Source organism: Flavivirga aquatica, from assembly GCF_001747085.1.
GTDB lineage: Bacteria > Bacteroidota > Bacteroidia > Flavobacteriales > Flavobacteriaceae > Algibacter_C > Algibacter_C aquatica.
Window position 1 is genome coordinate 1 of sequence record NZ_MDJD01000044.1, and the last position, 45,628, is coordinate 45,628.

A 45,628-nucleotide genomic window follows, 5' to 3' on the forward strand; every position below is an offset into this window, starting at 1 on the left:
ATCTAATAAGGTTCCTAATTCCTTGCAGTAAGTTAGTTCTTTTTCTAAATCATTGCCCTGATTCTTGACCGGCATCTTACAGGTCCAATCTTCTTGGTAAGCATAAACTGATTTGCGAAGTTGTTTTGAACGTTCCCGTAAAACGTCTATAGCTAAAATGGGGTTCGATTTTGATAAACTATGGGTAGCATCTACAATAATTGATTTTGATGTAATAATACCTTTTTCAATAGCAATACTTACCGTTTTGTTGATAAGCATATCTAATAAATTAGTATCCTTCAAACGTTGTCTGCGACAATTTTGTTAAGGTACTTGAATCAATAACATCTTCTTCGGGTAACATTTCTAGAAAATATTTAAAGGACATGTCATAGCGTGAACGCTCCACTACATCTACATCTGAAATGGTATAAATTACTTTTAGCAGAAGATATTTGAATAGTCTTATGGGACTTTCTGTTTTTCTGCCTAGAGTTTGAGAATATTTTGATTGAAGTTCTTCATAGATGAAATTAAAATCTATTAAATCATTGATACGCCTTAACAAATTAGTGTTAGGAACAATTAAATCATATAAAGAACTGTACTCGCTTAACCGAAGAGATTCCTGTTGAACTATCATGAATACAAAATACAAAAAACGGCAAGTATCTAAAATACTTACCGCTTTTATTTAAGTTCGTGACTTTTTCAGTAGCCTCGTAATTTTACTGAGGTATTTTTTATGCTTAACTAATTCCTTTCCAAAGAAAGCTTCTATTTATTCATGTTATGCTTTGGGGTGTTTTAAGTGGTATATCTATTTAAGAAAGAATCTAGTATGTTTAGTGGTTTATAGCTTGAAATAATCAATTCTTAAGCTTTTATGTAAGAACTATAATATGATTAACAGATACTATGACATTAAACTGTATAATTGAAAGTTAGTTTACTTAGTTTGAAATCAGGTTATTAGGTTAATGACGTTTAAATGCATTAGTAGATGAGTCTTATCTTATAGAAAGTAAAAGAGGTCGTCTAAAAAGAAAATTAACTTTTTAGAGACCTCTTAAGGGAATTAGTCACTAGTATGTTTTAAAAAAAACTTCTTTAGAATTTAAAATTAAGATTGGCATAGTAATAAGAACCACTAAAGCCCATTTGAACAGCATCCCAATAACCTCCAGAGTCTGAATCTGGTCCTTGTTGATCTGGATATACATTAAGTAAATTGTTTCCACCTACATTTAGTTTTAAGTTTTCAGATAATTCAAAACCTAAATTAAGATCTGTTACTATTTTTGCTTCGTAATAATCAATAGCCCCACCGTAATCCACTAATTCAATGTCACTAAATCTAGTAATAGATACGCCTGTATCGAACCATTTTTTGTTGTAATTAAGGTTTAAACTTAATTTGTTATCAGGTGCAGATGCTAATAAAAAAGCTCTGTCACGTGGGCCAAAAAAGGTAGCTTCATCTAAAGATTTATTATTAATGCTTTCAATTTTCATGTCATTAATATTGGCTAAAAATGTAGCTCCAATAGAGCTATCGTTGTCTAAATTGTTTTTCCATGATAAAATAATATCAAGACCTGTAGTTTTAGTATCTACACCATTAACGAAAAATTGAGCAGTTTCTACATTGTCTATTTGTGGGGCAGGAAAGTTTCCAGTTAGTACAATTCTATCTTCTATATTAATATAATACCCGTCTACTGTAGCCGTGAAATCACCAAATTTGGCAGTAAAACCTAATGAGGCATTAAGCGCTTTTTCTTCATTAAGTTGTTCTATACCAAATGAAGCAGTTATTGGACTATTATTAGGAGATAATAAGGATTCTGATGCTGTGCCACCAGAAAAGTTAGTAAAACGTAAATTATAGTAAATTTGAGCTAAAGAGGGCGCTCTAAAACCAGAACTTAAAGATCCTCTTATGTTAATATTATTTGTAGCTTTTAAACGAGCAGCTAATTTCCCGTTAAAAGCACTACCAAAGTCACTGTAGTTTTCAAAACGTGCAGCCGTACTTAGTAAAAAGGACTCAGATAAGTCAAATTCTGCATCGGCGTATAATGATAAGTTGCTTCTACTTCTGTTTATTTCGTTATCTGGACTATAGCCAGGAAAACCTTGAGAGCCTCCAGGTCTAGGTTGTCCCGTTACAGGATCTATTGATTGTGTTTGATTTTCAGAATCTACAATTAATAATCCATTAGTATCGTAAGTTCCCCAAGAATTTTCTTCACCAGCAAAAATGATAAAGTTTTCTGTTCTGTATTCAGTTCCAAACGCTAAACTCATTCCGCTTAAAACGTTATCATAGTATTTCGAAAAATCTAAGTTTATAGTATTTTGGCTTAAGCTATGTCCACCAGCATCAAAATCGGTAGGAGATGCATCTCCTAAAGAAGCATTTAAAGTACCTTTTATAAAATAATGAAAGTTATTTTTACCATAAGTATTACTAATGTCTACTTTCCAGCCACTATCGGTTGTTGTTCTTATTCCTGCAGAAATAGAATTATCTAGAATTATAGATGTAATTCTAGGAGTAAAACCATTAGGGTAAATACTTTGTACAATTCTTTCTGTAGGATTGTTACGAGTGAAAGCATAAGCATCGGTATCTCTAAAATTACGACCACCAAAGGCATAGAATTCGGTGTTTTCGGCTAAAGGAATAGCTAAATTTCCAAAGAAATTAAAACCATCTATAGCAGCCTCTCCAAAACCTTTTCTAAAATCATAACCAGGACGTAATGTTTTATTTTTAGTTAGGTATTCTGTGGTAAAGTTAGCATAACCTTCGTCGGCAATTTTAAAGCCGTAATTAGCTGTAACTTTTACAGAAGCTCCATCAAAATCTTTATCTTCACCTAAAACATTACCATCTTTATCGGTGTCTAACCTAAAGCCATCTGTATTAGGGGTGCCAGTTGGGAAATCTCCATCTGGATTATTGAGAAAAGTACCATAGCTTACGGTTCCTGTTAATTCATCAACTTTGTCTTTTAAAACAATGTTTATTACCCCTGCTATAGCATCAGATCCATATTGTGCAGAAGCTCCATCTCTAAGAATTTCTATCCTTTTAATAGCAGAGGTAGGAATAGCATTAAGGTCTGTACCTGTATTTCCTTTTCCTCTAGTTCCAAAAATGTTAATTAAGGAAGATTGGTGTCTTCTCTTTCCATTAATTAAAACCAATGTTTGGTCTGGACCTAAACCACGTAAAGAAGCAGGATCTATATGGTCGGCACCATCAGAGCCGGATTGTTTATTGGCATTAAATGAAGGCGCTGCATATTGTAGCATTTGGTTTAACTCTACCTTACCAATTTGGGTAGATACTTCAGCAATATCTATAACATCTATAGCTACAGCGGTATCTACAGCAGTACGTTTTGGGCTACGAGAACCTACAAGAACAACAGCATCTAGTGCTTCTCCGTCAGACATTGTTATATCTATAATAGCTCTCCCGTTAACAAGAGTTTCTTCGGTAGCATAACCAACATAACTAAAAATTAAGGCTGCATTTTGGTTAATTGAAATTGAATATTTTCCGTCAAAATTGGATGTTACTCCATTGGATGTTCCTTTTTCTAAAATGTTAACTCCAGGGATTGGGATTCCACTAGAATCTGTAATAGTACCAGAGACATTTTGTTGAGCAAATGCCATTCCAGCTGTTAAGAAATAAAAAAAAAATAATAGTTTTTTCATGTAATCGTTTTTAATAGGTTAAATTAATAAATGAGGTTTTTGAATTAAAAAGCGTACAATTTATGTAAAATTTACTTCAAAATATGTAGACTTTAATAATAAAATAACGAATTTTAAGATATTGAATGTTGATTATGCTGATATTTAACAAGTTTCGTTAAATATTTTTTAACAAGTTAATCGAGAGGTTTTATGTGCTTTAACGACAAAGCAAGTCATGGCTATTAATGGCCTAAAATAAATTTACAATGAAAAGATGTTTTAAAGTATTGTTGTGTAGTGTTTTATGCTTGTTTTTTATAAAGTAAATAGAAATTATTGTTTAATAATTAGCTGATTTGTAGAATCTAATAAAAATTTTAAAATAGTATATATTATAGTATATATTTGCATTTCTAAAATGAATCTTTAAAAACCATTATTAGTGGTATAAGGAGGTTAAAAGAATATATTTTAAATAAAAAGTTAAACCACTCTTTATTAAATAAAGAGCCAAGGAAAGGAATATGAAAGCAGGTATTGTAGGATTACCAAACGTAGGAAAGTCAACCTTATTCAATTGTTTATCAAATGCAAAAGCGCAAAGTGCAAACTTTCCATTTTGTACAATAGAACCAAATATAGGTGTAGTAAATGTGCCAGATCCACGTTTAGAAAAACTAGAAGAATTGGTGAATCCAGAACGTGTATTACCAGCAACCGTAGAGATTGTTGATATTGCAGGTTTGGTAAAAGGAGCAAGTAAGGGAGAAGGTTTAGGAAATCAGTTTTTAGCAAACATAAGAGAAACAGATGCTATTTTACATGTTTTAAGATGTTTTAATAATGATAATATTGTACATGTAGATGGTAGTGTAGATCCTATTAGAGATAAGGAAACTATCGATATGGAATTACAACTTAAAGATTTAGAAACGGTTGATAAAAAACTAGATAAAGTAAAACGTGCTGCAAAAACGGGTAATAAAGAGGCGCAAAAAGAAGAGGCTATTTTATTAAAAATAAAAGAAGGCTTAGAAGCTGGTGTTTCTGTTAGAGCATTAGATTTTAGTGAGGAAGATTATGTAGATTTTGTTGTGCCATCGCAGTTTATTACAGATAAACCAGTTATGTATGTATGTAATGTAGATGAAGGTGCTGCTGTTTCTGGTAATGATTATGTAGAGCAAGTAAAAGAAGCTGTTAAAGATGAAAATGCTGAGGTTTTAGTATTAGCAGTAGGTACTGAAGCAGATATTAATGAGTTAGAAGATTATGAAGAACGTCAAATGTTTCTTCAAGATATAGGATTAGAGGAAGCAGGCGCATCTAAATTAATTCGTTCGGCGTATAAGTTGTTAAATCAACAAACCTACTTTACGGCTGGAGTTAAGGAAGTACGTGCATGGACTATCGATGTAGGAGCCTCAGCACCACAAGCAGCAGGTGTTATTCATACTGATTTTGAAAAAGGGTTCATTAGAGCTGAAGTTATTGGATATAACGATTATGTAGCTTATGGTAGTGAATCAAAAGTTAAAGAAGCAGGTAAAATGCGTGTTGAAGGAAAAAATTATGTGGTTAATGATGGAGATGTGATGCATTTCTTGTTTAATGTGTAATTAGTTTTTATAGTACCTATTATTCATATTTTTGAATATTTCGTTTTTAATTTTTTTGAAAGTATACTTGGTGCCCCAAAGTGTAAAATAAATTTTTAAAAGCTATAAAAGTTAGAGAGGTAAATTCCTATTTAAGAGTTTTATTACTAGCTTTTTAACCTTATTAAAGACCTTTGGATTAATAATCATTTTTTGATTTACAAAAAATGAAAGTTATAATTATAAACACATGGCACTAATTAAAATCAAAACTGAAATTAAAGCAGACATCAAAACATGCTTTGATTTGGCTAGAAATATTGATGTACACCAAGAGTCAATGCAGCATTCTGGTGAGATAGCAATATCTGGTAAAACTTCTGGGTTGATTGAATTAAGAGAAACGGTTACCTGGGAAGCTAAGCATTTTGGATTTGTACAACATCTAACATCAAAAATTACAGAATTAGAAGCGCCATATTATTTTGTAGATGAAATGATTTTTGGAGCTTTTAAATCATTCCGTCATGAACATCGTTTTCAAGAAAAAGATGGATTAACTATAATGATAGATGAATTCCATTTTGAATCTCCTTTTTATATTTTAGGAAAGTTTGCTAATTGGTTGTTTTTAAAAAGGTATATGACTAATCTTTTAGAAATAAGAAATAGTATTTTAAAAGAAAAAGCAGAGTCTTTAGTTCGTGTCTAAACTTTTGTGATTCTAAGAAGTAACTTGTTTGTAATAAGTAGATTACTTTTGTTTTCTTTTTTTACTGTTTTAAAGACGTACGTTTTGAACATCGTAATTATATAGTTACTCAAAATAGTTGATTCTAAAGGTAGTATTATTTTTGATGCATGCAAGCAACAAGAAATTTTTGGTATGGTATAGGTATTGGGGTTTTAGGAGTAGTTCTTTTTTCTTCTAAAGCAGTTATGGTTAAGTTAGCTTATAAGTATGAGGTAGACGTTATTAGTATACTATTATTAAGAATGTTGTTTTCTTTTCCTTTTTATGTATTTATAGCCTATATATACCGTAATAAAAATAAAGATGTTTTACTAAATAAAAAAGATTATACTTGGGTTATTTTCTTTGGCTTAGTTGGTTATTATTTGGCAAGTTATTTTGATTTTGTTGGTCTTACATATATAAAGGCAAGTTTAGAACGCATCATTTTATTCCTATATCCAACTATAGTTATTTTATTAAATAAATTATTTTTAAAACGAGTTATTACAAAAATTCAATCGGGAGCTATAGCTTTAACCTATTTAGGGATTGTTATTGCATTTTGGGATGAGGTTGCTATATCTGGAAGTGATACTTATTTAGGAGGCGTATTTATATTATTAAGTGCGATAACGTATGCTTCTTATTTAGTAGGTAGTGATTGGTTGATTCCTAAATTTGGTGTGATGAAATTTACTGCCTATGCTATGATTGTTTCTTGTGTTTGTGTATTTATTCATTATAATATTATAAGTGAGATTAATTTATTTAGTTTTACATGGGAAGTTTATGTGTTAGGGTTTCTAATAGCTGTTTTTGCAACAGTGATACCATCGTTTTTAGTGTCGACTTCTATAAAAATGATAAATTCCTCAAATTTTGCTATTGTAGCAGGAGTAGGACCAGTATCTACTATTGCTTTAGCCGCTATATTTTTAAATGAAAGACTAACCTTATTACAGTTATTTGGAGCTTTAGTAGTTATACTAGGTATTGTATTAGTGTCTCTAAAAAAAGGAAAATAGAAGTAGTTTAATATCTGTTTTCTTTTCTTTTTTGTAATCAAGAAATGGAGAAAAAATTAAGATGTATTACTGTGGTACTTTCGTATGATAAATAGGGTAGTTATGTGTTCTCAGTAATTTTGATTTTTTATTGTTAATTACTTTGTATGCTTCCTGTTTTTATTTTTTGTTTTGTTATGCTATATTAGCATTCTATCTTAGAAATAACATCAACTTTAATGGCAGAACAATCTAATTATACCGAAGATAATATACGTTCACTAGACTGGAAAGAACATATCCGTATGCGTCCTGGGATGTATATAGGAAAACTTGGTGATGGATCTTCACCAGATGATGGTATATATATATTGTTAAAAGAAGTACTAGATAACTCTATTGACGAATTTGTTATGGGGGCTGGTAAAAATATTGAGATTTCCATTCAAGGAACAAAAGTTATTGTGCGCGATTATGGTCGAGGTATTCCTTTAGGAAAAGTTGTTGATGTCGTTTCTAAAATGAATACAGGAGGAAAGTACGATTCTAAGGCCTTTAAAAAGTCTGTAGGGTTAAATGGAGTTGGTACAAAGGCAGTTAATGCCTTGTCTTCGTTTTTTAGAGTAGAATCTACGCGTGATAGTAAAAGCGCTTCCGCAGAATTTGAGCAAGGAAATTTAATAAATCAAGAATTTTTAGAAGAAACATCACGCCGAAAGGGAACTAAGGTATCTTTTATTCCAGATGATTTAATTTTTAAAAATTATAAGTATAGAAACGAGTATATCGTTAAAATGCTTAAAAATTATGTGTACCTTAATCCAGGGTTAACCATAGTTTTTAATGGTGAAAAGTTTTTTAGTGAGAATGGATTAAAAGATTTATTAAGTGAAAAAATTAATGAATCTGATTTGTTATATCCAATCATTCATTTACGGGGAGATGATATAGAAGTCGCTTTAACACATAGTAAAACACAGTATAGCGAAGAATACAATAGTTTTGTAAATGGACAAAATACGACGCAAGGAGGAACGCATTTAAATGCCTTTAGAGAAGCTTTAGTAAGAACATTACGTGAGTTTTATGGTAAAAATTATGATGCATCAGATATTAGAAAATCAGTTGTAAGTGCTATAGCTATTAAAGTTATGGAGCCAGTTTTTGAGAGTCAGACTAAAACTAAATTAGGGTCTACCGATATGGGAGGAGATTTACCAACGGTTAGAACTTATATAAGTGATTTTCTTAAAAAGTATCTAGATAACTATTTGCATAAAAACCCAGATACAGCCGAAAGTATTCAACGTAAAATTTTACAAGCAGAACGCGAACGAAAAGAACTTTCAGGAATAAGAAAATTAGCAAAAGACAGAGCAAAAAAAGCAAGTCTACACAATAAAAAACTTCGAGATTGTCGAGTACACTTTGGAGATGCTAAAAATCAAAGAAATTTAGAAAGTACTTTGTTTATTACTGAGGGAGATTCAGCATCGGGAAGTATCACAAAATCACGAGATGTAAATACACAAGCTGTATTTAGTTTAAAAGGAAAGCCTTTAAACTGTTATGGTTTAACTAAAAAAATTGTATACGAAAACGAAGAGTTTAATCTCCTGCAAGCTGCTTTAAATATAGAAGAATCCCTAGAAGATTTGCGTTATAATAATGTGGTTATAGCTACAGATGCCGATGTCGATGGGATGCACATTCGTTTATTATTAATAACTTTCTTTCTTCAGTTTTTTCCTGAAGTGATAAAAGAAGGCCATTTATATATATTACAAACACCTTTATTTCGTGTAAGAAATAAAAAAGAAACCATCTATTGTTATTCTGAAGAAGAACGTGTTAATGCTATAGAGAAATTAAAACCAAAACCTGAGATAACTCGATTTAAAGGTTTAGGTGAAATTTCGCCAGACGAGTTTAAGCATTTTATAGGAGACGATATTCGTTTAGACCCAATTATGTTAGATGATAATATGTCCATAGAAGAATTGTTATCATTTTACATGGGTAAAAATACGCCAACACGACAAGAATTTATTATTGAGAATTTAAAGGTGGAGATGGATTTAATTGAGGACTAACGTGATACTGCTAAAGCAGGTGGTATTTTGGAGTAAATAAAAAGTTTATAAACAATGAACCTATATACATATTGTAAATCTTGTAAAAGTAATATAAATATTAAATCTAGCGCATCAACCAGACCAGATTTGCAAATGGAAAAGGGTGAAGAGTTTAATGTTAATTGTCAAAATTGTGGACATGTTGAAAAAAAGTATGTTAACGATATAAAGGCTGAGTCAAGTAAAATTGTTATGTTTATAGGTTTGGTAATAGCAATTTTAGCTACAATTATATTGTGGATTTCTTTTAGAGGAATAGCTTTGGCTGTTTTAGTAATCCCAATTCTTTTTTGGCAACAACAAATGAGTGCCACGAAATCTTTTAATTCATATATGATTAGAAGAAAATAGATTTAGAAATTAAATTAATAAGATTCTTGTCTGCGCAGGAATTCACTAAATTTAGAATTGTATGTTATATAATAAGAAAAAAACAGGTTTAAAAAAAAGATTCCGTTCAACTGTATTACCTAATACGATAGGAGATGCAGTAAAGAGACGAAGAAAACAAGCAAAGAAACTGCTTAATGGCAAACCCAAAAAATAACAGCTATTAATGATAGAAGAAGAAAACGATGATTTAACTAATGAACAAGGCGAGCCTCAAGAAACTATTACCCGAGTCACGGGTATGTATAAAGACTGGTTCTTAGATTATGCTTCTTATGTTATTTTAGAACGTGCAGTACCCGCTATAGAAGACGGTTTTAAACCAGTGCAACGTCGTATCATGCATTCTATGAAAGATTTAGATGACGGACGTTATAATAAAGTAGCGAATATAGTAGGGCATACCATGCAATATCACCCACATGGAGATGCAAGTATTGCTGATGCTATGGTACAAATTGGACAGAAAGATTTGTTAATTGATACTCAAGGAAACTGGGGTAATATTTTAACAGGAGATCGAGCTGCAGCATCTCGTTATATTGAAGCTCGTATTTCTAAATTTGGATTAGATGTCGTTTTTAATCCTAAAATTACCAAATGGCAAGCCAGTTATGATGGTCGAAGAAAAGAGCCTGTAAATTTACCTGTTATGTTTCCTTTATTGTTAGCGCAAGGTGGAGAAGGTATTGCAGTAGGTTTATCGACTAAAATACTGCCGCATAACTTTATTGAGCTTATAGATGCTTCCATTAAGCATTTACAAGGAAAACGTTTTACTTTGGTTCCTGATTTTCCAACCGCAGGAATTGCCGATTTTTCTAATTATAATGATGGATTACGAGGAGGGAAAGTACGTGTGCGTGCAAAAATTTCGCAATTAGATAAAAATACCTTAGTTATAACGGAGTTGCCTTTTAGCACAACAACAACGTCATTAATAGACTCTATATTAAAGGCTAATGATAAAGGGAAAATTAAAGTTAAAAAAATAGAAGACAATACAGCCGCAGAAGTTGAAATCTTAGTACACTTACCGTCTGGATTATCACCAGATAAAACGATTGACGCTTTATATGCTTTTACAAGTTGTGAAAGTTCTATATCTCCTTTAGGTTGTGTTATCGAAGATAATAAACCCTTATTTGTTGGAGTATCAGAAATGTTGCGCCGTTCAACAGATAACACTGTTCAGCTTTTAAAACAAGAACTAGAAATAAAGTTGGGAGAGTTTGAAGAGCAATGGCACTTTGCATCTTTAGAACGTATTTTTATTGAAAATAGAATCTATCGAGATATTGAAGAAGAAGAAACTTGGGAAGGAGTTATAAAAGCAATAGATAAAGGATTACAACCACATATAAAACATTTAAAACGGGCTGTAACCGAAGAAGATATTGTTCGATTAACAGAAATCCGAATCAAACGTATTTCTAAATTTGATATAGATAAAGCACAACAAAAAATTGATGCTTTAGAAGAACAAATAGCTGAGGTTAAGCATCATTTAGCTAATCTTATTGATTATGCTATTGCTTATTTTATGAGGCTTAAAAAGGAATATGGAGAAGGTAGAGAACGTAAAACAGAAATAAGAGCTTTTAATGATGTTGATGCAACGAAGGTTGTTATAAGAAATACTAAGCTCTTTGTAAACAGAGCAGAAGGTTTTATAGGTACCTCATTACGTCGCGATGAATATGTTGGAGATTGTAGTGATATTGATGATATTATTGTATTTACAAAAGAAGGTAAAATGATGATTACCAAAGTAGATACTAAAACTTTTATAGGTAAAGATATTATTCATATTGCGGTCTTCAAGAAGAAAGATAAGCGTACTATTTACAATATGATTTATCGTGATGGTAAAAATGGATCATCGTATATTAAGCGCTTTGCCGTTACTGGAGTTACCCGTGATAAAGAATATGATTTAACAAATGGTAATAAAGGATCAGTTTGCTTGTATTTTTCGGCAAATCCAAATGGTGAAGCTGAAGTTATTACAGTTTTACTAAAACAAGCGGGAAGTGTTAAGAAATTAAAATGGGATATTGATTTTGCCGATATCCTTATAAAAGGCCGTGTTTCAAAAGGAAATGTGGTAACAAAATATCCTGTAAAGCGTGTAGAGTTAAAAGAGAAAGGTGTTTCTACTTTAAAACCGAGAAAAATTTGGTTTGATGATACCGTTCAGCGTTTAAATGTTGATGGAAGAGGAGAATTAATAGGTGAATTTAGAGGTGAAGATAAATTACTTATCATCACACAATCTGGGGTAATTAAAACAGTTACTCCAGAAGTGACCATGCATTTTGATAATACTATGATTATTATGGAAAAATGGTTACCTAAAAAGCCAATATCAGCGATCTATTATAATGGCGAAAAAGAAATGTATTATGTAAAACGTTTTTTAATAGAGCAGGAAGGAAGAGAAGAATCGTTTATTTCAGATCACCCAAACTCGCAATTAGAAATTGTTTCTACAGACTGGAAGCCTATGGCCGAGGTTGTTTTTGTTAAGGAACGAGGAAAAGATAGAAAAGATAATTTAGAAGTTAACCTTGAGGAGTTTATTTCTATTAAAGGAATAAACGCACTAGGTAATCAACTGACAAGAGAGAAAGTTAATCAAGTAAATTTATTAGATCCATTACCATATGAAGCTCCAGAAGAAGTACATGCAGACGACTTAGAGGTTGTAGATGAAGTAGAAGTTCAAGTCAAAGAAGGAGAAACGATAACTAATTCATCTTCAACAGATGCTGGAGATGTAAATGGCAAGAGTGAATCTAATCCTACAGAAGATGACAATGAAGATCAAACAGCATTATTTTAACTGTGAAAGCATAAATAGAAGAATGAATTCATATAATATACGACCATCCAATAATTTAACCTAAATTATTGGATGGTCGTCCCACACGAGTAGTAACTATTCATGTTTAAACAAATTGTGAATAATTTGAAATTATGGACATAAGTATTATTGCAATTTATGGCTTATTATTATGTGGTGTTTTTTCTTTAGGAACAAAATTCAAACTACTAAAAAGAATACCTCTATGGCTGTTTTTTTTAACGATTTCATTCATTTTAGCTATAGTTAACGAAAAAGCTTCGTTTTTTTCATTAGTTTATACTATAGTTTTAGGCTTTTCTGTCTATTACTATTATCAAAAAAAATATATACTACTATTCTTTTTAATATTAGCTTTATCTATCCCTTTAGCTTTTCATTTCTCAATTCTTGACTTTAATAATTATAGGTATTTACGCAATATTATTTTAACAGGTAGCTCTAGTCCTTATAGTTTGTATTTCAATTTAGATAAAACTATAGTAGGGATGTTTATAATTGGCTTTTGCTTGGAGTATAAAAAAGTAGAATTTCTACTAATTTTAAAATTAGTAGTTATAAACCTTTTATTAATGGGGCTTATTTTCTTTGTTTTGGCAACTGTATTAGGTTATAGTAAATTTGAGCCAAAGCTACCTTATTTTACTCCCGTCTGGGTTCTTGTCAACTTATTTTTTACATGTATGGCTGAAGAAGCTATATTTAGAAAACTGATTCAACAAAGAATACACGATTCATTATCAGGGAAATATGCTTTAGTTTTAAGCGTATTAATAGCTTCTTTAGCATTTGGATTAGCACATTTTAGTGGAGGTATAGCTTATATCGTTTTGGCTTCGTTGGCAGGAATGTTTTATGGCTATGTTTATTATAAATCAAAAAGAATTGAAAGCTCTATACTTTTACATTTTGGATTTAATTTACTTCACCTTTTACTATTTTCTTATCCTGCTCTTAAATAATAATAAATACTTTATTTATGCCTTTTTTAATTGCTTACGTATTTTTGCAATAGCAGATTCAATAGATTTTTCAGGTTCAATAATATTATATTCACCCCAAAACTTAGGGTCTGAAAAACCGGAAGCACGTTGCATTAATATCGTTGTAGGGTATAGCATTTTGTTTTTGACTTTAACAATTTTTGAGTTTTTAATTTCCCAATCTGTTATAGCCATTTCACTATTTAATGTGTAAACACTATTAAATAATTTGTCTTCCCAGTTTATTTTAAAAGTTAATTGGATATTACTGTAGGCATAATGCCATTTACCATTTTGAATTCTGTAGTTAACCCTATAAGCTGCCTTTGTTGGGTATACATTTGCCTTTTTTGGTTTTTTGCGCACAAATAGATCCCTAGAAAGCGCCTTGTTTTTAACATTTAAACTATAAACTGCATTTATAAGTGCAAACGTTTCAGCATCAATATAAAGTTTCCCATAGTACATTGGAGCTTTTATAGTTTTATATTGTTTGAAATTTACAACATAAACAAGCTTACCATTAATATTAGTAGATTTATCAAATTTAAAGTCATAATAATTTACACTTTCTTCGGTAAAAATAAATTCAGGATATTTTATAATATCTGTATATAAATTACTAAAAGGGCCGCCTTGAAGTTTTAGCACTAAAGTATCTAGTCTTGTATAATCTGTTTTTTTTCTAGCTTTAATTAATTCAATTTTATCCTTTCTTAAGTTGTAGTAGGGTTGCTTGTGTATTTTTACAACAGCCTCAGATAACGATGCATTTCTTCTCCTTTTTTTTATAGTTTCTCTATAAAAGGCAGTCATTAACGTATTGTTATTATTATAAATAGAACTTTTCTTTTTTAATGTTTCTAACACCAGAGATTTAGGGTTTGATGGTTTTGCCATTATATTAACAGTATTTAGCTCTGTAATAGCAGGAACTAAAGTTATTCGTGTTTTGTTTTCTAGAGAAGAAATGTTTATTTCTTTTTTTTCATAACCTAAATGAGAAATAATTAAAACGCCATCTATATAGTTTTTGGGTATTTTTAAAAGAAACTCACCATCATTATTTGTAATCATGCTAATATTAGAACCATCTATAATTAAATTACAAAAAACTAAAGGCGCTTTAGTTTTTTGATCAACTACAATACCTTTAATTTCTTTAATAGATGCTGTGTTTTGAGCATTTAGATATATCGTATTTGAAATAAAAAGTATGAATACTATTTTTAGTATTATTAGGATATTATTTTTCATGACGAGGGTAGTTTGAATAGCTTCCTTTAAAATACAAAAAATAATGTTAAGTTGTTGTAATTTAGGTGTATTTTATGAGGTTTAACTTGGTGTTTTAACATTTTTATTTAAAAGACCATAAATTTCTAATCATACTTTGTGTTAATTACTAACTGGATGTAGTTCTATAAAACTTTAAACGATAACTATTAATAGTTATCGTTTAAAGTTTTCATAAAGGCTATTATAGCTTTTATTTCATCGTCAGATAAATTTAAATTATCAAAAGGTAAAGTTTGTAATGGTAAGTTAAAACCTAAACCAGCTCCACCTCCTTTGTCGTAAAAGTCTAAGACTTCTTCTAAAGAATTGTAAGCACCATTATGCATATAAGGGGCTGTTTTTTCTATATTTCGAATAGTTGGTGTTTTAAATGCTCCTTTTCTTTCTGTAGTATTAAAAATATGTTGCCTACCTAAATCATGAGATAACTCTTTGTTAGAGTTAGTTTTTGGGATGCCAATGATTTCTAATTCGGTATCTGTAAAATTTGGCGGCACAGTGCCATTAAATGTTGGAGGAAAGTGGCAAGTAGCACATGCAGCTTTACCCATAAATAAGTTGAATCCTCTTTTTTCTTGGGCTGTTAAAGTAGCTTCTTTATTATTAATATTGTTGTCAAACTTAGAGTTAAAAGGGTTTAAGGTTCTAACATAAGATGAAATAGCATGTCTAATATTAAAATTGTCTCTTCCATTGTTGTATAAAGAATCTAGCATGTGCTTATATTCTTTATTCTTTTTTACTCTAAAAATAATAGAATCCATAGACATGTTAAATTCATCATGATTATTAACAACACCAATTATTTGTCCTTCTAAACTTCCGGCACGAGCATCCATAAAGTATAGTTGTTGGTATGTAGCATAAGTTAGGGTAGGGGTATTTCTTGTTTGCTTATTATTAAAGGTAACTCTACCATCTGTAAAACCTTTTTCTTTTATATGGCAAGTAGCGCAAGCCATATTGTTCGATTTAGAAAGGTTTTTATCTTTAAATAATTTTTTTCCTAAGTCTATTTTTTGTTTTAGGTTGGTTGTATCAGATTTGTAATCTGAGAAGAAATTGCTATTCAGCGTTTTTTCGGAAAATAGAGAGGTCAACTCGTTCGATAAAGCTAATTCAAAAGGAAATTTAACATTCCAGTCCTTTTGGGTATTGACAAGAAGTTCTAGTTGTAGGTGAATATGATTTTTAATAAAAGAAAATCTATCAAAACTATCAAAATCATTATTTAGGGCTTGTCTTGCTTTAGAAATTGAGTTTAAAAAATCGCTGTATAATGCTTTCGACTTAAATTTAGTTTCAGTTAATTTTATTATTTCCTCCAATGTTTGATAGGTATAATTACTTTCTAATAAGGATTGACCTAGAACAGGAGAATCGAAGCCAGTGATACCTGTAGTTGCGATACGAACAATTTGATGTCTTAGTAACCAAATAATATGATAATCTCTTAAATTGATTCGAGTGTTCTTTCTTACCAATTTCAATCTACTACTTGTAATTGTAATAATTTCTTTAAGCTTTAAAGAATCTATAGTAGGCTCATGTAGCAATTCTTCGATTACCTGAAAACCAAAAGGTTTTTTTATTTTAATGTCTGTTGGATCATCTTCAGAAACCTGTAAAATGTTAGGAGCATTTAAAGATTTATAATTATTTTGATCCACATAAGATAGAATGGGCTCAGCAAGTTTGAAATGCATTCTTGCTTTCTTGTAAAGGTCTATTTCTTTTTTTATGTTTTTAGAATTTGTTATTGAGTCTAAAGTATTAATGCAAATACTTAATTCCGAATTAAATATCTTTTCTATTTCACCACTTAAAGAAATAGGTTCTATATATGTTTGCTCTTTTTTACAAGCAATTCCTGTTAAAAGCAAAAGACATATACATGTTGTATATGCCTTTACTCTTATAATAAATAAGTTTTTATTCATAGAGAATTTATTATCTTTCTAATCCTGTAATTACGTGTAAAACAGAACCTTCTTTTCTTGATCCCTCTATAACAGAGTTTGCTTTAGGATCTGTAAAAGCAGAGCCATCTGCAGGTTCCCAACCATGGTTTTGTGTAATTAATAAGAATGTGTTTTCTCCGTTATTAACAGTTTCGGTAACATCAATCATACCTGTTATTTCCCACATTTTAGAAGTATTACCATAGCTTTGCTTAGCAGCTTCTTCTTGATCACATTCTAAAACAGTTTTTAAGTTTTCTGTAGTTAAGTTATATTGGTATAACTTAGCGTAACCTGTAATGTTTGGATTTAAAGAAGCGTATCCATTAGGGTCTTCTTGGATATAAACATAATTTTCTGTTGCTAAAATATTATCTGGAGAGTGGAAACCATCTGCTTTACCACCAACTTTATCGCCATCTAACACACAAGTTATTTTAGCTTTTAAATATCTGTTATGAGGCACATTTTTGTCATCTACAGTTAACATATTTCTGTCTAAAACAACTTTATATACACGTCCTAGTCGACTTCCTTTGCCAATTAAGTCTGATTTGTCACGACCAGTTACAGCAAAATAAATTTCTCTTTCGTTAGAAGGGGAACCTTTTCTCCAATCAATATCTTCTAATCTAGAGAAACCCATAACACCTTTACTTTTAGCTTCTGCATCTAATAAATCAAGTTGAGTTTCATTTAATTCTACAAACTCAGCTTGATATTCGGTGCCTTCAATCATATCGATTTCAAAGTTTACACCAGCAGTAGTTACTTTTAAGCCGTATAATTTACCGTTGCTTAAATCACCTCTATTACCTACATACATTCCTAATTGACCAGAAGGGACTGAGTTGTCTGCGTGATCATCACCTATAAAAGCAACTGTTTTTCCTGCAAAAGCATTTTTTCCAATTACAACAGCATTTTCGGTAGACCATTGACCTAGTTTAGGTAGCATTACCGCTACATCTGCATTGTCTGCAGATTTATATGGATTAGTTGCAAAAACACCTTTTGAAGAGCCTCCCCATTCTCCACCAGATAAATACATTGGACCAAACCCATGCTCTTCTGGTGTAACTAAAGAACCAGAACATTGTGCTGTAAATGCCGTTGCAAAAGCATTTAAAATATATTCACCATGCATAGGTTTTAAATCACTATTTAATTTAATTCTAGCTATAGAATAATCTGCTTCTATATTATTAATTAAAGTAAAAGTACCATCAGCTTCAGCTAATAAACCAGCTCCATCTGCCATAGAACCGTAAACGAATTCAGGTGTGCTTTCTAATACATCTTCAGAAGATAAAATTGGAGTTACATTAATAGAAGAAGAAAAAGTAGCATCTATTTTTAAAAAGTTTGGAGTTTTTGAAGCTTGTAAGGCAATTAACTCATCTGGAGTAGGCGTGAAATCTTCTCCATTTTCACCGTCTTTTCCGTCTATTCCATCAAGACCATTTTTGCCATCTTCTACGTCACAGCTCGTTAATATTGTGCTAGTGGAGGTTATTACCAGTGATAGTAAAAAAAGTTGTAGTAATTTTTTCATAATTTGATAAGGATATTTTTGTGGTTATTATTTCCTTACAAAATTATCATTAACGATTCCAATGTTTGTTAAGTTACTAATGTGGTTTTATTAATTTAGGGTTATAGTAATGTTAATAAGGTTACATAACTATTAATAATTATAATAGATTTGTTGAAGTATATTATGAGTGTATTAATCTTTAAAAGAAATCTAAGTATATACTAACTATATATTTAGTTAAAAATATGTTAGGATTTGGTTAGAGAGCCTACTAAGAATTACATTTGTTAAAACTATTTTTTGTGACAAACACTTATAATATCCCTTTTTATAGAACAGGTTACTTTTCATCATTAATATGTGATTACCTAGATGAAAAATCAGAATTAAGTCAGTTTTATAGCTGTTTTCCAAACCTTGATAATTTTAAAATTCAAATAGAAGAAAAGCGAAAGTCATTTCAAACTCAATCTAGGGAAACTTTAGTTTCAGTTTTAAAAGAACAGTATCAGAATATAGAAGCCTCTGAGTTAACACTTCAAAATATTAATAATTTAAAGTTTAGTAATACATTTACAATAACTACAGGACATCAATTAAATTTATTTACAGGACCTCTTTATTTTTTATATAAAATAGTTTCTGCTATTAACTTATCAAAAGAATTAAAAGAAACTTATCCAGAAGATAATTTTGTGCCTGTATATTGGATGGCTACTGAAGATCATGATTTTGAGGAAATTAATTATTTTAATTTTAAAGGAAAAAAAGTACACTGGAATAGAGATGCTAAAGGAGCTGTTGGAGAATTATCTACAGAAGGCTTAAAACAAATTTTTGAGTTGTTAGCAAAAGAATTTGGAAATACAAAAAATGCAAATTATTTAAAAATGCTTTTTGAAGAAGCATATATTAAGCATCATAACCTGGCAGATGCTACACGTTTTTTAGCGAATGAATTATTTAAAGATTATGGATTAGTAGTTATTGATGCGAATGAAGCTGAATTAAAAAAGCAGTTTGTTCCTTATATTGAAGATGAATTGTTAAATCAAACATCATATAAAGCAGTTTTAGAAACCAATAAAAAAATTAGTGTATTATCTGAAGCATATAAAATACAAGTAAACCCTCGAGAAATAAATTTATTTTACTTAAAGGAAAATTTAAGAGAGCGTATTGTTTTTGAAGATGATATCTATAAGGTCGTTAATACCAATATATCTTGGAGTAAGAGTGAAATACTGAAAGAAGTCTCAGACTTTCCAGAACGATTTTCGCCTAATGTAATTATGCGCCCACTATATCAAGAAGTTATTTTGCCAAATCTGTGCTATATAGGTGGAGGGGGAGAATTAGCTTATTGGTTTGAGTTAAAATATTTTTTTGAGGAGGTTAAGGTACCTTTTCCTATATTATTATTAAGAAATTCAGTATTAATTCAAACTGAAAACCAATATAAGAAACTTCAAAAGTTAAATATTTCGGAAGAGGATCTCTTTTTAAAACGAGATACATTTATTAATAAAAAAGTAAGAGAAATATCAAATATTAGTATTGATTTTTCATTACAAATAAAGCATTTAAAACAGCAGTTTGAAGATTTGTATAAAACAGCTGAACAGACAGATAAATCATTTTTAGGAGCTGTCAAAGCTCAAGAAATAAAACAATTAAAAGGATTAGCTAATCTTGAGAAACGTTTGTTAAAAGCACAAAAAAAGAAATTATCCGATCAAGTTTTTAGGATGACCGAGCTTCAAAATGAATTATTTCCAGGTCAAAGCTTACAAGAACGTAATACTAATTTCTCTGAGTTTTATTTAGAGCATGGTAAAGCATTGTTACCTACGCTTATTAAACATTTAAAGCCTTTACGCGGAGAGTTTTTAATTTTAAACATGTAATGTAATCTTTAAGTATGCATAAAATAGATATGGAGTTGGTGGAGATGACTTTAGATGTCATGAAATATGCCATTGATAGAATATCATCTACAAAACTAAAAATAGGAAAGCCAAAAAAAGCAGAAGAATTAAAAGCTTTGGTTGGAGATACAATTACAGATAAAGGTGTTGGAGGAGAATATGCTTTTAGTTTATGGAAAAAATACTTAATGAAAGCCAATGTGCCAATAGACCATCCAAGACATTTAGCATTTGTGCCAGCTTCACCAACTAGAGCGGCTATTATGTTCGATTTAGTGACATCGGCATCCAGTATTCATGGAGCATATTGGATGGAAGGAGCTGGAGGTATTTTTTGTGAAAATGAAGCTATGAAATGGATTGTTTCATTAACTGGCTTACCAGATGGCGCTTTTGGTGTATTTACAAGTGGAGGAACAGCAGCAAATCTTTCAGCAATTGTTACAGCTAGGGAGTACTGGAGGCAAAATGATGCTTTCAAAAGAGAGAAAGGTTTAATAATAACATCAAATGGTGCGCACTCATCTATAAAAGCCATGGCAAAAGTAGCCGATGTAGATATTATTTTGGTTAATTCAGAAGAACGTTTAACAGGAGAAGACTTAGAGGAAACAATTGCTAGTTTAACCGAAGAACAACGAAAACGTTTATTTGCAATTGTTGCTACTGGAGGCACTACAAATGCTGGTATTATTGATGATTTAGAAGGAGTGGGTAAGGTTTGTGAAACAGAAAAATTATGGTTTCATGTAGATGCAGCTTATGGAGGCGGAGCATTAGCAGCAGATTCGGTAAGGCATTTATTTAATGGTATAGAAAAAGCAGATAGCATAACTATAGATCCTCATAAATGGATGTTTTCTCCTTACGATTGTGGTGCAGTAATTTATAAAGAACCCGAATTGGCAAAACAAGCCCATTCACAAGAAGGGTCTTATTTAGATATTTTTAAAGATGAAGGAGCACACGGTTTTAATCCTACAGACTATCAAATACAGTTAACACGTCGGGTTAGAGGATTGCCTTTGTGGTTTTCGTTAGCAACACATGGAACAGATAGATATAAAGAGGCTGTTGAAAGGGGTATTGAATTAGCATTAATAGCAGGTAAGATGATAACAAAAAGTCCACATGTAGAACTGGTAAGAGACCCAAGTTTGTCTTGCGTTTTATATAGAAGGATAGGCTGGAAACCAGAAGATTATACGCATTGGACGTATGAAAATCATAAAAAAGGTTTTGCATTAATAACTCCTACAAAATGGAAAAACGGAGATAATTATGAAACTGTATCTCGTTTTTGTTTCATTAATCCAGATACTACAGAAAAGGATATTGAAGATATTTTGGATTCTATGGTATAAAAAAAATAAAAAAAGGTTAATCCTAATTCGCCATTATAAAATCAATTCCTATTTTTGCGCATGCAACATGATAAGGTATTAATTTTAGACTTCGGATCGCAATATACTCAACTTATTGCCCGTAGAGTTAGGGAACTCAACATTTACTCCGAAATACATCCATTTAATAAAATTCCAACAAGCTTAGAAGAATACAGGGCTGTAATTCTTTCTGGTAGTCCAAACTCTGTAAGAGGAGAGGATGTTTTACATCCAGATTTATCAAAAATACGAGGAATAAAACCTATACTAGCTGTTTGTTATGGCGCTCAGTATTTAGCACATTTTTCCGGAGGAGAAGTAGCACCATCAAATACTAGAGAATATGGACGTGCTAATCTGTCATTTATTAAAAATGATGAGGCTTTTTTCAATAATATAAATGAAGGAAGTCAAGTATGGATGAGTCATAGTGATACTATAAAAAGCTTACCAACAAAAGGCGTTTTATTAGCAAGTACGAATGATGTTAAAAATGCGGCCTATAAAATTGAAGGAGAGACAACGTTTGCAATTCAATTTCATCCAGAGGTGTATCACTCAACAGATGGAAAACAACTTTTAGAAAACTTTTTAGTTAACATAGCTGGACTTAATCAAGATTGGACACCAGATTCTTTTGTTGAAGAAACTGTTGCAGCTATTCAAGAAAAAGTAGGAAGTGATAAAGTGGTTTTAGGACTTTCTGGAGGTGTAGATTCTACAGTAGCAGCGGTTTTATTAAATAAAGCTATAGGTAAGAACCTATATTGCATTTTTGTTAATAATGGGTTACTTAGAAAAAACGAATTTGAGAGTGTTCTTAATCAATACGAAGGTATGGGACTTAACGTCAAAGGCGTTGATGCTTCCAAACGTTTTTTAGATGCTTTAATAGGAATTAAAGACCCAGAGAAAAAACGTAAAGCTATAGGTAATGCATTTATTGAGGTTTTTGATGATGAAGCACATAAGTTGGAAGATGTAAAATGGTTAGCACAAGGAACTATTTACCCTGATGTTATAGAGAGTGTATCTGCTACAGGAGGACCTTCTGCAACAATTAAGAGTCACCATAATGTAGGTGGGTTACCAGATTTTATGAAACTTAAAATCGTGGAACCACTAAGAGCTATTTTTAAAGATGAGGTAAGACGTGTTGGAGCTACTTTAGGTATTGATCCAGAACTTTTAGGTCGTCACCCTTTCCCTGGTCCAGGTTTAGGTATTCGTATTTTAGGCGATATTACAGCTGAAAAAGTACGTATCTTACAAGATGTAGATGCTATTTTTATAAATGGATTAAAAGAATGGGGCTTATACGATAAAGTATGGCAAGCAGGAGCTATGTTGTTACCCGTAAATAGTGTAGGTGTTATGGGTGATGAGAGAACTTATGAAAAATGTGTTGCACTTAGAGCTGTAGAAAGTACAGATGGTATGACAGCAGATTGGGTAAACTTGCCTTATGAGTTTTTACAAAAAACATCAAATGATATAATAAATAAGGTAAAAGGCGTTAATAGAGTAGTTTACGATATTAGTTCAAAGCCTCCTGCAACAATAGAATGGGAGTAAAAAACAAATAAGACGTTGCTCTGCTATAGTGGAGTAAGGTCTATACATTATAGTATTTTTATATTTTTGGCATACTCTGTGTAGTTAAAAATATAAAGAAAGTTTTACCCTGAGAGAAATCAAAGGGTTTACGTCTTTAAAATCAAGATTGAACGTATATAATAAAGCTGATTTATTTTATTACGATTATTTTAAATAAGAAAAGGTATTTACTTATATCTAGAAGAAAACAACAGTATGAATAGATTATTATTAGTAGTAGTTATTTTGGTTTTAACTTTTACTTCAGTTAGCGCACAAAATTTTAGTACACATAATGTAAAAAATGGAGAAACTATAGAAAGTATTGCAGAGCGGTATTTTGTAACTCCTAATGATATCTATGCCCTAAATCCAGATGCTAAAAAAGAACTTAAACCTAATACTGTTTTAATAATACCTATTTCAAAAGCAAATCCGCCTAAAGTAACAATTGTTAAAGAAATAAAAGGTTTCAAAACACATAAAACAAGACGTAAAGAAACATTATATAGTTTGTCTAAAAAATATGAAATTTTGGAAGACGATATAAAAAAACATAATACGTTTTTATACGCTAACCCATTACGTAAAGGAGATAAACTTCAAATACCCATATTTAAAGTTACAGAAACTGTAGAAAAACAAACTAAAGATTATACTGTTTTACCTAAAGAGGGCAAATGGCGTATTGCTTATAAATTTGGAATAACGATTTCTGAATTGGAAAACCTTAATCCAGATATGGCAGAGGTTTTAAAAGAAGGAGAGGTTATAAAAGTGCCTAATATTGGAGGAGAAGAAGAGAAAGAGGTTGATGAGAAGTACAGCTATTATAAAGTTTTACCTAAAGAAGGGTTTTACCGTCTTAAACTTAAATTAGGTTTGGAAAAGGAAGAGTTAGAGGCATTAAATCCTATTTTAAAAGAAACAGGATTGAAAAATGGTATGGTTTTAAAGATACCATATTCAAATATGGCTGGCGATGCTGAAGTGGATTTAAAGCGTATTAATTTAATTGATAGTATTTCAGATTTCAATAAAAAACGTATTGCAGTGATGCTTCCTTTTAGGTTAAATCGTGTAGATTTTGATTCTACTGAGGATACTAAAAGTAGTATTAAAAAAGATCCATATTTAAATGCCTCGCTAGATTTTTATTCTGGTATTTTAGTTGCGATAGATTCTTTAAAAACTCTTGGATTGTCTCTTGAAGTAGATGTTTATGATACAAGGTATGAGGTTGGAGAAGTCACAAAAATTATTGATGAAAATAATTTTGAAGATGTAGATGCTGTCATCGGACCTTTAACCCCTGTTACTTTCGATAAAGTAGCTTCAGAATTAAGAGTGTATAATATCCCAGTAATATCTCCTATAGGTAAGAAATTAAAATTATACGATAATGTATTTCAGTCTAGACCTTCAGATGATTTATTAAAAAATAAAATTATAAATTTTGTAAAGACTGATAGCTTAGTTAATAATGTCATTGTTATTTCGGATACTCAAAATAAAGACATAGCAAAAGCTATTATGCTAGAGTTTAACAATGCAAAGCAAATACTCTCAAGAAAGAATAAAGAAGGTAAAGATGAAAACTATGTGTTAGTTGATGATATAAAAGATGTTCTTAAACCTGGCAAAAATGTTGTGTTTTTGGAAACTCAAAATAATGGTTTTGCATCTAATGTAACTAGTGTTTTAGCTTCTTTAATTCAAGAAGAAAATAAAGACTTACGTAAAAAGGCCATGGAGATTGTATTAGTTACCACTAATATTAATTCTGCGTTTGAAGGTGATGAAATAAATAATACGCATTTATCTAAATTACAGTTTCACTATGCAACAGCATCTAAGGAGTACAATGAAAATGTTAACAATGCCTTTGTTAAAAAATACAAAAGCATGAATAATAATATTACACCTAATAAAAGAGCGATTAAAGGATTTGATTTAACTATGGATGTAGTGTTACGTCTAGTGACTTCAGAAAACCTATATATGTCTGTAAAAGATGTGCCATTAACAGAATATGTAGAAAATAAGTTTTTTTATAAAAAAGAGCTTTTAGGAGGTTATTTTAATAATACTGTATATCTCGTTAAGTATGACGATTTAACAGTTATAGAGGTTAAATAGTATAAACGTTATTAAGTGCTACGTATATATTTTTAATTAAAGCTAGTAATAACCTTGTGATTAAGTTTTTTATTCTAATGTTTTGTTTTTTAAGTGTTCAAGATGAGCCTGTGCTATCTTGGAATACTTCTCGTAAATTATCTTGGGTAGATTTTAAAGCAAAACCAGATAACAGTTCTAGTGCTGTAGCTATTACAGCATCTGGAATAACATTTGGTTATTCTATTAAAAAATCTAGTACTAAAGTTTTGAGTTTTACTTCGGAAGTTTATGCTTATTTCTATCCAGAAGATTCATGGTATAAAACGGAGCAAGTAAATGATCATATTTTAGGGCATGAACAATTACATTTTGATATTACTGAGTTATATGCTCGTAAATTTAGACAGCGTATTAGTAGATTAAAAGTATCGAATAACGTTAAAAAAGAATTACAAGGTATTCATAACACTATTAATAAAGAGGTTTCGCTGATGCAAGATAATTATGATGATGAAACAAACTATTCTAGAAATATCGAAGCACAAGCTAAATGGAAACTATATATAAGAACTGAACTAAAAAAGCTTTCGAAATACAAATCTGTAAATTAAACCTATGTTACCAGATAAACAATTTTTAATAGATTTAGCACATACAAAAATGCCTTTTGGTAAGTATAAAGACCGTTATTTAATTGATTTACCAGAGTATTATGTGATATGGTATCACAGTAAAGGTTTTCCTAAAGGAAAATTAGGAGATATGCTAAAACAGGTTTATGATTTGAAATTAAACGGTTTAGAAGAGTTGATTTGGAACATAAGAAGGCAGTATCCTAAATAGAAATTTTTATTAGGGCTTTTCTTTTTTATTATTTTTGAGTTGCTCTTGAATTTCTCTTATTTTATAACTGTCCTCTTCGTTAGTTATTAGTTGATTTTTTATTTTTAATTCCTCCTTTTTCACACTACTTTCAGCTTCTTCAAGCTCATTATGTTTTAAATCACTATAATATTCAATATTTCTTTTTGTTATATTTTCTATAACGTTTTCATTTTTAGCAAATCTTATTATCCAATTATTTTTAGAATCATATTCGTACTCGTAAGTTATTGTGTTTAATAATAAACCACCAGGATTTAATTTGAGTAAACTAGAAACATAATTATAGGAATTATATCTTTTAATAAATATATTTTCAATAGTGTTATCTATAGGAGTATAAGTTATCTCTTTTATACAATTTCCTTTTTTATCATAGAAATATTTTGTTCTTCCGTTATATGATCCATCCTCAGTTTCATAAGCGATTTCTATAATGTTGTTTTTATCATTATAAATAAATATTTTTTTTGTGGTAACTAGATCTATATTGATAGAAGTCATTTCTGAAAGCCTGTTTTTTAAATCATAAAGAAAAACTAAAGATTTGTTGTGCTTTTTTACTACAAAATTATTTTTAACATAATTAAAATGTTTTGACTTAAGCTTTTTCATTTCAGAATCTAACAGATATTCTGTTTTACCTATTAATAGACCGATACTGTCATATTCGTGGTATTCTGTTTCGTAACCTTTTTCATTAAAGAATCGTTTGTAGATCGGGAAATTATCTATGCTTTCTTTATAATTATTAACATTACTATTGGTTTGAGATACAGTATTAGCTTTAGTATCTAAATGAAACTCTTGAATAGACTTAATCGAGCCATTAAGTTTACTTATTTGTAAATCTATAATTGGGTTTTCTTGGGCTATACAGTAAGCTTGAAAGAATAGCAGCGAGAGTAGGATTATGTTTTTCATTTTAATCTTAAAATATAATTTGGGGTTATATGAAAATTAATTGATTTTTGGCGAATTTCGGTAATATTTCTAACACATTCAATATTTTATAAAAAAAATAAAGGAATATGATAATAACAGCTTATATAGAAGACTAAAAGGATTTAAGAAAAGCAAGTATAGTTAATGTTAGTTAAAATGATATTAATTTATAATGATAGAGTAACTTATAAGAAAAAGGCAGTAATTTTTAATTACTGCCTTTTAGGTATTTGTTAATATCTATTTTTAGATATGAAATTATTTTTTATTGAAATATATTTTTATGATATCATCACCATCAGTTTCTGTAATTACTAATTGTCCTGAAATAACCTCTACTATTACTTTTGCAAAATATACTTCTCCATTTTCAAACTCTTCATTTTTTGATGAATCTATAAAATCTTCACGTTTAAAATCGATTACAGTCAAAGTTTTGTCATCTTCATTATATGTCCAATTTCCTGAAAACTTCTCATTCTCTTTTTTTATTTCAGTATCATATGTTACCGTACAACTTGCTTCAGATTCACTATAATTTAAAGATTGAAACTCGTCATTATAAATTTCATAATAAGTACCATCTTCATTTAAAACAAAAGTCCATTCTTCTTTTATGATCTTATCATAATTAGCCTCAATCGTGTCTTCATTATCACAAGTAATAGTAGTGGAATTGTTATTATTATCATCTTCTCTGTCAAATACCCATTCTCCAACAATAGATGTGTTACCACCCCAAGAGTTAATGGTTACACATATGGTTTGGATTTGACTAATATTATTTGATGCATCGTATAAGCAAATATCATAACAAAAATTACCTACAGGAACGTGTGTGTCAAAACTTACTTTTATAGTATCATTTTCTTCATCTTCTTTAGCCTTGTTTGTAGTGGATCTATCAACTTTTTTGCTTTTAGCAGAAGATTTGCCACTTTTAGAGCCTCCTTCATTATTAAATGCTGAGGCTGGAACATCTAAATAATCACTAGCATTATTACCATCAGTATCCTTTAATACAATATAAGCTCCAGCAATATTATCATTTGAAGCGAATTGAATATTAAAACCAGAATTTAAAAAAGCATCTTGATTAGTTGTGCTAATTTGAAAATCTAAATTGCTATTAGGTGCAGGTGGTGTGCCTTGATTTTTCACAGCTCCTTCAATAGATACACCTTGTTCAATTGTTGTTAATGGAATTTTCACAGTTCCTGTTTCTTCTTCTTTTGAGCCAGAATTCGAATCATCATTACTACTGCATGATGTAAATGTAAGTGTAGTAAAAACTGTTAAAATAAAAAGTAGATTAAGTTTTTTCATAAAAAATAATTTTTGTTGAATTTAAAAAAAGCAAATGTAGTTTATGTTAATTAACAGTACAATTATTCTAATAAATAAAATCTTATAAATACTATATGTAAATAGAATTTCCCTTACTCAAATTACTGTTAACAAATCTCTTCAAATAACTAAAAAACTATTCTTTAATAACTATTTTAATTTTGTAAATTTGCCTGCGTTTATAAGCGCAACATGACAAATACAACAAAATATATATTTGTAACCGGTGGGGTTACTTCTTCTTTAGGAAAAGGGATAATAGCAGCATCACTTGCAAAGCTATTACAAGGGCAAGGTTATAGAGTAACTATCCAAAAATTAGATCCATACATTAATGTAGATCCAGGAACTTTAAATCCATATGAGCATGGAGAATGCTATGTTACAGAGGATGGAGCTGAAACCGATTTGGATTTAGGTCACTATGAGCGTTTTTTAAACGTTCCAACAAGCCAAGCCAATAATGTAACAACAGGCCGTATTTACCAAAGTGTAATCCAAAAAGAACGTCGCGGAGAGTTTTTAGGAAAAACGGTGCAAGTTGTACCTCATATTACTAATGAAATCAAACGTCGTGTTCAAATTTTAGGAAAATCTGGCGATTATGATATTGTAATTACCGAAATAGGAGGAACTGTTGGTGATATCGAATCTTTACCTTATATAGAAGCCGTACGTCAACTACGTTGGGATTTAGGAGAAAATAATGGTGTTGTTATTCATTTAACATTAGTACCGTATTTATCTGCAGCAGGAGAGTTAAAAACTAAACCAACACAGCATAGTGTAAAAACACTTATGGAAAGTGGTGTGCAAGCAGATATCTTGGTATGTAGAACAGAGCATAATTTACCAAAAGACTTGCGTAGAAAGTTGGCATTATTCTGTAATGTAAAAGAAGAAGCAGTTATACAATCTATAGATGCTTCTACTATTTATGATGTACCAAATTTAATGTTGGAAGAAGGCTTAGATAAAGTAGTACTTAAAAAGTTAGGATTAAAAAATTCTACACCAGATATATCTATTTGGAATAAATTTGTACATCGCCATAAAAACCCAAAAACTGAAGTAACTATTGGTTTAATTGGGAAGTATGTAGAATTACAAGATTCTTATAAGTCTATACTTGAAGCATTTATTCATGCAGGAGCAGAGAATGAGGTAAAGGTAAAGGTTGAGTCTGTGCATTCAGAGTATTTAAATGAAGATAATATTAAACTAAAATTAGGCCATCTAGATGGTGTTTTAGTGGCACCTGGTTTTGGAGAAAGAGGTATTGAAGGTAAAATAACAGCAGTAAAGTTTGTTCGTGAAAATAATATTCCATTCTTAGGAATTTGTTTAGGAATGCAAATGGCAGTTATTGAGTTTGCACGTAATGTTTTAGAAATTAAAGATGCAGATTCTGCCGAAATGAATGCAAATACAAGCAATCCTGTTATTGATTTAATGGAAGATCAAAAATCTGTTACAGATAAAGGAGGTACTATGCGATTAGGAGCTTGGGCATGTGAGTTAAAGGAAGGAAGTATAGTGTATGATTTATATAATACTAAAAGTATTAAAGAACGTCATAGACACCGTTATGAGTTTAATAGTAATTATAAAGAACAAATGGATGCTGCAGGTATGGTAGCCACAGGACTAAATCCAGACACAGGCTTGGTAGAGATTGTCGAAGTATCCAATCATCCATGGTTTGTTGGGGTACAGTATCACCCAGAATATAAAAGTACTGTAGCTAACCCACACCCATTATTTGTGGCATTTATAAAAGCAGCTTTAAAGAAAAAAAGTAAAAAATAATGCCACTATGGCATAAAGTTAATATTGGATAGTTATTTGATATGCTATTTGTTATTCTTATGTATATGAGGATATTAATATTACTACATTAATTATAATTGACCAGTTTATTAAATAATACATGGAAGAAAAAAAATTAGATATTAATTCGATTATAGGTTTTGTACTTATTTTCGGAATATTGGCTTATATGCTTTGGCAAAATGCACCATCTCCAGAAGAGTTGGAAGCACAGGAAAAAGCAAAGCAAGAACAAGTAGAGGTCGAAAAGAAAGCTATAAATAAAGAGCAAACAAAAGTAACCACAGTAGAAGATTTTGTATTAGGTTCTGCAGGCGATTCTCTTCAACAAATAGCGTTAAAGAATAAATATGGAGCGCTTGCTTATGCTTTCACAATATCAAAAACATCAGATAAGGAAACTGTAGTTGAAAGTGATTTATTAGCTTTAAAGTTTAGTAATCTGGGAGGAGCTCTTTCTGAAGTTAAATTAAAGAAGTTCGTAGATTATAATTCAAATCCTATTTATCTAGTAAAAGATAATAATGCGTCCTTTAATATTAATTTTGGAACAACAGATAGTAGAATTCGTAATACTAAAGATTTACCTTTTCAACCATCGGTAACAAAAAACGGTGATGTTACAGTTATTTCAATGAAATTAAAGGTTTCTGAAAGTAAATTTTTAGAGTACCGTTATGAGTTGAAAGATGGTGATTATATGATGAATTTCACTATTCGCTCTCAAGGATTAAGTAATGTTATTAATGGATCTCAAGCTATTAATTTAGATTGGAATTTAAAAGGGTATAGACATGCCAAAAGTATTTCTTACGAAAATAGATATACAGATATTCATTACGATTACGAAGGAGGTAAAGATGATTATACAGGACCAAGAGAAGCTGATGAAGAGATCGAAGATGTTGCTTGGATTGGTTATAAACAACATTTCTTTACTTCTGTATTATTAACAGATTCACGTTTTAAAAAGGTACATATTAAAGCTGAAAACTTAGTAGATGATGAAGTAATAGATACCGTTTATACAAAAAGTTTTGCAGCTAGTATACCATTAGAGTTACAAGGAGGAGAGATAAACCAATCTATGGATTGGTATTATGGACCAAGTGATTTTAAAGTATTGAATGCTTACGACAGAAACTTAGATGAGATCGTACCATTTGGTTGGGGAATTTTTGGTTGGATAAACCGTTATATTTTCATGCCATTATTTACCTTTTTAGGTGGTTTTTTACCGTATGGTATAGCTATTATAGTTATGACAGTTTTAATTAAACTGTTGTTATCTTTTGTGCAATACAAACAATTCTTATCTCAAGCTAAGTTAAAAATCTTGAAACCAGAATTAGATGCTATTCGTGAAAAGCATAAAGACAATAAAATGAAGGCACAGCAAGAAACTATGGCATTGCAAACAAAAGCAGGAGCGAGCCCTATGGCAGGGTGTTTACCAGCTTTAATACAATTGCCTGTATTTTATTCGTTGTTTCAATTTTTTCCTTCGGCTTTCGATTTAAGACAGAAACCTTTCCTTTGGGCAGATGATTTATCATCTTATGATGTTATTGCTAACATACCATTCAATATCCCATTTTATGGAAATCACGTAAGTTTATTTCCAATATTGGCATCTATAGCTATATTCTTTTATATGCGTTTAACTACTGGTCAACAAGTTAATACACAACCACAGCAAGAAGGTATGCCAGATATGGGGAAAATGATGAAATACATGATGTATTTCTCTCCAATAATGATGTTGTTTTTCTTTAATAATTATGCATCAGGATTGAGTTTATATTATTTCATCTCAAACTTAATTAGTATAGGTATTATTTTAGTCATTAAAAATTATATTCTTGATGAGGATAAGATTCATGCTCAAATTCAAGAAAATAAAAAGAAACCTAAAAAACAAAATAAGTTTCAAGCCCGTATGCAAGAAATGATGGAACAGGCCGAAAAACAAAAACAAGCTCAAGCACAGCAAAAGAAACGTAAATAAATACGTTGAATAATACTTGAATTTTTAAAAAGCTGTCAATTTTGTTTGACAGCTTTTTTGTTATATTTAAATTGATTTGTATAGTTGAATTAGTATGGTATACAATTTGAGTTTATTTTTATCGTTTATTTTTTTATTCATAGAAAATCAAAATTCATTATTATAAAGTATAGAGATATGAAATTTTCAAAATCAATATTAGTTTTATTTTTATTAGCACATGTTATTACTTTAGCACAAGATGTTAACCAATTTGATAAAAATAACAAGCGTCATGGTATTTGGAAAAAGAATTTTAAGAATACTAATATATTAAGATATGAAGGTGAGTTTTTACATGGTAAAGAAATAGGACTGTTTAAGTTTTATAAAAAAATTAGAAAGAAAGCTATTCTAACGGCAACAAAGCAGTTTAATGAAAATAATAATATAGCGGAAGTAAAGTTTTTTACAAGTCGAGGTAAGCTTATTAGTGAAGGCCAAATGGATGGCAAAACGTATATAGGTACTTGGAAGTATTATCAAAAAAGATCAGATAAACTTTTAACTTTAGAGCATTTTAATAAATTAGGTGAATTAGATGGAGAACGTTTAGTATACTATCCAAATGGAGTAATAGCTGAAAAACAAAATTATCTAAATGGAAAATTAGATGGAGTTTCTTTTAATTATTCGCAAAATAAAGTTTTGATAAAAGAATTCATTTATAAGAATGGAGAATTACATGGTCATTCTAAATTTTATAATGCCATAGGGGAGTTAATTACAGAGGGCGTATACAAAAGAGGGAAAAAGCATGGTATATGGAAGTATTATGAAAATGGTAAATTAATTGAAGAAAAAGATTTTTCATATAAACGAAAATAAAATAAAGCCCCTTAATATTAAGGAGCTTTTTCTTATAGATTATTTTTTAATTACGACTATAAAAAACATCTACAATTAACAAACTAACCAAATTGTGTTTTAAGGAGAACTTGGTGTTGCTACTTTATTTATAATATGAATAATACCATTACTCGCCTGTACATCTACAAAAACTATTCCTATATCAGAATTTCCAGATCCATCAGTTAAACCTGCAACATTATTACCTATCCCTGGTAAAGTTATTGTAAGATTATCACCATGTAAACTAGAAGCATTAGTATCATCATTAGGTATTAAGTTTCCAGAAGAAATATTTCCAGAAACGACATGATGTAATAATATTTGAGTTAATTCAGGTTCTGCTGGTATTGCAGATAAAGCATCAAAAGCAGAATTTAATGGAGCAAAAACAGTAAAGGGAGGATTTATATTATCATTATTGCCTCCAGTTGTTCTTGATAATATTTCAGCGAAATTAGTTCCTGGAGTTAATGTTGTTAACGCATTAACTAAAGTACTAAAATTAGGGTCTGCTGTAGCAAATGTTACAATAGTTGGAATATCTATTACAGCATTTACAATATGAATTATACCATTAGTAGCATCAACATTAGGAGTCACAACACTGGATGTTCCATTTATAGTTAAGCCACTAGTAGTATTTAGGTATAAACTTAAATTTAAGTTTGTATTAGAATATGTGGCAAGTGTTTTACCATAACCTGTAAATATATTTGATGATGGAAATTCACCGTCAATAACGTGATTTAATAATACCTGCGTTAAGATATCTATAGGAACATCATCAATAGAAGCGAAATTATTAGCACTCAAAAAAGTGTCGAAAGCATCATTAGTAGGAGCAAATACGGTAAATTGTTGTGAACCATCAAGCGTAGTAACTAAATTGGCACGCTGTAAAGCAGATACTAATTTACTTAAATTAGGAGTGTTAGAAGCTAATTCAGCTATAGTTTGGGTGGCTCTTTGGATATTGTCATCATCATCATTATTACAAGAAAAAAGTAATAATACTGTAGCAAAGGCAAGGGTTAATCTTTTTAAATAATCTAAAGTTTTCATAATTAAATATTTTTTGTTTAATAAAAATACAAAATAATTAAACAAAATAAAAATAATACATTTTTTATTTGCTGAAAATCAATGTTATAGGTGTTTTTATATATTTGAAGTCTCTTTTTAAATTCATAAATTTCTTTAAATATGCGTATCTTTGTGAACTAATTTTTTATAATGAAACGAGTTATTATTGGGCTTTCAGGAGGTGTAGATTCTAGTGTTGCTGCTTATTTGTTAAAAGAGCAAGGTTATGAAGTTATAGGTTTGTTTATGAAAAACTGGCACGATGATTCTGTGACCATATCCAATGAATGTCCTTGGTTGGATGATAGTAATGATGCCATGCTAGTTGCTGAAAAATTAGGAATCCCTTTTCAAACCGTTGATTTAAGTGAACAATATAAAGAACGTATAGTAGATTATATGTTTCATGAATATAAAAAAGGAAGAACACCAAACCCAGATGTACTTTGTAATAGAGAAATAAAGTTTGATGTTTTTATGAATATTGCTTTAGAACTTGGAGCAGATTATGTAGCAACAGGGCATTACTGTAGAAAAGGAACAATTCAAAATGAAGGGCAAGAAACGTATCAACTATTAGCAGGTGTCGATGGTAATAAAGATCAATCTTATTTTTTATGTCAACTATCTCAAAAACAATTAGCAAAATCTTTATTTCCTATAGGTGAATTAACAAAACCAGAAGTACGTGAGATTGCAGCTAAATTGGATTTAGTTACTGCAGAAAAGAAAGATTCTCAAGGACTTTGTTTTATTGGAAAGGTTAAATTACCAGATTTTCTTCAGCAACAATTAAAACCAAAAGAAGGCATTATTGTAGAAATCCCTAAAGAACAAGAGATTTACAATTACGTTAAAACAGAATTCGAGTCTGAAGAAGATAAATTAAGATATTTATCACGCAAAGTCGATTATAAAATTGATCAAGGAAAGATAGTAGGTAAACACCAAGGTGCTCATTATTTTACAAAAGGACAACGTAAAGGATTGGGTGTAGGAGGTACTGTAGAGCCTTTATTTGTAATTGATACAAATGTTAATGAAAATGTAATATATGCAGGACAAGGTAAAGAGCATCCAGGCTTATTAAAACGAGCTTTATTTATAACTAATGAGGAATTACATTGGGTTAGAGAAGATTTAACATTAAAAGTGGATGAAACGATGCAAGTACAAGCTAGAATTCGATATAGACAACAACTAGAAAATGCTACGTTGTATAAAGTAGATAGTGGCTTGTATATTGAATTTGAAAATTTTCAATCGGCTATAGCAGAAGGACAATTTGCTGCATGGTATTTAAATAAAGAGCTTATAGGTTCGGGAGTAATTTCGTAGATTTGTAATAAAAATCTTCGTATTATGAAAAAAGGAATATTATTATTACTACTATTAGGTATTATTCAGTTTAAAGTATTTGCTCAACAAGATGCATGGGTCTACTTAACAGATAAAGAAAATGTTGAAGCTTTAATAGCTAATCCGCTTAATATAATCACCCAAAAGGCAATTGACAGAAAGAATAACCATAGCATTTCTATTGATGAACGAGATGTTCCTGTAAATGAAAATTATATAGCACAACTTAAAAACGCTACAGGTATAACTGTTATGGCTAAATCTAAATGGTTTAATGCTGTGCATGTTAGGGGCAATCAAATAGATATAGAAGCACTTAATAGTCTTGGTTTTATCGATAGAATAGACTTTGCTGATAAGAGTTTGAATGTAAATAGTAAAAGTGCAGAAAAGAAAAGAAATTTTAGATCTCAAAAAAAGTTTAAGCTAGAAAGTACTTTAAAAACATTTAATTATGGAAATGCTTTTAACCAAATAGAGATGTTTAATGGCGATGATTTACATGTTGCAAATTATACAGGATCTGGTATAACGATTGCAGTTTTAGATGGAGGTTATCTGAATGTAAATGTGATGACATCTTTTAAAAGGCTAAGAGATGCTGGAAACATAAAAGGAAGTTACGATTTTGTAAATAGAGATATTGATGTTTATACAAATGCGAAAAGTAGCCATGGTACATTAGTATTAAGTAATATGGCTGGTTTTGTACAAGATGAATATGTCGGTACGGCTCCAGATGCTTCTTATTATTTATTTATAACTGAAGACGCAATCAATGAAAATCCTGTAGAAGAAAGTTATTGGGTAGAAGCAGTAGAAAGAGCAGATAGTTTAGGAGTAGATATTATTAACTCTTCTTTAGGGTATACAACTTATGATAATTCTAATTATAGCTATACACCAGCAGATATGAATGGAAATACAGCTTACATAACTAAAGGGGCAAATATAGCATTCGAAAAAGGTATGCTTATAGTCAATTCTGCTGGAAATTCAGGGAATGATACTTGGGGTACAGTTGGTGCGCCTGCAGATGCCTCGGGGGTTTTAAGTATTGGAGCTGTTACTGCTAGTGGAAATTATGCTTCTTTTAGTTCAAGAGGTACTGCAATTCAGTCTACTCAAAAGCCAGATGTAGTAGCACAAGGAGCAGCTAATTACGCCATAACAGAAAAAGATGAGATTAAGACATTTAATGGGACATCTTTTAGTTCTCCAACTATAGCAGGAGGTATAGCTTGTTTATGGGAAGCTTTACCTAATAAAACGAATGCAGAAATTATGCAATTGGTTAGAGAGTCTGCCTCTCAATATACAACACCAGATTACTTTCTGGGGTACGGTATACCAGATTTAGAAAAATCATTAAATTTGGCATTATCAACAGAAGCCAATGATTTTAAAAGTATTGCATTTGATTTATTTCCGAATCCAGTTAAAGAAACAATTCACGTTAAAACACCTTTAAATGAAGCAGTAATTGCATTACGTCTTTTTGATATTTTAGGAAATGAGATTAATACTTTTTTAATTTCAAATGAGAATAATACAATTAACATGAGTTTATTACCAAAAGGTATTTACATAGCCAAGGTAGAAATTAAAGGTATATCAAAAACATTTAAACTAGTAAAAGAATAGTATATGGATAATCGAATTACTAAATTATTCAATATAAAATATCCAATAATTCAGGCAGGAATGATTTGGAATAGCGGTTGGAAACTTGCTTCGGCATGTAGTAATTCGGGAATTTTAGGTTTAATAGGAGCAGGGTCCATGTATCCTGAAGTATTGAGAGAACATATACAGAAATGCAAAAAAGCAACAAAAAAGCCTTTTGGTGTTAATGTACCTATGCTATATCCTAAGATTCAAGAAATCATGGATATTATTGTAGAAGAAGGCGTGAAAATTGTATTCACATCTGCAGGAAATCCAAAAACATGGACTTCATGGTTAAAAGAAAGAGGTATTACCGTTGTGCATGTAGTAAGCAGTGTTAAATTTGCTTTAAAAGCTCAAGAGGCAGGTGTTGATGCTATTGTAGCAGAAGGCTTTGAAGCTGGAGGACATAATGGGAGAGATGAAACGACAACATTGACACTTATACCTATGGTTAAAGAACAAATACACATTCCATTAATTGCTGCTGGAGGTATTGCTACAGGAAAAGCTATGTTAGCAACTATGATTTTAGGAGCAGACGGTGTTCAAATTGGAAGTCGGTTTGTAACAAGTGAAGAAAGTTCTGCACATTTAACATTTAAACAATTAGTTGTAGATGTTAAAGAAGGGGAGACGCAATTAACCCTTAAAGAATTAGCTCCAGTTAGATTAATTAAAAATAAATTTTTTAATAACATTCAAGAACTTTATAAAAAAGCGCCAACGCCAGAACAGTTAAAAACATTATTAGGCAGAGCACGTGCCAAAAAAGGTATGTTTGAAGGCGACTTGGATGAAGGCGAATTGGAAATAGGTCAAGTTTCAGGGCTCATTCATGATATAAAACCTGTTCTAGAAATTGTCACTGATTTGGTTGAAGAGTTTGAAGAAGCTAAAAAGATGACTTCAAGTTTATAGTGTATTTTTCTTAAACTTAATTACATATATTAATATATACTAAAAGGAGGAAAAGTAATTTTTCCTCCTTAATATTGAAACCTCAACTAAAAATTTTTGTATCCCTATAAAATAAAAGCTAAATGTTTCTAATATACTTTTTAAAGCACAGCTAATGTATGAAAATTCTGTATATAATAATATGCTATTTATTGTTTATTTTAAGAAATTAAAAGAATGTTATAAAATTGGTATAAACTATAGCTAAAGTTTACTTTTGCATCATGCAATTAAGTAACTATACTAAAGAGTTTAAATACAATTGGCAATTGGCAGCCCCGGTAATGTTAGGTATGTTAGGGCATACCTTTGTTAGTTTTATAGACAATATTATGGTTGGACAAATAGGAACAGCTGAATTAGCAGCAGTTTCTTTAGGTAATAGTTTTGTATTTATTGCTATGTCTTTTGGTATTGGTTTTTCTACAGCTATAACACCATTAATAGCAGAAGCAGATGCAGCAAAGGATTTTTTGAAAGGAAAATCATCTTTTAAGCACGGTCTGTTCTTATGTTCCGTTTTAGGTATATTACTTTTTTTAATAGTATTTCTAGCAAAACCATTAATGTATTTAATGAAACAACCTATAGAAGTTGTTGGGTTAGCAATACCATATTTAAATTTAGTAGCATGTTCGTTAATTCCTTTAATTATTTTTCAAGGATTTAAACAATTTAGTGACGGCATGTCTATGACTAAGCTTCCCATGTATTCAACCATATTAGGAAATGTTATAAATATAGCCTTAAACTACGTATTAATTTTTGGAAAGTTTGGATTTTCAGAAATGGGCATTCTAGGTGCGGCTTATGGTACTTTAATATCTCGAATTATTATGGTTTGGCATTTGTGGTTTTTATTACGAGCTAAAGAAAAAACAAAAGCTTTTGTAACTCATATTAAGTTTTTTGTTTTAGATAAGTTAATGTTGAAAAAGCTTATTGATTTAGGAACACCAAGCGCTATGCAAATGTTTTTTGAAGTAGCCATATTTACTGCAGCAGTATGGCTTAGTGGCTTATTAGGTAAAAACCCGCAAGCAGCAAATCAAATAGCATTAAATTTATCATCCATGACATTTATGATAGCCATGGGCTTAAGTGTTGCAGCTATGATTCGTGTTGGTAATCAAAAAGGATTAAAAACTTATCTTGAATTACGTCGCATTGCATATTCATTATTTTTAATGGCAATTATTTTTGCCATTGGTTTTGCTATTATTTTCTTTGTGTTTCATGAGCAGTTACCAAAAATCTATGTAGATTTTGATGACGCTAAAAACCTTGTTGATAATACAGAAGTGATTAGTATCGCCTCAAAGTTGTTAATTGCTGCTGCGATTTATCAAATTAGTGATAGTATACAAGTATTGGTTCTAGGAGCTTTGCGTGGATTACAAGATGTTAAAATCCCAACCATAATTACCTTTATTTCGTATTGGTTAATAGGTTTTCCAGTAAGTTGGTTTTTAGGAAAAGAAGATGTTTATGGAAGTTTTGGTATTTGGTTAGGGCTATTAGCTGGTCTAACTACAGCAGCTATTTTATTGTATATTCGATTTAATTATTTGACAAAAAAACTTATTAGAGAAAACATTAGTATTAATTTATAAGTCTATATGAAATTATTACAAAGTATTGATAAGATATTAGCATCTTTAGGGAATATTAAAGCTATGGAACGTACGCATGTAGATACTTATACCGAAGATTTAATAAGGAATATAGAAGGAAAGAAAATAGCAGAATCTAAGTATGGACAGCTTTTAGTGTCTTTTCAAAACGTGTCGATTTATAAATTTCTTAATGTTGCTATTTTGAGTGGCTCAAACGTAAAGACATTTAATGGATGTAGCCTTATATTTGTAAACAATAAGAAGGAAACCATATTATGGTCTGATACTAAAGAAATAGAATCAGATTATTCTAACGTATCAAATAGATGGCTCACAAAAATTAGTTTTGTTGTTAGTGAAGCCGAAGAAAAAATGATAGTAGAACAAAAGTTTGATAAAGTATTTCTTAATTATAAGAAGAAATCTTTACCAATGAATAAATGTAATTAATATATTTAAAGTTAAAAATGACACTTCCAAAATTTATATTAGGAGATAATACAGATTATCCAAATGCTATTTTTGTAATTCATACGGAATTTCCAAGATTTATTATTAATCTTGAAGATGACGACGTAGAGTGGTTTGAAGACTTTGATGCCGAAGATGAGAAGGAACTTAAAATCGAAACCGAAAATGCTATAAAGCTAGCGACCGAATTTTATGATAAAGAAATAGCAAAATATGAAGATTAGTTGATTTAAGTGAACCAACTAAGTTATTTATTGTCATAAATACCTATATACGAGTACAACGAGAATAACATCAAAAGAATATAAATGATTGATCAAATTTTAAATTACGATACCGATTTATTTTTATTTTTAAACAATTTAGGAACACCTGCTTGGGATAATTTATGGTTGATTATTACACATAAGCTTACGTTTGTTCCTTTATATGCAATTTTATTATTTTTGCTTTATAGAAAGTATGGATTAAAATCGTTGTTGGTTTTTGTAGTTGTAGTAGCCTTAATGATTACATTCACAGACCAAATAACAAATATTTTTAAGAGAGGCTTTCAGCGTCCAAGACCATGTGGTGAAGCAGACTTAATAGATCAAATGCGCTTTATAGCTGTGCGCTGTGGGAAGTATGGCTTCTTTTCGGGACATTCATCAAATTCAATGGCAGCAGCAGTTTTCGCAGGTTTAATGCTTAAATCCCATTATAAAAATTTAATATTCATTCTATTACTTTGGAGTGCTATTGTTGCTTATAGTAGAATATATGTAGGTGTACATTACCCGCTAGATATAGTATGTGGGCTTACTTTTGGAGCTATTTCAGGTTTTATTTTCTATAAGTTAGCGAAGTATCTTTTAAATAAGTTTGTCTCTACTATTATTTAGTAAATATATTATTGTTTTTAAATATTATAGATTTTATTTTTTATAGCATAAATAACTAAACCTATTCTGTTTTTTACTTGAAGTTTATAGAATAAAGTGTCTCTGTATCCATCTATGGTTTTAGGGCTTAAAAACATTCTTTCTGCAATTTCTTTATATGTTAATTCTGTGCAAACCAGTTTAATGAACTCTATTTCTCTTTCTTTTAAATGAGTTTTATTATTTTGATAGTCATCATTTAATGTATTTACAAGCAATTTCGCAACATCTCGCGTGTGGTAAAACCCTTTGTCTAAAACTTCATGTAAAGCAGTTTCTAAAATGTTTTTTTCTACATCTTTAAGTAAATAGCCTTTAGCTCCAGCTTTTAACATTTTAATAATGATATCTTCATTTTCTTCTACAGAAAGCGCAAGAACATTAATACTAGGGTAATTATTAGTTAAGTGTAGTGTTGTTTCTATACCATTCATTATTGGCATATTTACATCCATAAGAACAATGTCAGGTTGTTTAGCATTCGATTTTAATTTATCTACTAGTTCTTGTCCATTTTTACATAAATACAGTACATTAAAATCATTAAAAGAATTAACTAAGCTACTTATAGCTTGAGATAATAATACGTGATCTTCAACAATAACTATTGTGCGGGCTTCCATATAAAATTGTTAATAACACCAAATATGTTTCAAAATGGTTGATTAAGAAATTGAATTATTAAGGTATAAAATTAAAGTTTAACTACAGATTATGTTTTTAATAATTAAAAATTTGTACTTAACTTGATTAAGAAAACTATTTGTATTGATTATTTTGAAATGTCTTTGGTATAAGGGTATGATAAATATAACTTAGTTCCTTCGTTAATGGCAGATTCAATATTAATTTTAGCACCAATAAGTTGTGCTCTTTTTTCAATATTTAATAAGCCTATTCCAGAATCCTCAGGATTATTTTTTATATTAAACCCTTTGCCATTATCTTCGGCAATAATATTAACTTCATTTTTATCAAAATTAATCATTATTTTTAAATGACTAGCATTGGCGTGTTTAATAGTGTTAGAAAAGAATTCTTGAAGAATTCTAAAAAAAACAACTTCTACTTCATGATTAATTATTTTTTCTTTACCAGTTATTATTAGTTCAGCTTCAATATATTGTAGTCTGTTAAAGCGATCTAACTCTTGTTGTATAGCTTTAGTTAAAGAGGTGTTTTTTAAGGCTTCAGGGTTTATGGCACGTGATAAGGTCCTTACTTCTTTTAAGCTTTTGTCTAAAGACTCTTTAATGTCTTCAATACTGGCACCACTTTGTAATTGTATTTTAGCTAATGTTATAAGTTGACCAATATTATCGTGTAATTCCCAGCTAATATTTCTAAACGTTTCTTCTCTAATTTCAATTTGCATTTTAGAAATTTCTTGCTCAAAATGCTGTTCATTTACTTTTTGTTCTAGGAGTAGTGCATTTTTTCGTTTTTGAAAAATAACAAATAGTATAATCAATATTATACATAAAAATACCAATGTGAATACGGCTACTAATATTGCTTGTCCTTCTCGCTGCATATAAAACCTATAATAAAACAAATATTCATAATAATACTTAAAATACTTTCTGCTATAAAAATATTTTCAAAATTTGGAATTTCCTCATAATAGTTACGCATAATTCTAGTTGGTATTTTTCCAATATGGTAGAGTAATAATCCAATACTTATCCAAAAGAGTAAATTTTTATCCACATACAAAACTTTATTTGTATTTAAAATTTCTGTAAAATAAAACGCTATAGCCATGATTAGAAAAAATGCAGCAATTAAGAAGGGGATAGTTATTAATTGGTTAAAATAATTCTGTAAAAACATATTTCCAAAAAAGGAAATTATATATATAATTAAAAAGTATTTAATATATGTTTTATGATTATTATTCTTTACATATCTTTTAAAGTGGATGAATAAAAAAGAAAAATTTATTAAATGATATATATTATATATTATGAGATTGTATGTGAACCCCATTTTTCTTATGTATAGTCCTAAAAATTCATTTATTACTACATACCATAATATTATAAGAAAGTATTTTAAGCAGGTGTGTTTATACTTATAAAAATATATTGTACCAATGATAGCAGTAAGAAGATCTATATATTTTACAGAACTTCTTAAGCTTTCATAAGTAATATTGATCATCATAAACAATCGTTTTTGGTTAATTTTGTAGAATTTGGAATAAAGATAAATTTAAAATCCTATTAAACGGCTTCTCATAGAAAATAGATTTGTAATGCTTATTTAATTATTTCTTGGAGGAGGACTTGCTTCACTTTCATTATATACAAGACTAGTTATTGCGTTATTTAATGCTGTTGAAGAAAATAGCCTTGATATATTAAGGCTAAAGTTACCTTCTTGTTGGTTAGATTTAAGGTATGGATTGAGCCTTTCTTTTTTGTTATAATCGAGCATTAATTCATCCATGGCTACAAAATTCCCTTTAATAGGGTTTCCTCCTTTTTCATATTCAATATAAAAAGGAATATGGTTCATATTGTTGTGTTTAGGGTCTTGTTTCTCAGACTTCATAGTTGGAACCATAAAAAAAGTTTGCTGATTAGGGAATTTTTCATGCTTATTTGAATAGGCACCATAATACAATCGTATACCTGTAACATTATAAGAAGGGTTTGTTTTTTGCACTTTTTCAATATAGGCTATATATTCTTTAATTTCATCTAAACTGTACCAAACAAATTTGGTGTCTATAAAAGATGAATCGTTGTAAAGTCTTCTTAAATGTGGCTCGATTAATTTAGTTCGGTTTTTATGATATTCTTTAAATAAATCGATGCCTTTATTAATAGGAATGATTTTTTTTGGTGCGGCATATGTTGGATTGTTTCCATCATCTGTATGCGGTTCTTTATCTTTACAAAATTTAACTATAATTAATAGTAACATGACTACTAATAGGATAACAAGATAGGGTTTGTTTTTTTTCATGATTAATTGATATTAATTTGATTATAAAATTACATTATATACTAATACAGACAACGTATTTGATAATTATGTTAAAATAAATTAAGTTTAATTTATTTAAAATCAATTAATTATGATTTATATTCCATGTTTTTACTAGATAAAAAGGGTGTTTTTCCCCTTATTGTATTTTGTAAATTAGATTAATTAACCTATATACTAAGTGGTATTATTGTATAAATAACTGCTTAGGACATGAGAAAAATTGCTAATTTCATTTAAGTAGATAAATTGATGAAATTTTGAACCAAAGATTATCATGAAATTATAAATTAGGTCATTCTTTATTTTTAATAACTAACCATTCAATATATATTAATTTCAGTTATGTTATAGAAGACGATATATTTGATTAAAAAAGAAAAAGCATGAAAATTTTATTTAAAGTAAATGTGTTTTTATTAATTATTTTACTTGTAGGCTGCAGTTAATTTTGATGAATCTAAATTTGAAAATATTACCTGCAATGGGTTCGGTACAATTTTTTGAAATAGGACATGTTATTAATAATACGATTACATCGAAAATCCATAGAAGAGTATTCACTATTTAGTTCAGTAATAAAAGAAAGTGAGCCAATAGAAGACGCATTAAAAATTACAGGTTTTAAGTCAATCCTGTCCTAAATAAATTTTGCACTTGATGCTTACTATAATTTGTATAATTCAACTGAAAAAAAGTGGGTCGTATCTGTTCAACATACTCTTGAGGCTAAAGGAAAATTATCTGGTAGTCGTTTAAATTTTTATACTATAGATATGGCTTTACCAACTCAAAAAATGTTTCATTTAACAGGTGTGGCAGCCGACTTTACAAAATCATTAAACTACTATTTTAATAAAGATTATCATAAAAATCAACTTTCTGCTTATGCTGCTCTTGAGCATTCAAAAAAAGCTTTAAAAATAGAAAAGGTGATTGAACAAAATGGATCGGGGAAATTCAAAGATTGGTATCGTTGGAATGAAACTGCCTTGATCTGGAAAATTGAAAACGTATTAAAAAATTATATTAGTCACATAAAAGACCTTGAGTATTTTAATTTAAAATATCACAATCGCAATTCAAAAACCTCAGGTATTCAATATAAATATCAAAACGAACTAATCTATATGGAAAATGCAAATAGAGAAGTTTAAAGAATATAGTCAAACTAAAACTGTAATGAACCAAAATGATAACTTCTATTTAGATAAAGATGAACCAAATAAAAGTTGTTTGCTCACTTTACGTAACATTATTATAAATCAAGATAAAAATATAACTGAAACAAAAAAATATGGAATGCCTTGTTTCTGTTATAAAACAAAAACATTCTGTTATCTATGGATTGATAAAAAAACCGATGAACCTTATATTCTTTTTGTTGAAGGACAATATATTGACCACCCAAAA

The 45,628-nt window shown here is 29.9% G+C and carries 36 protein-coding genes and 1 pseudogene; 25 read left to right on the forward strand and 12 right to left on the reverse strand.

Annotated features, from left to right (window positions below; all coding sequences use genetic code 11):
• Both A8C32_RS21115 and A8C32_RS11325 read right to left on the reverse strand, forming a co-directional pair.
• Nucleotides 1–625 (reverse strand): annotated as a pseudogene (locus A8C32_RS21115) (transposase); the annotation flags it as partial.
• A 467-nt stretch (nucleotides 626–1,092) separates the two neighbouring features.
• Nucleotides 1,093–3,717, reverse strand: coding sequence for a TonB-dependent receptor (locus tag A8C32_RS11325; protein WP_069830543.1), 2,625 nt, complete (start codon nucleotides 3,715–3,717; stop codon nucleotides 1,093–1,095).
• A 506-nt stretch (nucleotides 3,718–4,223) separates the two neighbouring features.
• Between A8C32_RS11325 and ychF the strand changes: the two genes are divergently transcribed.
• From ychF to A8C32_RS11360, 7 genes are all read left to right on the forward strand, one after another.
• A complete protein-coding gene (gene ychF, locus A8C32_RS11330; protein WP_069830544.1) occupies nucleotides 4,224–5,318 on the forward strand; it encodes a redox-regulated ATPase YchF in 1,095 nt (364 codons plus the stop codon).
• Between the two features lie 229 nt (nucleotides 5,319–5,547).
• Entirely contained in the window at nucleotides 5,548–6,009 is a 462-nt protein-coding gene (locus A8C32_RS11335; RefSeq protein ID WP_069830545.1) for an SRPBCC family protein, read from the forward strand.
• A gap of 149 nt (nucleotides 6,010–6,158) precedes the next feature.
• Nucleotides 6,159–7,058: a DMT family transporter gene (locus A8C32_RS11340; RefSeq protein WP_069830546.1), complete on the forward strand. Its 900-nt coding sequence runs from the start codon at nucleotides 6,159–6,161 to the stop codon at nucleotides 7,056–7,058.
• 218 nt (nucleotides 7,059–7,276) lie between these two features.
• Nucleotides 7,277–9,130, forward strand: coding sequence for a DNA topoisomerase IV subunit B (locus A8C32_RS11345; RefSeq protein ID WP_069830547.1), 1,854 nt, complete (start codon nucleotides 7,277–7,279; stop codon nucleotides 9,128–9,130).
• A gap of 54 nt (nucleotides 9,131–9,184) precedes the next feature.
• On the forward strand, nucleotides 9,185–9,523 hold the full coding sequence (locus A8C32_RS11350) for a hypothetical protein (protein WP_069830548.1): 339 nt from the start codon (nucleotides 9,185–9,187) through the stop codon (nucleotides 9,521–9,523).
• A 205-nt stretch (nucleotides 9,524–9,728) separates the two neighbouring features.
• Nucleotides 9,729–12,407, forward strand: coding sequence for a DNA gyrase/topoisomerase IV subunit A (locus A8C32_RS11355; RefSeq protein ID WP_069830549.1), 2,679 nt, complete (start codon nucleotides 9,729–9,731; stop codon nucleotides 12,405–12,407).
• A gap of 134 nt (nucleotides 12,408–12,541) precedes the next feature.
• Nucleotides 12,542–13,390, forward strand: a complete 849-nt coding sequence (locus A8C32_RS11360; RefSeq protein ID WP_069830550.1) for a CPBP family intramembrane glutamic endopeptidase — start codon at nucleotides 12,542–12,544, stop codon at nucleotides 13,388–13,390.
• A 15-nt stretch (nucleotides 13,391–13,405) separates the two neighbouring features.
• On the opposite strand, the gene A8C32_RS11365 is transcribed toward A8C32_RS11360, so the two are convergent.
• The 3 genes from A8C32_RS11365 to A8C32_RS11375 all read right to left on the reverse strand — a co-directional run bounded on the left by A8C32_RS11365 (nucleotide 13,406) and on the right by A8C32_RS11375 (nucleotide 18,226).
• Entirely contained in the window at nucleotides 13,406–14,668 is a 1,263-nt protein-coding gene (locus tag A8C32_RS11365; protein ID WP_069830551.1) for a carboxypeptidase-like regulatory domain-containing protein, read from the reverse strand.
• A gap of 188 nt (nucleotides 14,669–14,856) precedes the next feature.
• Nucleotides 14,857–16,650, reverse strand: coding sequence for a cytochrome-c peroxidase (locus A8C32_RS11370; RefSeq protein WP_069830552.1), 1,794 nt, complete (start codon nucleotides 16,648–16,650; stop codon nucleotides 14,857–14,859).
• 10 nt (nucleotides 16,651–16,660) lie between these two features.
• Nucleotides 16,661–18,226, reverse strand: coding sequence for an alkaline phosphatase PhoX (locus A8C32_RS11375; protein WP_069830553.1), 1,566 nt, complete (start codon nucleotides 18,224–18,226; stop codon nucleotides 16,661–16,663).
• 284 nt (nucleotides 18,227–18,510) lie between these two features.
• Between A8C32_RS11375 and bshC the strand changes: the two genes are divergently transcribed.
• The 6 genes from bshC to A8C32_RS11405 all read left to right on the forward strand — a co-directional run bounded on the left by bshC (nucleotide 18,511) and on the right by A8C32_RS11405 (nucleotide 26,081).
• A complete protein-coding gene (gene bshC / locus A8C32_RS11380) occupies nucleotides 18,511–20,115 on the forward strand; it encodes a bacillithiol biosynthesis cysteine-adding enzyme BshC (protein ID WP_069830554.1) in 1,605 nt (534 codons plus the stop codon).
• 14 nt (nucleotides 20,116–20,129) lie between these two features.
• Complete coding sequence (locus A8C32_RS11385) at nucleotides 20,130–21,500, forward strand: pyridoxal phosphate-dependent decarboxylase family protein (protein ID WP_069830555.1); 1,371 nt, start codon at nucleotides 20,130–20,132, stop codon at nucleotides 21,498–21,500.
• Nucleotides 21,501–21,560: 60 nt separating this feature from the next.
• Entirely contained in the window at nucleotides 21,561–23,096 is a 1,536-nt protein-coding gene (guaA, locus tag A8C32_RS11390; RefSeq protein WP_069830556.1) for a glutamine-hydrolyzing GMP synthase, read from the forward strand.
• 237 nt (nucleotides 23,097–23,333) lie between these two features.
• Complete coding sequence (locus tag A8C32_RS11395) at nucleotides 23,334–25,256, forward strand: amino acid ABC transporter substrate-binding protein (RefSeq protein ID WP_069830557.1); 1,923 nt, start codon at nucleotides 23,334–23,336, stop codon at nucleotides 25,254–25,256.
• Nucleotides 25,257–25,333: 77 nt separating this feature from the next.
• A complete protein-coding gene (locus tag A8C32_RS11400; RefSeq protein WP_069830558.1) occupies nucleotides 25,334–25,849 on the forward strand; it encodes a DUF922 domain-containing protein in 516 nt (171 codons plus the stop codon).
• Between the two features lie 4 nt (nucleotides 25,850–25,853).
• A complete protein-coding gene (locus tag A8C32_RS11405) occupies nucleotides 25,854–26,081 on the forward strand; it encodes a DUF3820 family protein (protein WP_069830559.1) in 228 nt (75 codons plus the stop codon).
• A 9-nt stretch (nucleotides 26,082–26,090) separates the two neighbouring features.
• On the opposite strand, the gene A8C32_RS11410 is transcribed toward A8C32_RS11405, so the two are convergent.
• Nucleotides 26,091–27,044 carry a hypothetical protein gene (locus A8C32_RS11410; RefSeq protein WP_069830560.1) on the reverse strand — a complete coding sequence of 318 codons (954 nt, stop codon included), beginning with the start codon at nucleotides 27,042–27,044 and terminating at the stop codon, nucleotides 26,091–26,093.
• Between the two features lie 279 nt (nucleotides 27,045–27,323).
• A complete protein-coding gene (locus tag A8C32_RS11415) occupies nucleotides 27,324–28,391 on the reverse strand; it encodes a hypothetical protein (protein ID WP_069830561.1) in 1,068 nt (355 codons plus the stop codon).
• A gap of 213 nt (nucleotides 28,392–28,604) precedes the next feature.
• Between A8C32_RS11415 and pyrG the strand changes: the two genes are divergently transcribed.
• The 3 genes from pyrG (at nucleotide 28,605) to A8C32_RS11430 (ending at nucleotide 33,117) form a co-directional block, all read left to right on the forward strand.
• Nucleotides 28,605–30,221, forward strand: coding sequence for a CTP synthase (gene pyrG / locus A8C32_RS11420; protein ID WP_069830562.1), 1,617 nt, complete (start codon nucleotides 28,605–28,607; stop codon nucleotides 30,219–30,221).
• Nucleotides 30,222–30,342: 121 nt separating this feature from the next.
• Nucleotides 30,343–32,250, forward strand: a complete 1,908-nt coding sequence (gene yidC / locus A8C32_RS11425) for a membrane protein insertase YidC (RefSeq protein WP_069830563.1) — start codon at nucleotides 30,343–30,345, stop codon at nucleotides 32,248–32,250.
• 177 nt (nucleotides 32,251–32,427) lie between these two features.
• Complete coding sequence (locus tag A8C32_RS11430; RefSeq protein WP_069830564.1) at nucleotides 32,428–33,117, forward strand: toxin-antitoxin system YwqK family antitoxin; 690 nt, start codon at nucleotides 32,428–32,430, stop codon at nucleotides 33,115–33,117.
• Between the two features lie 99 nt (nucleotides 33,118–33,216).
• Here the strand turns inward: A8C32_RS11430 and A8C32_RS11435 are convergent, their stop codons facing one another.
• Nucleotides 33,217–34,203, reverse strand: coding sequence for a fasciclin domain-containing protein (locus A8C32_RS11435; RefSeq protein WP_069830565.1), 987 nt, complete (start codon nucleotides 34,201–34,203; stop codon nucleotides 33,217–33,219).
• Nucleotides 34,204–34,374: 171 nt separating this feature from the next.
• Between A8C32_RS11435 and mnmA the strand changes: the two genes are divergently transcribed.
• From mnmA to A8C32_RS11470, 7 genes are all read left to right on the forward strand, one after another.
• Nucleotides 34,375–35,562 (forward strand): tRNA 2-thiouridine(34) synthase MnmA, encoded by a 1,188-nt coding sequence (gene mnmA / locus A8C32_RS11440; protein ID WP_069830566.1) that lies wholly within the window; start codon nucleotides 34,375–34,377, stop codon nucleotides 35,560–35,562.
• Between the two features lie 24 nt (nucleotides 35,563–35,586).
• On the forward strand, nucleotides 35,587–37,227 hold the full coding sequence (locus A8C32_RS11445) for a S8 family serine peptidase (RefSeq protein ID WP_069830567.1): 1,641 nt from the start codon (nucleotides 35,587–35,589) through the stop codon (nucleotides 37,225–37,227).
• A 3-nt stretch (nucleotides 37,228–37,230) separates the two neighbouring features.
• Nucleotides 37,231–38,172, forward strand: coding sequence for an NAD(P)H-dependent flavin oxidoreductase (locus tag A8C32_RS11450; RefSeq protein ID WP_069830568.1), 942 nt, complete (start codon nucleotides 37,231–37,233; stop codon nucleotides 38,170–38,172).
• A gap of 263 nt (nucleotides 38,173–38,435) precedes the next feature.
• Complete coding sequence (locus A8C32_RS11455; protein WP_069830569.1) at nucleotides 38,436–39,824, forward strand: MATE family efflux transporter; 1,389 nt, start codon at nucleotides 38,436–38,438, stop codon at nucleotides 39,822–39,824.
• 6 nt (nucleotides 39,825–39,830) lie between these two features.
• The gene (locus A8C32_RS11460; RefSeq protein WP_069830570.1) at nucleotides 39,831–40,277 is read left to right on the forward strand and encodes a hypothetical protein; all 447 of its coding nucleotides are present in this window, start codon (nucleotides 39,831–39,833) and stop codon (nucleotides 40,275–40,277) included.
• A gap of 17 nt (nucleotides 40,278–40,294) precedes the next feature.
• The gene (locus A8C32_RS11465; protein WP_069830571.1) at nucleotides 40,295–40,522 is read left to right on the forward strand and encodes a DUF8828 family protein; all 228 of its coding nucleotides are present in this window, start codon (nucleotides 40,295–40,297) and stop codon (nucleotides 40,520–40,522) included.
• A gap of 84 nt (nucleotides 40,523–40,606) precedes the next feature.
• Nucleotides 40,607–41,182 (forward strand): phosphatase PAP2 family protein, encoded by a 576-nt coding sequence (locus A8C32_RS11470; protein ID WP_069830572.1) that lies wholly within the window; start codon nucleotides 40,607–40,609, stop codon nucleotides 41,180–41,182.
• A gap of 17 nt (nucleotides 41,183–41,199) precedes the next feature.
• On the opposite strand, the gene A8C32_RS11475 is transcribed toward A8C32_RS11470, so the two are convergent.
• The 4 genes from A8C32_RS11475 to A8C32_RS11490 all read right to left on the reverse strand — a co-directional run bounded on the left by A8C32_RS11475 (nucleotide 41,200) and on the right by A8C32_RS11490 (nucleotide 44,194).
• Nucleotides 41,200–41,844, reverse strand: a complete 645-nt coding sequence (locus A8C32_RS11475; RefSeq protein WP_069830573.1) for a response regulator transcription factor — start codon at nucleotides 41,842–41,844, stop codon at nucleotides 41,200–41,202.
• A 149-nt stretch (nucleotides 41,845–41,993) separates the two neighbouring features.
• Nucleotides 41,994–42,755 carry a sensor histidine kinase gene (locus A8C32_RS11480; protein ID WP_069830574.1) on the reverse strand — a complete coding sequence of 254 codons (762 nt, stop codon included), beginning with the start codon at nucleotides 42,753–42,755 and terminating at the stop codon, nucleotides 41,994–41,996.
• A complete protein-coding gene (locus A8C32_RS20660) occupies nucleotides 42,728–42,985 on the reverse strand; it encodes a hypothetical protein (protein WP_165605831.1) in 258 nt (85 codons plus the stop codon). The genes A8C32_RS11480 and A8C32_RS20660 overlap by 28 nt, the downstream gene beginning before the upstream one ends.
• A gap of 501 nt (nucleotides 42,986–43,486) precedes the next feature.
• Complete coding sequence (locus tag A8C32_RS11490) at nucleotides 43,487–44,194, reverse strand: hypothetical protein (protein WP_069830576.1); 708 nt, start codon at nucleotides 44,192–44,194, stop codon at nucleotides 43,487–43,489.
• Nucleotides 44,195–44,889: 695 nt separating this feature from the next.
• Between A8C32_RS11490 and A8C32_RS11495 the strand changes: the two genes are divergently transcribed.
• Nucleotides 44,890–45,372, forward strand: coding sequence for a hypothetical protein (locus A8C32_RS11495; protein ID WP_069830577.1), 483 nt, complete (start codon nucleotides 44,890–44,892; stop codon nucleotides 45,370–45,372).
• On the forward strand, nucleotides 45,353–45,628 hold a 276-nt coding region (locus A8C32_RS11500), incomplete at its 3' end, for a DUF1801 domain-containing protein (RefSeq protein ID WP_240491734.1). The genes A8C32_RS11495 and A8C32_RS11500, both read left to right, overlap by 20 nt.

Bases quoted from the DNA above. Each gene is read 5' to 3' on its own strand.
- A8C32_RS11325 (WP_069830543.1), bottom strand. From the start codon at position 3,717: ATGAAAAAACTATTATTTTTTTTTTATTTCTTAACAGCTGGAATGGCA.
- ychF (WP_069830544.1), top strand. From the start codon at position 4,224: ATGAAAGCAGGTATTGTAGGATTACCAAACGTAGGAAAGTCAACCTTA.
- A8C32_RS11335 (WP_069830545.1), top strand. From the start codon at position 5,548: ATGGCACTAATTAAAATCAAAACTGAAATTAAAGCAGACATCAAAACA.
- A8C32_RS11340 (WP_069830546.1), top strand. From the start codon at position 6,159: ATGCAAGCAACAAGAAATTTTTGGTATGGTATAGGTATTGGGGTTTTA.
- A8C32_RS11345 (WP_069830547.1), top strand. From the start codon at position 7,277: ATGGCAGAACAATCTAATTATACCGAAGATAATATACGTTCACTAGAC.
- A8C32_RS11350 (WP_069830548.1), top strand. From the start codon at position 9,185: ATGAACCTATATACATATTGTAAATCTTGTAAAAGTAATATAAATATT.
- A8C32_RS11355 (WP_069830549.1), top strand. From the start codon at position 9,729: ATGATAGAAGAAGAAAACGATGATTTAACTAATGAACAAGGCGAGCCT.
- A8C32_RS11360 (WP_069830550.1), top strand. From the start codon at position 12,542: ATGGACATAAGTATTATTGCAATTTATGGCTTATTATTATGTGGTGTT.
- A8C32_RS11365 (WP_069830551.1), bottom strand. From the start codon at position 14,668: ATGAAAAATAATATCCTAATAATACTAAAAATAGTATTCATACTTTTT.
- A8C32_RS11370 (WP_069830552.1), bottom strand. From the start codon at position 16,650: ATGAATAAAAACTTATTTATTATAAGAGTAAAGGCATATACAACATGT.
- A8C32_RS11375 (WP_069830553.1), bottom strand. From the start codon at position 18,226: ATGAAAAAATTACTACAACTTTTTTTACTATCACTGGTAATAACCTCC.
- A8C32_RS11385 (WP_069830555.1), top strand. From the start codon at position 20,130: ATGCATAAAATAGATATGGAGTTGGTGGAGATGACTTTAGATGTCATG.
- guaA (WP_069830556.1), top strand. From the start codon at position 21,561: ATGCAACATGATAAGGTATTAATTTTAGACTTCGGATCGCAATATACT.
- A8C32_RS11395 (WP_069830557.1), top strand. From the start codon at position 23,334: ATGAATAGATTATTATTAGTAGTAGTTATTTTGGTTTTAACTTTTACT.
- A8C32_RS11400 (WP_069830558.1), top strand. From the start codon at position 25,334: ATGTTTTGTTTTTTAAGTGTTCAAGATGAGCCTGTGCTATCTTGGAAT.
- A8C32_RS11405 (WP_069830559.1), top strand. From the start codon at position 25,854: ATGTTACCAGATAAACAATTTTTAATAGATTTAGCACATACAAAAATG.
- A8C32_RS11410 (WP_069830560.1), bottom strand. From the start codon at position 27,044: ATGAAAAACATAATCCTACTCTCGCTGCTATTCTTTCAAGCTTACTGT.
- A8C32_RS11415 (WP_069830561.1), bottom strand. From the start codon at position 28,391: ATGAAAAAACTTAATCTACTTTTTATTTTAACAGTTTTTACTACACTT.
- pyrG (WP_069830562.1), top strand. From the start codon at position 28,605: ATGACAAATACAACAAAATATATATTTGTAACCGGTGGGGTTACTTCT.
- yidC (WP_069830563.1), top strand. From the start codon at position 30,343: ATGGAAGAAAAAAAATTAGATATTAATTCGATTATAGGTTTTGTACTT.
- A8C32_RS11430 (WP_069830564.1), top strand. From the start codon at position 32,428: ATGAAATTTTCAAAATCAATATTAGTTTTATTTTTATTAGCACATGTT.
- A8C32_RS11435 (WP_069830565.1), bottom strand. From the start codon at position 34,203: ATGAAAACTTTAGATTATTTAAAAAGATTAACCCTTGCCTTTGCTACA.
- mnmA (WP_069830566.1), top strand. From the start codon at position 34,375: ATGAAACGAGTTATTATTGGGCTTTCAGGAGGTGTAGATTCTAGTGTT.
- A8C32_RS11445 (WP_069830567.1), top strand. From the start codon at position 35,587: ATGAAAAAAGGAATATTATTATTACTACTATTAGGTATTATTCAGTTT.
- A8C32_RS11450 (WP_069830568.1), top strand. From the start codon at position 37,231: ATGGATAATCGAATTACTAAATTATTCAATATAAAATATCCAATAATT.
- A8C32_RS11455 (WP_069830569.1), top strand. From the start codon at position 38,436: ATGCAATTAAGTAACTATACTAAAGAGTTTAAATACAATTGGCAATTG.
- A8C32_RS11460 (WP_069830570.1), top strand. From the start codon at position 39,831: ATGAAATTATTACAAAGTATTGATAAGATATTAGCATCTTTAGGGAAT.
- A8C32_RS11465 (WP_069830571.1), top strand. From the start codon at position 40,295: ATGACACTTCCAAAATTTATATTAGGAGATAATACAGATTATCCAAAT.
- A8C32_RS11470 (WP_069830572.1), top strand. From the start codon at position 40,607: ATGATTGATCAAATTTTAAATTACGATACCGATTTATTTTTATTTTTA.
- A8C32_RS11475 (WP_069830573.1), bottom strand. From the start codon at position 41,844: ATGGAAGCCCGCACAATAGTTATTGTTGAAGATCACGTATTATTATCT.
- A8C32_RS11480 (WP_069830574.1), bottom strand. From the start codon at position 42,755: ATGCAGCGAGAAGGACAAGCAATATTAGTAGCCGTATTCACATTGGTA.
- A8C32_RS20660 (WP_165605831.1), bottom strand. From the start codon at position 42,985: ATGGCTATAGCGTTTTATTTTACAGAAATTTTAAATACAAATAAAGTT.
- A8C32_RS11490 (WP_069830576.1), bottom strand. From the start codon at position 44,194: ATGAAAAAAAACAAACCCTATCTTGTTATCCTATTAGTAGTCATGTTA.